This is a genomic window from Roseivivax halodurans JCM 10272, assembly GCF_000521785.1.
Classification (GTDB): domain Bacteria; phylum Pseudomonadota; class Alphaproteobacteria; order Rhodobacterales; family Rhodobacteraceae; genus Roseivivax; species Roseivivax halodurans.
Map to the genome: position 1 here is coordinate 277,630 of NZ_JALZ01000002.1, position 46,341 is coordinate 323,970.

Sequence of the window (46,341 nt, forward strand, 5' to 3'; positions counted from 1 at the left end):
GCCGATATTGTGCCGGTGACCCGCATATTGCGAACCCGGATTTCCAAGACCGACGAAGAGTTTCATGGATCGCTCCCGTTACCGCGTCAGTCACGCAGATAGACCGCGAGCCCGATCCCCGCAACGCAAACGGCCCCGCGCGATGGCGGGGCCGTCTAACTCAGCAGCAAGGAGCAATCACTCCTCCGCGTGCTCTTTCTCTTCCTCGACGGTGTCGTCGTTCTGCTCGATGACCTCGGTCTCGGCAGGCTCTTCGTCCTCGTCCTCCGAAGCGGCGAGGGCCGACGGCGCCGAGAGGTTCGCGATGACGAAGTCACGGTCGATGGTCTTCTTGGTGCCGGCGGGCAGCTCGATCGCCGAGATGGTGATCGTGTCGCCGATCTCGAGGCCGGTGAGGTCCGCGACCAGCTTCTCGGGGATGTCGCCCGCGGTGCAGATCAGCTCGACCTCGGGGCGCACGACCGTCATCACGCCGCCCTTCTTGAGTGCCGGGCAGTCTTCCTCGCCCACGAACTCGACGGGGATGAAGAGGTTGATCTTCGAGGTGCGGCGCAGGCGCATGAAGTCCACATGCGTCGGCAGGTCCTTGACCACGTCGCGCTGCACGTCCCGGCAGATCACCCGGACGTCCTCGTGCCCTTCGACCTTGAGGTTGAAAAGCGTCGACTTGAAGCGGCCCTTCGAGAGGCGCTTGATCAGGTCGTTGTAGGGCAGGTTGATCGGAAGCGGATCCTTCTCGCCACCGAAAACAATCCCCGGAACCAGGTTCTCACGACGAGCCTGACGAGCGGCGCCCTTGCCTGTCCCCGTACGTTCCAGGGCTTCGAGATCCGGAATCTCTCCAGCCATGATGTCTCTCCTTGATTGATGCCGGGGTGCCTCCAAGGCTGTCACCCCGCGCGAGTGCGCCCCTCTACCCGCGAGACCGTGCTCCTGCAAGGTGATTCGTGCGCGTTCCTGCACGGGCGGGTGTGCCGCCGGCGTGTCTGGACGGCAATGCGGGACCGTGGCAGAGCGCGATCCATGGCGATGCTCGATGATCTTCGGTCGAGCCGCGGGCCGGCGGCGGCCTTCGCGGCGATGGCGTTCTTCTGGGGCGGCTTCGCGGCCCTCGTTCCGGCGCTCAAGGCGCAGGCGGGCCTTTCGGACGGCGCGTTCGGCCTCGCCCACCTCCTCGCGACGATCGGCGCCGTCGGCGCGCTGATGGCCGCGCCATGGGTCTCGCGGCGCATCGGCCCCCTCGCGCTGCCCGGCACGGTTCTGGCGACAGCGCTGATCATGGCATCGCAGGGGCTCGCGCAGGGCGCAGTGAGCTACACCGCATGGCTCTTTTCCGGCTGCGTCGCGATGGGGCTGATGGACGTCCTGATGAACGCCCGCGTCAGCCGGATCGAGGCCGAGACCGGTCGCACGCTGATGAACCTCAACCACGCGGTCTACTCGCTCCTCTATGCCGCGGTCGCGGTCGCGGCCGGACTCGCGCGCGGGGCAGGGGCATCCCCCGGTGCGATCTTCGCGGGGCTCGGGCTCGGCGTCCTCGCGCTCGCGGTCCTGTCGACCCGCGGACCCGAGCGTCCCGCCGCTCCGGCGGAGGGCGACGGGGATGCCGCCGGTCTCTCCTGGCTCATGCTCGCGCCCGCGGGTGCCATCGTCTGCCTCGCCTTTCTCGGCGAGCAGGCGACCGAAGGCTGGTCCGCTCTGCATCTCGAGCGGGCGCAGGGCGTCGGCGCCGCGGCGAGTGCCATCGGTCCCGCGCTCCTCGGTCTCACGATGGGGATCGGTCGGCTCGGCGGGCAGGTCGCGACCCAGCGGTTCAGCAACCGCGCGGTGATCCGCGCCGCCTCCTCCCTCGCCGCGGCCGGGGCGCTCGTCGCCGCATGGGCTCCCAGCCTCGCGATCGCCTATCTCGGCTTTGCCGCGCTCGGCCTCGGGCTCTCGACGATCGTGCCGACGACCTTCGCCTGGGTCGGCAAGCGCCTGCCGGGCCATCTGCGCGAGGCTGCAATCGCCCGCCTCTCGATGGTGGGCTATTCCGGCTTCTTCCTCGGACCGCCGCTCATGGGCTTCGTCGCCGAGGGCGCGGGCCTCGTCGCGTCCTTTACGCTCGTCGCAGCGCTGCTCGTCGCGATCCCGGCGATCCTGCTTCCGGTGCTTCAGCGCCGGCAGGCCGGCCCCGCCTGAGCGCCGATCAGACGTTGCGCAGCTGATCGTCCCAGCGGCCCGAGAAGCCCTCGGGCACCAGCAGGATGTCGCGGTCCACATCCGTCACGCGCCGTCGCCCGCAGAGCGCCATGGAAACGTCGAGCTCCTTGTGGATGATCTCGAGCGCCTTCGTCACGCCCGCCTGACCCATCGCGCCGAGACCGTAGATATAGGCGCGACCGATATGCACGCCCTGCGCGCCCATCGCGAGCGCCTTGAGCACGTCCTGACCCGAGCGCACGCCACTGTCGAGATGCACCTCGACCTTGTCGCCCACCGCCTCGAGCACCGGCCCGAGCGCCCGGATCGACGACAGCGCGCCGTCGAGCTGCCGCCCGCCATGGTTCGAGACGATGATGGCGTCCGCGCCCACGTTCACCGCCTCCTGCGCATCGCGCGGATCCATGATCCCCTTGATGATCAGCGGGCCGTTCCACATGTCGCGGAACTTGCGGATGCGGTCCCAGTCGAGCGACTGGTCGAACTTCTCCGCCGTCCACGCCATCAGCGAGCTCGGATCGTCCACGTCCGCGACATGCCCGACGATGTTGCCGAACTGCCGCCGCTTGGTCGACAGCATGCCAAGGCCCCACGACCAGCGCGTGGCGAGATCGGCGAGCGTCTTCGGCGTCAGCTTCGGCGGCGCGGAGAGGCCGTTCTTGAGATCCTTGTGCCGTTGCCCGAGGAGCTGGAGATCGACGGTGATCACCGCGGCCGAGCATTTCGCCTCCTTGGCGCGGTCGAAGAGGCGCTGCATGTAATCGTCGTCGGTCAGCGTGTAGACCTGCAGCCAGAACGGCCTCGAGGTGTTCGCTGCGACGTCCTCGATCGAGCAGATGGACATGGTCGAGAGGCAATAGGGCACGCCGAACTTCTCGGCCGCCTTCGCCGCCTTTATCTCCCCGTCCCAGTGCTGCATCCCGGTCATGCCCACCGGCGCGAGGGCGACCGGCATCGACACCTCCTCGCCCAGCATCGTGGTCTTCGTGCTGCGGTTCGCCATGTCCACGGCAACGCGCTGGCGGAAGTAGATCTCGTCGAAATCCGAGGAATTCTCGCGGAAGGTCTGCTCCGACCAACTGCCGCTCTCGCAGTAATCGTAGAACATCTTCGGCACGCGCCGCTTGTAGAGGCGTTTGAGGTCCTCGATCTCTGTGATGACAGGCATGTGGTCGGTCCTCCCTCGGCAATGCGGGAAGACGTAGCAAGGCGGCCCGGGCGCGGCAACGTTCCCTCGCATGCGGCTCCGCTCGGACAAATCTCCGCACTGCCTGCGTTTTCCGCGGGCGGGGGCCAGCTGTTGACTTCGCCCCGGTCCGCCGCAGGTCCCGCTGCGGTTCGGAACGGCGCAGAGGGGCAGGGCGGACATGGACAATCCGATACTCCTCGGCGGGCTCGCGAGCCTCATCGCCGGGAGCATGAGCGGCGTCGGCGCGCTTCCCGTCCTCTTCGGCGCGAGCGTCTCGCGCAGGCTCAACGACACCGCGCTCGGCTTTGCCGCGGGCGTCATGATCTCGGCCTCGTTCTTCTCGCTGATCCTGCCGGGGATCGACCGCGCCACCGAACTCTACGGCTCGACGTTCCTCGCCGCGCTGGCGGCGGGCCTCGGGATCGCGCTCGGTGCCGCGGCGGTCTGGCAGCTGAACGCGCGCGTTCCGCACGAGCATTTCGTCACCGGGCCCGACGGCGCGCGGAACGACGCGATCCCCAAGATCTGGCTCTTCGTCATCGCGATCACGATCCACAACCTGCCCGAGGGGATGGCCGTCGGCGTCGGCTTCGGAGGGGAGGACATCTCGAACGGCATCTCGCTGGCCACCGGCATCGGCCTTCAGAACGCGCCAGAGGGCCTCGCCGTCGCCGTCGCCCTGCGCGGGCAGAATTACGGCCGGCTGTTCTCGGTCGGGATCGCGCTTCTCACCGGCCTCGTGGAGCCCATCGGCGGGCTCATCGGCGCGGCGGCGGTGACCGTCTCGGCCTTCGCGCTGCCGGTGGGCCTGGCCTTCGCGGCAGGCGCGATGCTCTACATCATCAGCCACGAGATCATCCCCGAGACCCACCGCAACGGTCACGAGAACCCCGCGACCTTTGGGCTGATCACCGGGCTGATCCTGATGATGATCCTCGACGTGACGCTCGGCTGACGCCTCTAGTGCAGCTTCATCCGGGGCCGCGCGGCGCGTCCGATCCGGTTGGCGATGAGCTGCGCCGTGCCGCGGATCTTGCCGTGGACCGACAGGATGTGCAGGCGGTAGAGCGAGTTGTAGGCCATGCGCGCCAGCCATCCCTCGATCGCGACGCGCCCGCCCGCGATGTTGCCCATGAGCGTGCCCACCGCGTCGAAATGACTGAGCGAGACGAGCGCGCCGTAATCGCGGTAGACGAAGTTCGGCGGCGTGCGGCCCGCCTCCACGGCGGCGATGACGTCCGGCACGTGGTCCGCCATCTGGTTCGCCGCCTGCGCCCGCGGCGGCACCGGACCGTCGCGCCCCGGCAACTCGCAATGGGCGCAGTCCCCGATCGCGAGGATGCGGTCGTCCGTGACGCTCTGCAGCGTGGGATGCACCACGATCCGGTCGAGCTTCGAAAGCTCCAGATCGCTCATGCTCTCGACGCCAGGATCGCCGCGCACGCCGGTCGCCCAGAGGATCAGCTTCGCCGGGATCTCTTCGCCATCCCCCGTCGTCACGCCGTCCGAGCGCACCTCGGTCACCTTGGTGTCCGTCCGCACATCGACGCCGATATCCCTAAGCTCGGCGGTCACCTTCTCGACCACGTCCTCTCCGAGCGCCGGCAGGAGCCGCGGACCGGCCTCGAGCAGGGTGATCCGCATCGCCTCCGCCTCGAACCCCTCGAGCCCGTAGGAGCGGAGCGAACGCGCCGCGTGGACAAGCTCGGCCGAGAGCTCGACGCCCGTCGCCCCGCCGCCGACGATCACGATGGGCAGCGTCGCGTCACCCTGTCCCGCGACACGGGCGGCGTTCACCCGCAGGCAGGCATTGAGCAGCTTCTGGCGGAACCGGTCCGCCTGCACGCGATGCTCGAGGAAGAGCGCATGCTCGTTGACGCCCGGGATCCCGAGATCGTTCGACACGCCCCCGAAGGCCAGAACCAGCCAGTCGTAGGGCAGCTCGTGCCGGTCGAGCAGCACGTCCCCGTCCTCGTCCAGCAGCGGCTCGGTGACGACCACGCGCTTTTCCCGGTCGATCCTCTCCAGCGCGCCCTGAAAGAAGCGGTACCCCCAGCGCGCCGCATGACCGCCATAGCCGATCTCCTCGAGATTGGGGTCGAGCGCCCCGGCGGCGATCTCGTGGAGGAGCGGCTTCCAGACGTGGGAGCGGTTGCGGTCGACAAGCGTCACCTCGTGGGTGCCGCGAAACCGCTTGGAGAGGCTGCGGCAGAGCCCGAGCCCGGCCGCGCCGCCGCCCACCACCACGATGCGTTTGCGTCTCTCGGCCATCTTTAGGCCCTCCGTGCGTGCTTCGCCCTGCGACGTAGCCCCGCACCGCCTCCGTGCCAGACGGCGGACGCACCGCGCCACTAGGCGCTCCCGCCGGACCTCAACGAAAAAGGCGCGCCCCCGCCGGGACGCGCCTTTCATCCGTCGAGCCACGGGAGGCTCAGATCAGGCGTTCCACGCCTTGTCCTGATCCTTGAACGACACCCGCGTCGGCAGGCCGATGCGGTCGAGGATGGTGAAGAACGGCTTGGGGTCCAGTTCCTCGACGTTGCGCATGTCCTTGGTGTCCCACGTGCCGTCCGCGATCAGCATCGCCGCGGCGACCGGCGGCACGCCCGCAGTGTACGAGATGCCCTGGCTGCCGACCTCGTTGTAGGCGACCTTGTGGTCGGCGACGTTGTAGACGAAGACCTCGACCTCCTCGCCGTCCTTGGTGCCCTTCACCAGATCGCCGATGCAGGTGTTGCCTGTGTAGTCGGGCGCGAGGCTCGACGGGTCCGGCAGGCAGGCCTTCACCACCTTCAGCGGCACAACCTCCTGCCCCTCGGCCAGCGTCACGGGCTGTTCGGAGAGGAGTCCGAGGTTCTTCAGCACGGTGAAGACGGTGATGTAACGCTCGCCGAAGCCCATCCAGAACCGCACGTCCGCCTGCGGGTAGTTCGTCGCGAGACTGTGCACCTCGTCGTGTCCCGACTGATAGGCCATCTGCTTGCCGACGACGGGCAGGTCCCATTCGTGACCCGTCTCGAACATCTGCTTTTCCTTCCAGGTGCCGTCTTCCCAGTAATAGACGACGCCGGTGAATTCGCGGAAGTTGATCTCGGGATCGAAGTTCGTCGCGAAGTAGCGACCATGCGATCCGGCGTTCACGTCGACGATGTCGATGCTCTTCACCTCGTCCATGTACTCGTCGACGGCGAAGCGCGCGAAGGCGTTCACGACGCCCGGATCGAAACCCGCGCCGAGGATGGCCGTCACGCCCTTCTCGGCGCAGGCGTCCTTCTTCTTCCACTCGTAGTTGGCGTACCACGGCGGCGTCTCGCAGATCTTGTCCGGCTCCTCGTGGATCGCCGTGTCGATATACGCGGCTCCGGTCTCGAGGCAGCCGTCGAGCACGTGCATGTTCACGAAGGCGGTGCCGACATTGATGACGATCTCCGCGCCGGTCTTGCGGATCAGCTCCGCCACCTCGTCGGATTTCGTGGCGTCCACCTGATGCGTGTCGAAGGTCCCCTCGACCTTCATCGCGCCCTTTTCGTGCACGCTGGCGACGATGTCGTCGCATTTCGACTTCGTGCGCGAAGCGATGTGCAGCGCGCCGAGGACGTCGTTGTTCTGCGCGCATTTATGCGCCACGACCTGCGCGACGCCGCCGGCGCCGATGATGAGCACGGTCTTCTTCATGGGTGAGGGACCCCCTTGGTCTTCAGGGTGGGTTTCCGGCGCCGCGGCTCAGCCGAGCGCCGCCTTGAAATCGTCGTAACCGAAGTCGCGCACGACGCGCTCCGTTCCGTCGGTCTCGCGGATCGCGATGGCCGGCATCTTGACGCCGTTGAACCAGTTCTTCTTGACCATCGTGTAACCGCCCGCGTCCTCGAGCGACACCCGGTCGCCGGGAGCGAGCGCTTTCGGAAAGCGGAACTCGCCGAAGATATCGCCCGCGAGGCAGGACTTGCCGCAGATCATCCACTCCTCGGGGCCGTCGTTCGGGGCGACGTGCCCGCTCTCGCGGTAGATCAATAGGTCGAGCATGTGCGCCTCGACCGAAGCGTCCACGATGGCGAGGTTCTTGCCGTTGTGGAGCGTGTCGAGCACCGACACCTCGAGCGTGGTCGAATTGGTGATCGCCGCCTCGCCGGGCTCGAGATAGACCTGCACCTCGTTCTCGCCGGCAAAGCGCTTGAGCCGCTCGGCGAGCTTGTCCAGCGGATAGCCCTCGCCGGTGAAATGGATCCCGCCGCCGAGGCTGATCCAGTCCATGCGCTTGATGAGATGGCCGAAGCGCTGCTCGATCATGCCCAGCATCGCGTCGAACCGCTCGAAATCGGCGTTCTCGCAATTGTTGTGGAACATGAAGCCCGAGATGCGGTCGGCGACCGGCTCGATATCCTCGGGCGCGTGCTCGCCGAGGCGCGAGAAGGGCCGCGCCGGATCGGCGAGGTCGAAATCCGAGGTCGAGACGCCCGGATTCACCCTCAGGCCGCGGACATGCCCGGCGCTCGCGCTCTCGAAGCGGCGCAGCTGGTTCGCGGTGTTGAAGATCACCTTGTCCGAGACGCGGATCACCTCGTCGATCTCGTCGTCGGCCCAGGCGACCGAATAGGCGTGCGTCTCGCCTCCGAACTCCTCGGCGCCGAGCTTGACCTCGAAGAGCGAGGAAGACGTCGTGCCGTCCATGTATTGCGACATCAGATCGAACACGCCCCAGGTCGCGAAGCACTTGAGCGCCAGCAGCGACTTCGCCCCCGATTGCTCGCGCAGCCAGGCGATCTTCTCGAGGTTCGGCAGAAGCCGGGCCTTGTCGATGAGGTAGTAGGGCGTCTGGGGCATGATGCGTCGTCCTTCGGTCCTCGGGGGCGCGGGCAGGAGGATAATGCGAAGCGGCCGTGGGTCACGCGGCCGGAAAGCTGCAGCTAGTGGCCTGCGCCTCGGCGGACAAGACCCCGGGTCAGGCCGAGTGGGCCCCGTCCGCAAGCGACTTGACGAAGGCCAGCACGTCCTCGGTCCGCGCGCCCGAGGCCATCTCGCCGACGATGGCGGAGCCGACGACGCAGCCATCCGCGATCCCGGCGATCTCCTTGGCGCTCTCGGGCGTCCGGATGCCGAAACCCACGATCACCGGCAGATCGGTCTGCGACTTGATCCGCGCCACTTCCGGGCCGACGTCGGTCGCCTGCGCCGCCGCGGCGCCGGTGATCCCGGTGATCGAGACGTAGTAGACGAAACCCGACGTGTTCTCGAGCACCTTCGGCAGGCGCTTGTCGTCCGTCGTGGGCGTCGCGAGCCGGATGAAGTTCAGCCCCGCCTCCTGCGCCGGAATGCAGAGCTCGTCGTCCTCCTCGGGCGGCAGGTCGACGACGATCAGCCCGTCGATCCCGGCCTCGGTCGCCTCCGACAGGAACCGCTTCACGCCGCGCGAATAGATCGGGTTGTAATAGCCCATCAGCACGATCGGCGTCTCGGCGTCGCCGGCGCGGAAATCGCGCACCATCTGCAGCGTCTTGTCGAGCGTCATCTTGCCCGCGAGCGCGCGCTGCCCGGCCTCCTGGATCGTCGGGCCGTCCGCCATGGGATCGGTGAACGGAACGCCCAGCTCGATCACGTCGACGCCGGCCTCGGGCAGACCCTTCATCAGCTCGAGCGAGCTCTCGACGTTCGGATCGCCCGCCATGATATAGGCCACGAAGGCCTTTCTGCCCTCGTCCTTGAGCTGGGCAAAGCGCGTGTCGATCCGGGTCATGGGAGCCTCCGATGCCATGTGCCGGTCCACGTGCCCGGTCTCGCCCCGGAAATCAATGCCCTCCGGCGTTGCATCGCTGGGGCTGTCCCCGGCGGCATCCCCGCGCTAGCTTCGCCGGTGGCTCACATTCGCGACCGATCGGAAAGGACCGACCCTCATGAAGCTCGCCGCGCTTTTCGCTCTTCCCGCCGTTCTGGCGCTCTCGGCCTGCGACATGGGCCGTCCCGGTGCCGCTCCGCAGATCGCTCCGGACGCCTCCGGCGGCGCCTGGAGCTTCGCGACGGATCCCGCCATCGCGACGCTCACCGGCGCCTCCCCGCAGGTCTCGGTCGCGTGTCGCAGCAATTCGGCCGGAACGCCGGTCGTCGTCTGGACCGTGGACGCCCCAGCGGCGGACGGCGCCGGCGAGACGCTCACCATATCCGCTGGCACCCTGCGCACCGCCGTTGCGCTCACCGGCGTGCCCGGCCCCTCGGGCGGCTACATCTGGCAGGGCTCGGTCTCGCCCAACGACAATTCCCGGCAGGTCTTTGCCGCGAGCGGCCCGGTGAGCTTCACCCTCGCCTCCGGCGCCCGTGCCGTCGCGTCCGAGGCCGGCCCCGTGCCGCAGGTCTACCGCGGCTGCAACTGATCCCCCAACCTCCGGAGAAATCCATGCGCATCCTCTTCACCGGCGGCTCGGGCAAGGCCGGTCGCCACGTCGTGCCCTATCTGCGCGATCTCGGGCACACCATCGTCAATGCCGACCTTCACCCGCTCGGCGAGCGGGACGTTGACGATCTGAAGGTCGATTTGACCGACAGCGGGCAGGTCTGGGGCGCGCTCACCCAGCACGGCAGCATCCCCGAGCTCGACGATCCCGAGGCCTCTGACCGCTTCGACGCGGTCGTGCATTTCGCCGCCGTGCCGCGGATCCTCATCACCTCGGACGGCGAGACCTACCGCACCAACGTGATGGCGACCTACAACGTCATCGAGGCGGCGGTGAAGCTCGGCATCCGCAAGGTCATCTTCGCCTCGTCCGAGACGACCTACGGCATCTGCTTCGCCAAGGGCGAGAAGCGGCCCGACTACATCCCCGTCGACGAGGAGCACCCCGTCGTCCCGCACGACAGCTACGCCATGTCGAAGGTCGCGAACGAAGTGACCGCCCGCAGCTTCCAGGCGCGCTCGGGCGTCGACATCTACGGGCTCCGGATCAACAACGTGATCGAGCCGCACGAGTACAAGTCGGACTTCCCGACCTACCTGCAGCATCCCGAGATGCGGCGGCGCAACATCTTCGCCTATATCGACGCGCGCGATCTCGGGCACATGGTCGAATGCTGCCTGAACACGGACGGGCTCGGCTTCGAGGTGTTCAACGTCGCCAACCGCGACACATCGGTGGGCGTGACCTCGCAGGAGATCGCCGAAACCTTCTACCCGGACGTGCCCAAGACCCGCGAGATGGACGAGTTCGAGACCTTCTACTCGATCGAGAAGGCGCAGCGGCTCCTCGGCTTCGATCCCAAGCATTCCTGGCGCGACGCGCTCGGGATGGAGCGGCCCTGACGGACCGGCGCGCCTCCGCCGAAGGGCGGGGCGTGCATCGCTTGCCGGAGCCATCCGCATCGCGGTAAAGGACGCGCATGATCCGCAGATCCCTCATCGCCCTCGCGCTCGTCGCGCCCGCGCCCCTCGCGGCGCATCCCCACGTCTTCGTCGACACCGAACTGACGGTGGAGGTGAACGCCGCCGGAGAGATCACCGGCACCGAGATGACGTGGACCTACGACGAGTACTTCACCCTGCTGATCCTCGAGGACATGGGGCTCGATTCCGACATGGACGGAGAGCTGACCGAGGACGAGCTGGCCGAGCTCATGGGCTTCGACTTCGAGACCTGGCCCGAGGGGTTCGAGGGCGATCTATATCTCGACGCGGGCGGCCAGAAGATCGAACTCGGCCACCCCGTCTCGACCGGCATCGCGGTGACGGACGGCAAGATCGTCGCGACCCACACCCGCACGGTGCCGGACGCGCCCGCCGAGGGCGCGGTCTTCCGGCAATACGATCCAACCTACTACGTCGCCTACACGCTCGAGGATCTGACCGTGACCGGCGGCTGCCGTGCGGAAGTCACCAACCCAGATCCCGACGCGGGCGAAGAGGCTCTGGCCGAGGCGCTGAACTCCTACTCGGAGGACCAGTTCGAGGTTCTCGAGCTCGGCATCCACTACGCGGACACGATCAGGCTGACATGCGCGCAGCCCTCCTGACGCTCAGCCTCGGCATCGCGGCGCTCGCTGTCTGGCTCTGGGGCTTCGGCGGGGCCGACCTCGTCGCCGCCCGCGCCGCCGCGGGTCAGTCCGAGGCGCAGCGCGCCATGGCGGGTGCCCTGCGGTCCCTGCGCGCGGGCGAGCCCGGCGCGCTCGCGGCGCTCTGCGGCCTCGCCTTCACCTACGGCGTCTTCCATGCCGCTGGGCCGGGGCACGGCAAGATCCTCATCGGCGGCTACGGCGTCGCCCGCCGAGTCGCCCTGCTCAAGCTCTCCGCCCTCGCGCTCCTCTCGAGCCTCGCGCAGGCCGCCGCCGCCGTCGCGCTCGTCTATGCCGGGCTCTGGCTGCTCGGCTGGGGCCGGGTCGAGATGACCGATGCCGCGGAGCGCTGGTTCGCGCCCGCGAGCTACGCCGCGATCGGGCTGATCGGCCTCTACCTCGTCCTGCGCGCGGCGCGGCGGCTTCTGCGGGACAGGCCCGGGCATCAGCACGACCATGACCACGGCGTCTGCGCCTCCTGCGGCCACGCGCACGGTCCTGCACCCGACGAAGCCGCCCGCGTCTCGTCGCTCCGCGAAGCCGCCGCGCTTATCGCGGCCGTGGCGATCCGCCCCTGCACCGGCGCGCTCTTCCTGCTGATCCTGACCTGGCGCATGGACATCGTGACCGCCGGCATCCTCGCGACCTTCGCCATGGGCCTCGGCACCGCCGCGATCACCATCGCCGTCGCCATCGCTGCGGTGACCTTCCGCGAGGGCGCGCTGACCCGCCTCTCCGGCGGCGCCCAGACCGCGCGCCTTCTCGCCGGCATCGAGGCGCTCGCCGGAGGCGTGATCGCGCTCCTCGCGCTGCAGCTTTTGCTCCGCGCGATCTGAGCCGTCTTGCCGCCGCCCGGGGCGCGGCGTAAGCGCATCCCATGACCGCCCAGATGACCTATCCCCAGCACGCCCGCGCGCTGATGACGCTCGGCCTTCCGCTCGTCGGCGGGCACCTGGCGCAGTTCCTGATCGGGTTGACCGACACGATCATGCTGGGCTGGTACGGGGCCGAGGCGCTGGCTGCGCTGACCCTCGCGCATACCGCGTTCTTCACGCTCTTCCTGCTCGGCACCGGGTTCGCCTGGGCCGTGATGCCGATGGTGGCGAGCTATGCCGCCCGGGACGACGAGGTGATGATTCGCCGCGCGACCCGCATGGGCCTCTGGCTCTCGATCCTCTTCTTCGCCGGAACCGTGCCGCTCCTGTGGTTCTCGGGCCCGATCCTGCGCGCGCTCGGACAGGCCGAGACGGTCTCGCAGAACGCTCAGGTCTACCTCCGCATCGCGCTCTGGGGCATGTTGCCCGCGCTGGCGGTGATGGTGATCAAGAGCTACCTCGCCGGGCTCGAACACACCCGCATCGTCTTCTGGATCACCGGCGGCGCGGCGCTCCTCAACGCGGTCTTCAACTACGCGCTGATCTTCGGCAATTTTGGCTTTCCCGCGCTCGGGATCGAAGGCGCCGCCATCGCGTCGGTTCTCACACACGGCATCAGCCTTGCCGGCGTCGTCGCCTATGCCAAGGGAAAGCTGCCCGAGCACGACCTCTTCACCCGGTTCTGGAACCCCGACTGGGAGATGTTCGCCGAGGTCTTCCGCCTCGGCTGGCCGATCGGGCTCACCAACCTCTCCGAGGTCGCGCTCTTCGCCGCCTCGGCGCTGATGATGGGCTGGCTCGGCACCGTGCCGCTCGCCGCCCACGGCATCGCGGTGCAGCTCGCGACCGCCGCCTTCATGGTGCATATGGGCCTCTCGAACGCCGCGACCGTCCGCGCGGGCAACGCCTTCGGCCGCCGCGACGCGGGCCACCTCGTGCGCGGCGCATGGACGGTGATCGCGCTCTCGGGCGCTTTCGCCGCGGTGACCGTGGTGATCTTCCTCGCCGCGCCGGAGCCGCTCGTCGGCGTGTTCCTCGACCCCTCCGACCCCGACCGCGTCGCAATCGTCGAGGCGGGCGTGGCGCTCCTTGCCGTCGCGGCGCTCTTCCAGCTCGTCGATGCGGCGCAGGTGATCGCGCTCGGGCTCCTTCGCGGTGTGCAGGACACCCGCGTTCCGATGTGGCTCGCCGCTCTCGCCTATTGGGGCGTCGGCATGCCCGCTGCGTGGATGTGCGGCTTCGTCCTTGGCTGGGGCGGTCCGGGCGTCTGGATCGGGCTCGTGGTCGGCCTCGGCGCCGCCGGCGTCTTCCTCATGTCGCGGTTCTGGGGCCGCACAGTCCCGCGCCTGGCCGCCGCCTGAGAGGTGTTGCGGCGGTCCCGGCGCATCGTGTTAACTCTGCGCGATACGGTATTCGAGACAGGTGATGTGATGAGCTGGTTTTACGCCAATGGCGACGCGCAGGACGGTCCCGTCTCCGAAGACCGGATGGCCGAGCTCGCCCGCGACGGCACGATCGGGCCCGGAACGCTCGTCTGGCGGCACGGCATGTCCGAATGGGAACCGGCGGAGCTTCACATGGCCTCCTTCGCGACCGCGCCCCCGCCGCCGCCACCCCCGGACAGCGCCGTGCAGGGCATCCCCGCCTCGGGTCGCCGCAGCAGCCCCGGAGAGGGCGTGCACGGCACACCGGCAGAGGGCTGGCGCGGCGCAGGCGGCGCCCATTCCGGCCGCGACTATCGCCGCGAGAGCGATCCGGTCGATGCGGCAAAGAGGTTCTTCCGCAATTACGCGACCTTCTCGGGGCGCAGCAATCGCGGCGAGTACTGGTTCTGGATGCTCGATTCCCTGATCATCTCCGCGCTCGCCTACCTCATCGGCGGCGACACGCTGCAATCCTTCTGGGGGCTCGCGACGCTCATCCCGACGCTTGCGCTCAATGTCCGCCGCCTGCACGACATCGACCGCTCGGGCTGGTGGCTGCTGATCTGGTTCATCCCGCTGGTCGGCTGGGCGATCCTGATCTGGTGGATGACGAAGCCCCCGGGCGACGGCCCGAACCGCTACGGCTGAGCCACGGCTGCTTGCACGCGGAGCCCCGCGCCCCTAGAAGCGCCGCGTTACACCGGGCATGATCGAGGAATCCGAGGCATGGGCTTTCGCATGGGCATCGTCGGGCTGCCGAACGTCGGCAAGTCGACGCTCTTCAACGCGCTGACGCGCACGGCATCGGCGCAGGCGGCCAACTTTCCGTTCTGCACCATCGAGCCGAACGTGGGCGAGGTCGCGGTGCCCGACAAGCGTCTCGCGACGCTCGCGGACATCGCCAAGTCCAAGCAGGTCATCCCGACCCGGCTGACCTTCGTGGACATCGCGGGCCTCGTGAAGGGCGCGTCCAAGGGCGAGGGCCTCGGCAACCAGTTCCTCGCCAACATCCGCGAGGTCGACGCGATCGCACATGTGCTGCGCTGTTTCGAGGACGGGGACGTGGTGCATGTGGACGGCCGGGTGGACCCGGTGGCGGACGCCGAGACGATCGAGACCGAGCTCATGATCGCCGACATGGAATCGATCGAGAAGCGCCTTCAGAACATCGTCCGCAAGGTCCGCGGCGGCGACAAGGAGGCGGTCCAGCAGGAGCGCCTTCTGAAAATGGCGATGGCGGCCCTCGAGGAGGGCAAGCCCGTGCGGACCGTCGAGGTGGCCGAGGACGACCGCAAGGCCTGGCGGATGCTGCAGCTCCTGACGCAGAAGCCTGTGCTCTACGTCTGCAACGTCTCCGAGGACGAGGCCGCGACCGGCAACGCGCAGTCCGAAAAGGTCGCCGCCATGGCCGCCGAACAGGGCAACGCGCACGTGGTCATCTCCGCCAAGATCGAGGAGGAGATCAGCCAGCTCGACGAGGAGGAGGCCGAGATGTTCCTCGAAGAGCTCGGCCTCGCCGAGGCCGGTCTCGACCGGATGATCCGCGCGGGCTACGAGCTTCTGCATCTCGAGACCTACTTCACCGTCGGCCCCAAGGAAGCCCGCGCCTGGACGATCCCGATCGGCACGCTCGCACCGGCAGCGGCGGGCGTCATCCACGGCGATTTCGAAAAGGGCTTCATCCGCGCCGAGACGATCTCTTACGACGATTTCGTGGAGCTCGGCGGCGAGCAGGCCGCCAAGGACGCCGGAAAGATGCGCGTCGAGGGAAAGGCCTACCGGGTCAAGGACGGCGACGTCCTGCACTTCCTTTTCAACACCTGAGACCTGAAACGGACGGCGCGTGCACGCGGCGCGCCATCCGGGACGGGGGGCAAACGCTTAGGCGTGGAGAGAGCCCGCGTGGCCACGCGGTCCGATGTGGCGATTGGGCAATGCCCTCCGCCACTGCGACCGCATCCGGTTCTCGAGACGCCGGTTCCGGTCGCGGTGCGAAAAAAGCGAACGCGGCTCAGCGTCTGGCGCTAGTGCCCTCCGGCGTCTGAAGGCCAGGTCGCAGCCGATGTTCCTTGCGGCTCCGCCGGGCGATCCCAGCGCATCTCCACGCCCGCCACGTCGATTGCAGGCCGCAGCCTCCGCGCGTCGCCCCACGCCGTGTGCTCCAAATCCTCCCCAAGGTCCGCGTCGGCAGGCGTGGTGTCCAACGTCCCTTCGCGCTCCTGCGGATGGGCCTTCAGCAGCTCCGCCGTCCGTGCGAGCGAAAGCCGCGCCTGCCGCTGCGTGCCCGCGAACAGCCGAAGCGCCGCCGCCGCCATCAGGTATCCGGTCGCGTGATCGAGCGCCTGAACGGGCAGGGGGGTGGGACGGTCGCGGCCGGCCCACGCCATTCCCGCATGGGCTATCCCGCAACTCATCTGCACGAGGCTGTCGAAGCCGCGCCGCATCGCCCATGGACCGCTCCAGCCGTAGGCGTCGAGCGTCACTTCCCTGAGCGCCGGGTTCATCGCCGCGCGCGCCTCCGCGCCGTAGCCCAGCCCTTCGAGCGCGCCCGGCCGGTAGCCGTGAACCAGAAGATCCGCCTCGGGCAGCAGCCGCTCGAACACCGTCCGGTCCGTCTCGTGCCGCAGGTCGAGCCGCGCGCAGGCCTTGCCGAGCGTCACGTCGGGGGCGAGGGTAGGCTCGTCGAAGTCCGGCGGGTCGATCCGCAGCACTTCCGCCCCGAAGCCCGCCAGCGCCCGCGTGGCGACCGGCCCCGCCAGCACCCGCGTCAGGTCGAGCACCTTAAGCCCCGCGAGCGGGCGGTCCGGACGGGCCATGGCCGGACCCAGCGTGGGGGCCACTTCGCCCTCGAACGCCACAAGCGGCTCGGCCGCGACTGCACGCCCTTGAGGATGGTCCGCCCAGTCCGCAGCGCTGCGCATCGCGGCCGCCGCGCCGCCCGCATCGACGACCGCCGCTTCGAGCGCTTCCACATTCCAAGTGGACACCGCCTCCGCGACGGCGTCCCGTTCGCCTGCCACATCCAGCACGTGCAGCGCGGCCTCGCGGTGATGGGGCGCGTTGGTGTGCAGTCTGATCCATCCGTCCCGCGCCTTGTAGTCGCCCGCCACCGCATCCCAGACGGGCGGCATCTCCCAACCCTCCGGGCGGATGGACGAAGCGCACCAGAGCGAAGCCAGCCGCCGATCGACCCGCACGTCCGCCGGCCGCGACCCGAGGCCCCACGACGCGACGAGGTCGGCCAGCGCCACCCCGACCGCTCCCTGCGCCGAGGCGATCAGTTCGGTCACCTCGAAAGCCGAGGGAAGGTGTTCCGCGCCGGTCAGGTGCAGTCCGTCGGGCGTCAGCCCGAGCGCATCGAAGATCTCTTTCATGCCGCCACGATGACGCCGTGCCGCAGCGCCCGCAAGCGGATCACTCGCGCAGGTCGACGTCCGTGTCTTCGGTTCCGGCATCGCCGAGGCGCACCGCGCCGTCGCTCACGTTGCGGCCCGCGGCGGTGAACTCGGTGGCGTTTGTCAGCGCGAACCATGCGCCGGCAGTGATCAGGGCGCACACGACGCAGGCGGCTAGAAACGCTTTCATCTTACTCACTCCGTGGCCGCGGTCGCGCGGCGCAGATAATCGATCAGGTCGGCGCGGTCCTCCGCGCCGGTGATGCGTTGCATGGGCATCTTCGTGCCCGGAACGTAATGCTCGGGTCCGATGTCGAAGAGAGCATCGATGGTGTCCTCGGTCCAGACGAGGTCGCTCCCGTCCAGCGCGTCGGAATAGGTGTAGCCCGGAACCGTCCCGGCGCGGCGGCCGAAAAGGTCGTGCAGGCTCGGTCCGGCGCGGCGTGCGCCATCCGGCCCCAGCGTGTGACAGATCGAGCACTTGCGCTTGAACTGCCGCTCCCCGTTCGGAAGCGTCGCGGGATCGGCGAGGAAGCTCTCGTCGCCCGAGGCGATCACCGTGCCGTCGCCGAGCGCATCCATCGGCCAGGTCTGCACCGCCGCGTCCAGCCCCGCGGCGTAGAGCGTGTCTCCGCCCGGCGCGAAGGCGAGCGCCCAGACCGGACCCTGCAGCGTCGCGCGGAAATCGTGGCGCACCGACCAGTCCGCGGTGTCGGCGATCAGGATGTGCCCCTCGCCGTCCCCGACCGCCAGCGCGCCCGCCTCCTCCGAAAGATCGAGCGCGAGGATCGGCCGCCGCCCGGCGGAGAGGTCCGCGATCTCTGCGCCGCTGGAAAGGTCCGTCACCTTGACGGTGCCGTCCACCGCGCCCCAGGCGATCCAGTCCGCATCTGGGCCGAGCACGATCTCGTTGATCCCGAAGCCGTGCTCCACGACCCGCCGCTCCTCCTTGGCAGCTGCAACGTCCCAGACCCGGACCGTGCCGTCGGCGGAGGCCGAATAGAGCGCACCGTCCGGCCCGAACGCGACGGCGTTGACCGGTCCGTCATGCCCGCCGAGCTCCTGCACGTCTCCCTCCGCCCAGAGCCGGATCGTCCCGTCCCAACTTGCCGAGGCGATCAGGCCCCCGTGACCCGCGAGCCCCATGACCTTGCCCTGATGACCCTCGAGGCGCTCCGCCACCTCTCCCGACGCGCGGTCCCACAGGATCACGTCGAAATCGTCGGCTCCGCTGGCAAGCTGCCCGTCCGGCAGGAAGGCGACGACGTTCACCGCCGCCTCGTGCCCTTCGAGCCAGCGCGGCGCCCCGTCCGTCCAGAGCCCCACCGAATTGTCGAAGCTCGCGGTCGCCACCGTGCCGTCCTCCGCCACGGCGATGTCCATGACCGGCCCGCCGTGGCCGTCGAGCGACTGTGCCCCTGCCGCTCCGGAGAGGACCAGCAGGGCCCCGGTGAGCGCCGCGCGTCTCACTCCGCCGGCGTCGCACCCTTGGGCGCGACCTCACCCTCCCGGCGCTTCTTCTCGTACCAGATCGAGTGATGCTCGGCGGCCCATTGCTCTTCCACGTGGCCCTCGCCCATGGCGTCGAATGCGCCCTCCATGCCGATCGAGCCGATATAGATATGCGCGATGATGATCGCCATCAGCACGAACCCGACGATCGCGTGCCAGAGCTGCGCGTATTGCATCTCGGCCTGCGGCGAGAGCGCAACGGGCAGCGGGTCGAGCCCCACCCAGCCTGGCGCACCGATAGCGTTCAGCTTTTCGAAGGTCGGCGCGAAGAGACTGATCTCGAACGGAAAGAGCAGCGACAGCCCCGAGACCGCGATCGACCCTCCGAGCACGATCACCGACCAGAAGATCATCTTCTGGCCCGCGTTGAACTTCTTGGCGGGGGGATGGCCCTTGGTCAGCAGCCCGCCACCCTTGAGGATCCAGTTCACGTCGGTGCGGTCGGGCAGGTTGTGCCAGACCCATTGCACGAAGATCATCACGAGCGCGATGATGAACGCCCAGGCGATGTTGTTGTGGATCCACTTCGATCCGATCGCGACAATCGAGAACGCCTCGTGCCCGAAAGCCGGGATCAGGAATTTCCGCCCCATCAGGGTCAGCAGACCGGTCAGCGCGAGCAGGATGAACGACCCCGCCAGAAGCCAGTGCGAGAACCGCTCGACCGAGGTGAAGCGCAGGATCCGGCGCCCGGTCTTCCGTCCGTCGATGCGGACGCGGCCGCGCAGCAGGTAGAAGAGCGCGAGAACGGCGATCGTGCCGAGCAGCAGCCAGCCGCCCCAGGTGATCAGCGGCCCCTCGCGGACCTCGAGCCACCACATGCCGCGGTCCTGCATGATGACGTCCGCCGCCGGGCCGCGCACCTGTGTGGTCATCTCGCGATTGTCGAACCGGAAGGCGCGCCAGAGATCGGCATCGGACGATCCGCCGAGCGTGCCGAGCGGGCCCTGCGCCTCCTCGGGACCGGTCGCCCGGCCGGTGAGCGTCGCGCGGTCCGCCTGATCGACCTCGAGCCCCTCCTGACGGCGGAGGATGTCCTCGAGCGTCGGTGTCGCGCCGCTGGTGGCGGGCTCGACGCTGTCGGGTGTCTCGACCGCGCCCTCGGGCGGCGAGACCGATTGCGCGCCGACGGGAAGCGCAAGGCCGGCCGCGACGGTCAGGATGGCGAGAAACGAGAAAAGTCGGGTCATTGTCGGGGTCCGGATCCAGTCAACCTCTTGAGGGCCGGCGATGCGTCCCCCGTGCGGCGGCCTCCGGAGGCCGGGGCCGCAAGGTAGAGCCGCCCGCCCCGGAGCGCCGGAGCGGGTGGCCGTCGCGTCGGGCCGTTACTGGCCCTTCTGGTCGTAGGCCGTGCCCCAGCCCCAGGCGCCCGCGCCGAAGCCGCGCGCGACGACGCGCTCGCGGTAGATGTCCGACACCGTGTCGCCGTCGCCGGCGAGCAGCGCCTTGGTCGAGCACATCTCGGCGCAGATCGGCAGCTTGCCCTCCGCGATCCGGTTGCGCCCGTATTTTTGGAACTCGACCTGGGACATGTCCTCTTCGGGACCGCCGGCGCAGAAGGTGCACTTGTCCATCTTGCCGCGGCTGCCGAAGTTGCCCGCCTGCGGGTATTGCGGCGCGCCGAAGGGGCACGCGTAGAAGCAATAGCCGCAGCCGATGCAGAGGTCCTTGGAGTGCAGCACGATGCCGTCCGAGGTCTGGTAGAAGCAATCCACCGGGCACACGGCCATGCAGGGTGCGTCCGAGCAATGCATGCAGGCGACCGAGATCGACCGCTCACCCGGCTGGCCGTCCTGGATCGTCACCACGCGGCGGCGGTTGATGCCCCAGGGAACCTCGTGCTCGTTCTTGCACGCGGTGACGCAGGCGTTGCACTCGATGCAGCGTTCGGCGTCGCAGAGAAACTTCGCTCTTGCCATTGTTCTGTCTCCTTACGCCGCTTCGATCTTGCAAAGGGTAGCCTTGGTTTCCTGCATCTGCGTGACCGAGTCGTAGCCGTAGGTCTGTGCAGTGTTGCAGCTCTCGCCGAGGACATACGGATCGGCCCCCTCGGGGTATTTCGACCGCAGATCCTCGCCCTGCCAGAAGCCGCCGAAGTGGAAGGGCATGAAGGCGACACCCTGCGCGACGCGCTCGGTGACCATCGCCATGACCTTCACCCGGCCGCCTTCGGGGCCCTCGACCCAGACCATGCCGCCGTCCCGGACGCCGAGGTTGTTGGCGTCGCGTGTGTTGATCTCGACGAACATGTCCTGCTGAAGCTCGGCGAGCCACGGGTTCGACCGCGTCTCGTCGCCGCCGCCCTCGTATTCCACGAGCCGGCCCGAGGTGAGCGTGATCGGGTAGTCGCCCGAGAAGTCCGTGTCCTGGATCGACTTGTAGAGGGTCGGCACGCGCCAGAACTTCTTGTCCTCGTAGGTCGGGTAGTCCGCAACGAGATCGTAGCGCGGCGTGTATAGCGGCTCGCGGTGCTTCGGAACCGGGTCGGGGAAGGTCCAGACCACCGCGCGCGCCTTGGCGTTGCCGTAGGGGGCGCAGCCATGGGCGATCGCGACGCGCTGGATGCCGCCCGAGATGTCGGTCTTCCAGTTCACCCCGCCGACGGCGTTGATGTAGTCGGACTGGATCGGTCCCGATTGCGACTGCTCGCCGACATTGTCGCTGCTCGAGGAATTGTTCGAGGCGTTCTGGTCGCCCGAGGCGCCCTCGCCGTTGGGACGTTCACCCTCCCAGCCGGCGACCTGCTCGATCAGGGACCGCTCCTCGTCGGTGAGATCGCCGTCCCAGCCGAGATCCACCAGCATCTGGTAGGTGAATTCCGGATAACCGTCCTGGATCTCCGAGCCGACCGGCGCGACACCTTCGGCCAGAAGGTTCTCGCCATTCCGCTCCACGCCGAAGCGCGCACGGAACCCCATGCCGCCGTCGGCGACGGGCTTGGAGATGTCGTAGAGGTTCGGGCTCCCGGGATGCCGCATCTCGGGCGTGCCCCAGCTCGGCCACGGCAGGCCGTAGTAATCGCCGTCCGCCGGACCGCCGAGCGCCTTCAGCGTCGTCTTGTCGAAGGTGTGCTGGTTCTGCATATGGGCGCGCATCCGCTCCGGCGACTGGCCGGTATAGCCGATGGTCCACATGCCGCGGTTGAACTCGCGGGTCAGGTCCTCGACGAGCGGCTCGTCGCCGTTCACCTCGATGTTGCGGAACATCCGGTCCGAGAAGCCGAACTTGTCCGCGAAGAGCTTCATGATCGTGTGGTCGGGCTTCGATTCGAAGATCGGGTCCACCACCTTCTCGCGCCATTGCAGCGACCGGTTCGACGCGGTGACCGAGCCGTAGGTCTCGAACTGCGTCGCCGCGGGAAGCAGGTACACGCCGTCGGTCCGGTCCTGCATCACCGCCGTGACGGTCGGGTATGGGTCCACCACCACCAGCAGGTCGAGCGCCTCCATCGCCGTCTTCATCTCGGGCAGGCGGGTCTGGCTGTTGGGCGCGTGCCCCCAGAACACCATCGCCCGGGTCGGGTTCGGCTGTTCGATGTTCTCTGGATCTTCGAGCACGCCGTCGATCCAGCGCGAGACCGGGATGCCGGTCATGTTCATCATCGGCTTCTCTTCGCCGGCGTCGTCGCGCACCTCGGGGGAGAACCGGCTCTTCAGCCACTCCATGTCCTCGCCCCAGACACGGGCCCAGTGCGACCACGCGCCATCGGTCAGGCCGTAATAGCCCGGCAGAGTGTCGGCGAGCACGCCGAGATCGGTCGCGCCCTGCACGTTGTCGTGGCCGCGGAAGATGTTCGTGCCGCCGCCCGCCTGGCCCATGTTGCCGAGGGCGAGCTGCAGGATGCAGTAGGCGCGGGTGTTGTTGTTGCCGTTGGTGTGCTGGGTGCCGCCCATGCACCAGATCACCGTGCCGGGACGGTTTTCGGCCAGCGTCCGCGCGACCCGCTCGAGCTGGCTGCCGGGCGTGCCGGTCACGCGCTCGACCTCGTCGGGCGTCCAGTTGGCGACCTCGGCGCGGATCTCGTCCATCCCCCAGACGCGGGTGCGGATGAATTCCTGATCCTCCCAGCCGTTCTCGAAGATGTGCCAGAGGATGCCCCAGACGAGCGCCACGTCCGTGCCCGGGCGGAAGCGCACGTATTCGTCCGCATGCGCCGCGGTCCGCGTGAAGCGCGGGTCGCACACGATCATCGGCGCGTTGTTCTGCTCCTTGGCCTTCAGCAGGTGCAGGAGCGAGACCGGATGCGCCTCGGCCGGGTTGCCGCCGATCACGAAGATCGCCCGGCTGTTGTGGATGTCGTTGTAGGAGTTGGTCATGGCGCCGTAGCCCCATGTGTTCGCAACGCCTGCAACGGTGGTCGAGTGGCAGATCCGCGCCTGGTGGTCGACGTTGTTGGTGCCCCAATAGGCGGCGAACTTGCGGAAGAGATAGGCCTGCTCGTTGGAATGCTTGGCCGAGCCGAGCCAGTAGACGCTGTCAGGCCCGCTTTCCTCGCGGATCGACATCATCCGGTCGCCGATCTCGTCGATCGCCTCTTCCCACGAGATGCGGACCCATTCGCCGCCTTCCTTCTTCATCGGATACTTGAGCCGGCGCTCGCCGTGCGTGTGCTCGCGCACCGAGGCGCCCTTGGCGCAATGGGCGCCGAGGTTGAACGGGCTGTCCCAGCCGGGCTCCTGACCCGTCCAGACGCCGTCCTGCACCTCGGCGATCACGGTGCAGCCCACCGAGCAATGCGTGCAGACCGACTTCACCGTCTGGACCGCGCCCTCGGCGGCGGTCTGGGCGGTGGCGCGGGTGACCGATCCTCCGGTCGCGGCGATGGCGGTCAGCCCGCCGATGGCCAGCCCCGAGCCGCGCAGGAAGGCGCGGCGGTCGATCGCCTTGCGGCCCACTTCGGCGAGCAGCCCCGAGGGGCGCGCAGCGCGGGCGACACCTGTTGATTTCTTGCGGAGCATGACTCCCCTCCCTGGCTGGCGCCTGACCTTGGGTAAGGATCAGGCCGCTTGCATCCGGCCTTATCTGCGCCAGTCCCTCGGCGCGGCCGGTTCACGTGATCCGCCGTTCAGAAGCGGGCGGTATCGAAATAGGCTCTGGTATGCGCGGTATCGGCGAGGCCCTTGTGCGGACCGGCGGGCTCTGCGGCCTCCGCCTCGTGTCCGCCGAGGGCCACCGCTGCGGCGGCCGCGGGGGCCGCGGTTCCGGCCAGTTTCAGGAAATTCCGGCGGCTGGCGCCCGCCTGCGTTGTGTCGGACATAACGTCCACCTCCCCTTCACTTGGCTCGGGCGCTCTTTGGCGCCCTCGCTGGCTATGTTCGTTCGGCGGAGATCCAACCGCCTCTTTATCCTGCCCTATTCCGGCGCCATGCGGAAGGCTTCACGCTCGACCTCGATGAAGGCGCGCGCCGCCGTGGCGAGCGGAACGTAGAGGTTCGCGGTCTTCGCCTTCTCGAGATCGGCGAAGAAGTGACCCGCCCAGGGCCCCACATGCCGGTTGAAGAAGGTCCGCTGGCTGTCGAGGCTCGCGGGCGCGCCGAAGCGGCCCACGATGAGCCCGCCCATGACCTCCATCAGCGTCGCGATGTTGTCCTCGGGCTCGTAGACGTTCGGCGCCCTTGCGACGCCCCGCGCCCGCAGGTCCTGCCGGAGCGTGGCGAGCGGCTTCTCGTTGAGAAAGCCGGTCAGGTAGTAGCTCGCATAGGGCAGAAGCTCCCCGCGCCCGAGCCCGATGAAGAGCGCGTTGAACTCGCGCTCGGCCTCTTTCGGCGTCGTCTCGGCGGCCCTGGCGGCCAGCGCTCCGAAGGCCCGCCCGAGGTCGGTCCCGTCGTCGCCGGACAGCCCCGCGGTCTGCGCCAGGAGCATCTCGTCCGGCGGTCCGGACAGCATCAGGCCGAGATAATTGTAGAGGTCGGCGCGCAGCCGGTCCTCCTCGTCAATCGTCTGAATTTGCGCCGTGTTCTCGGTCATCCGGTCTCCGTATCGAAGCGGAAGCGCATGCGCCGCGGCGCAGGTCTCCACTCCTCTTCATCCTGTTGTGTCCCTGCCGGAAGCTCGCTCTCCACTGCGACCATAGTCGTAGATGCAGGTGCAGCATCACCAGCTTCCTGCACGCTCTGCTCTTCTTCCGCAGAATTTTCGCCGACTTGCGTTTCTTCCGGGATTTTCTCGGTCACGTTCTCCGGCGCGTCCCGCTTTTCCGCGGCCTCGGCCAGCGCGTCCACGTGCCGCTTCAGCCCGCGCCCGACCTGGTAGGCCGATTTCAGGCCCCCTGCGCCGATTGCGTTGTTGGTGTAGTCCTCGTCGTAATCGTTGAGCCCATCGAGGCAGGCGAGAACCGGGTTCGACCGCCAGAGCCGGCGCAGGGCGCGGCGGCGCAGGCGTTCCGGGATCTCCTTGCGCAGGAACCCCGCGACAGTATCGCCGGGCTTCATCTCGTCGGGATCGGGCAGGCCGAACTCGGCGCAGATCTCCGCGTCGCTCTTCTCGGCGATCTCGGCCCGTTGTGCCTCGAGCGCCTCTTCCTCGCTGCGCGTCTCCTCCGCCTCGCGCTCCGCCGAGCGTTCCGCCTCGACGGCGGCCTTGCGGCGGGACCAGAAATCGCTCCGGCTCATGCCGTACCTCCCTGCCGCCCGGTCGGCGGCTGCCAGGGATCGTCGGGGCGCGGGGCCCGCGGGGCCTCCGTCGCCTCGTCCTCGATCCCGCGGCGCTTGCGCTTCACGAAGGGCGTGTCGACGTGATGTTCGGCCACCCACGCGCCGACCCAGGCGGCAAGGGCAGGGGGCATGGTCAGCTTCTCCACGATCTCCTCGCCGCTCTGGGCGAAGAGCGCCGCCTCGTGCGGCGAGGCGGTGACGAGGTGCACCGACCACGGGATCTCGCCCTTGGCCGGGCGCAGCACCGCGTAGACCGACGGCTGCGGCTCCGAGAGCGCGACGCGATATGCCGCCGTCTCGCCCCGGTGGAGGGTCAGCGGCACGGTCGCGGCGTGGTAGTCTGTCACGCCCCCCTCCTCGCGCAGGACCTTCCACTCCGCGGGCCCGGCGCCGGCGAGTATCGCCACCGGCCGCCAGCTCCATGCGGCCCAGCGAGTCACGCCCGGGGTGCGGCGCACCACGACGCCGACCGGGGTCGAGATGCGCGTGCGGGTCTGGCGGTCTGGGACTGGGGTCAACGATGCCTCCGGTGGGGCTGAGATATGTCGTCTCGGAGGGGCAGCTTAGGCGCCAGCCCTTGCCGGGATCAAGATGGCGGGCTAGCCCTCTGGACGAACACCCCCCAAAGGTGATGTGGCCCGCGGCCCCGGCAAGCCCCCGACGTGACCCGCCCCCGCATCCCCAGGAGAGACGAATTTCCATGGCCAAACGCATCCTCCTCTGCGACTGCCTCGGCAGCCAGTCGCTCGACACCGCGGCCATCGCCGCGTCCGGCCTGACCCCGAGCCGCGTCCATACCGGTCTCTGCATGCACGAGGCCGAGGCCGCGGCAAATGGTATCGCCGATGGCGAGACGCTGGTCGCCTGCGGGCAGGAGACCGCGTTCTTCGAGATGCTGGCCGAGGAGCTCGGCATCGAGGCGCCCGGCCATGTCGACCTGCGCGACCGCGCCGGCTGGTCCGACGAAGCCGAGAGCGCCGGTCCGAAACAGGCCGCCCTCGCAGCCGAGGCGCAGGTCTCGGTCCCGCCCGCCCGCGCCATGGACGTCGTCTCCGAGGGCACCTGCCTCATCCTCGGCGCGGGCGAGCCCGCCTTCGAGGCCGCTTCTCTCCTCTGCGACACCCTCGCCGTGACCGTGCTCCAGACCGACGCCTCCGAACCTCCCGCCGACCGCCGCTTCGACGTGGTGCGCGGCCGCATCGCGCGCTCCGAGGGCACGCTCGGGCAGTTCAAGCTCCGCATCGACGGCCTGCAGCAGCTCGTCCCGGGCGGCCGCGGCGCGTTCACGTTCTCGGAGCCGCGGGACGGCGCCGTCTCCGAATGCGACATCCTGTTCGACCTGACGGCCGACACGCCGCTCTTTCCCGCGCCGCAGAAGCGCGAGGGATACCTGCGCGCCGATCCGCGCCAGCCGGGTGCGCTCCATGCCCGCGCAGCCGAGGCGCGCGAGATGGTCGGCACCTTCGAGAAACCGCTCTATGTCCGCGCCGAGCCCGCGCTCTGCGCCCATTCTCGGTCGCGGAAGATCGGCTGCACCAACTGCCTCGACATCTGCCCAACCGGCGCGATCACCCCGGACGGCGATCACGTCAGCGTCGATCCGATGATCTGCGCGGGCTGCGGCGCGTGTTCCTCGGTCTGCCCCTCGGGCGCGATCACCTACGATGCGCCGCCGGTCTCCTCGATCTTCCGCCGCATCGACGTCCTGCTCTCGACCTTCCGCAAGGCGGGCGGCACGGCGCCGCGCCTCCTCGTCCACGACGCCGAGTTCGGCCGCGAGATGATCGGCCTCGCCGCCCGTTTCGGCCGGGGTCTGCCCGCGGACGTGATCCCGTTCGAGATCGACGCCATCGCGGCCTTCGGCCATGCCGAGATGATGGCCGCCCTCGGCGCCGGCGCGACCGGCATCGACGTGCTCATGTCGCCGAAGACCGAGCGCGAGACCCCCGAGGCGCAGGCGGCGCTTACCGATGCGCTCGCCGGCGGCCCTCGCGTGCGGCTCCTCGAACTCGCCGACCCCGACGCGCTGCCCGAGGCACTCTACGGCGCCGAGAAAGCGGCGGCGGTCGCCGACCCTGCGCTCCCTATCGGTACCCGCCGTCAGGTCACGCGGGTCGCGGCCTCGGCGCTCCACCCCGAGGGCGGCAAGCACGCGCTGCCCGATCACGCCCCCTACGGCGCGGTCCTCTGCGACACCGACGCCTGCACGCTCTGCCTCGCCTGCGTGTCGGTCTGCCCCTCGGGCGCGCTCGGCGACAATGCCGACAAGCCGCAGCTCCTCTTCCAGGAGGACGCCTGCCTGCAATGCGGTCTCTGCGAGACGACCTGCCCCGAGAACGCGATCACGCTCGAGCCGCGGATGAATCTCGATCCCGAGGCGCTCTCACAGCAGGTGCTGAACGAGGAGGAACCGGCGCTCTGCATCGAATGCGGCACCCCCTTCGGCGTGCAGTCGACCATCGACCGGATCGCCGAGCAGCTCGCCGGCAAGCATTCGATGTTCGCCACCGGCGACGCCGCCCGGATGATCCGCATGTGCGACGATTGCCGGGTCCGCGCGCAGTACCACTCGCAGAACAACCCCTACGCCGCGGGCGACCGGCCGAAGCCGCGCACCACCGACGATTACCTAAACACCGGGCCCTCGAAGCGGCGCGATCACTGAAGCGGACTTACCCCGCCTGCGCTGCCTCGATCAGTTCGGTATCCCGCGCCCTGGCCTTCTTGGAGGCCGGGCGCGCCCGCACGCGTTCGGCATAGGTCACGAAGGCGTCGCGCTCGGGCAGCGTGCCGAAGTTCAGCCCCCAGTCGACCTGCGCTCCGACATAGCAATCGGCCATGGTGAAGCGGTCGCCGCAGACATAGTCGCGCCCCTCGAGCTGCCCCGCCAGCGCGTCCACCGTCCGCTCGAAGCTGCCGAAGCCGAGCATGCCCTGCTTCTGGCGGTCCCCCGGCACCTCCCAGCCCATCGCGCGCGCCGTCACGGCCTGCTCGACCGGTCCCGCGCTGAAGAGGATCCAGCGGTAATAGGGCGCGATCTCGTCGCCGCGCGGCCCGAGCTCCGCCTCGGGAAAGCGGTGCGCGAGGTAGAGCCCGATCGCCGCCGCCTCCGTCACCACCGCGTCCTCGTGCACGATGCAGGGTACCTTCATCATCGGGTTCACAGCGCGGTAACCCGCACTGGCCGTTCCCTCCGGACCCCAATCGAGCAGGTGCTCCACGTAGGGCTGCCCGATCTCCTCGAGCATCCAGCGGGCGATCTGCCCGCGGCTCATCGGGTTGGTGTAGAAGTCGATCCCGCTCATTCCCGCTCCCTCCGGCCGGTCCGCGCCGCCACTCTCCGCCTCGCGCCCCCGCTCCGTCAATCGCCGCGGTCCCCGCCGCGATCTCTGCGCCAAGCTCCGCCGGCGATCCCCGTGTCCGGCCACCCGGTCCTGTGCGCGGCGACCGCTCCGGTGATGGTGACTTGCAAGGCTACCGGGGCTGTCCTACACCCGGCGATGCTTTCTCAAATGGCCCGAAGGAGGGGTGCATGAGCGACGATTTCAACATGTCGATGCGCAAGTTCCTGAAGCAGGTGGGCGTGACCTCGCAGCAGGCGATCGAGGAGGCAGCCCGCGACAAGGGCGTCGAGGGTCAGACCTACGAAGCCCGCGCGGTCGTCACCGTGAACGGCCTCGACGTCGAGCACGTCGTCACCGGCACGATCAAGGGGTGACAGTGGCTCTCACACGCGACGCGGTTCTCGCCGCACTGAAAGAGATAACAGATCCGGTCTCCGGCAGCGACGTGGTCTCTGCCGGGATCATCCGCGCGCTCACGGTCGAGGGCGGCTCGGTCCGCTTCGTGCTCGAGATCGATCCCGCCAAGGCCGAGGCCTACAAGCCAGTCCGCGACGAATGCGAGGCGGCGGTCAAGGGCCTCGACGGCGCCGAGACGGTGTCGGTCGTGATGACCGCGCACCAGCAGAAGGCACCGCCCGACCTCAAGGGCGCGCAGAAGCCGAAACCGCAGGGGCCCCAGAAGGTCGCCGGTATCGACCGCGTGATCGCCGTAGCCTCCGGCAAGGGCGGCGTCGGCAAGTCCACGGTGTCCGCGAACCTCGCCTGTGCCCTCGCTGCCGAGGGTCGCCGCGTTGGCCTGCTCGACGCCGACGTCTACGGCCCCTCGCAGCCGCGCATGCTGGGCGTCTCGGGGAAGCCCGCCAGCCCCGACGGCAAGACCATCCTGCCGCTCCGGAACTACGGCGTCACGATGATGTCGATCGGCCTCATGACCAACGAGCGCGAGGCGGTCGTCTGGCGCGGCCCGATGCTGATGGGCGCGCTGCAGCAGATGATGAACCAGGTGCAATGGGGCGCGCTCGACGTGCTGATCGTCGACCTGCCGCCGGGCACCGGCGACGTCGCCATGACCCTGGCGCAGAAATACGTGCTCGACGGCGCCGTGGTGGTCTCGACCCCGCAGGACGTCGCGCTCCTCGACGCGCGCAAGGGCATCGACATGTTCGCCAAGCTCGGCACGCCGATCTTCGGCCTGATCGAGAACATGTCGACCCATATCTGCTCCAATTGCGGCCACGAGGAGCACATCTTCGGCCATGGCGGCGTCGCCAAGGAGGCGCAGGAGATGCGCGTGCCTCTGCTCGCCGAGATCCCGCTGCATCTCGACATCCGCACCGCCTCGGACGGCGGCGCGCCGATCGTCGTGTCCAAGCCCGAGAGCCCGCAGGCGCAGGCCTTCCGCGATCTCGCCCGCAAGCTCGTGGAGGCGGGCCAGGCATGAGCCTGACGACGGATCGCCCGGACTTCCCGCCGCTCCTCGACGGGCGCGCGGTCGCGGGCGATCCGGTCGAGGCGGCGGTCCGCGCCGCGCAGGGCGGGGCCGATCCCGGCCTCGTCCTCTTCGACCCGGCGGCGGCCGACATGGCCGTCGCCATGATCCTCGCCCCCGAGGTGCCGCTCTCGCGCGCCGCCGTGATGCTGCCGCTCGCCGCCCTCGCCTTTCAGAACGCAATGGGCTCCATCGGCCCGTCGGAGCTGCCCGTGCACCTGCAATGGGACGGCGCGATCCGCATCAACGGCGCGCGCTGCGGCCGCGCCCGCGTCCTCGTCCCCGAAACCGCCCGCGACGCGGTGCCGGACTGGATGGTGATGGGTGTCGAGCTGCGGGTCGTCCCCGAGGGCGACGGCGGCGACAATCCCGACGAGACCGCGCTCCACGCCGAGGGCTGCGGCGATCTCGGCCCGCTCGACCTCACCGAGATGTGGGCCCGCCACGCCCTCGCCTGGATCCACCGCTGGGAGGAGGGCGGCACGGGCGAGCTTCACCGCGACTGGAGCGCGCTCGCCCACGGCCTCGGCGCGCCAACCGAGATCGGCGGCGGCCCCGGCACCTTCCTCGGCCTCGACGAGGAGCTGAAAATGCTCAAGACAACCGGCGCCGGCACGCAGATGATCCCCCTGACCGCCATGCTGGAGATCCGATGAAACTCGCCCGCGCGATCCATTTCGACGAGAGCGACACCCGCGTCTTCGCCAAGCCCGCGCGGACCGGCGAATGGTGCATCCCCGGAGGCTTCGAGTTCTCCGACTGGACCGAAGCCGACCTCGCCGGCAAGGCGCGGCAGGCCTTCTCCAACGGCTGGCTCGGAATCGAGACCTTCGGCCGCGTCACCTTCGTCGCGGTGACCCGCGTCGAGCCCGCCGAACGCGCCATGCTGATCGACAACCTCGCGCAGCATTTCGTCGACATCTACGGCGCGCCGTCGCGCGATCTCGCCCGCGGCGTCGCCGAGCGCGAGATCGACGATGCCGCCGACCTCTGCGCCGAACACGACCCGAACACGCTCCTCACCGTGTCGCGCGAACTGACCGAAGCCGGCGTGCGCGAGAGCTTCCGCACCATCGCCGCTCCCGATGCCGATCTCGGCATCGTCGCCGTCCACGGCAGCCTCGACGAGGACTAGCTCCCGGTACACGGGCGCAGCGCCCTTCTTCTTGGCAAAAATACTCCGGGAGCGCGAGGGCAGAGCCCTCGCTCCGCCCGCCGCTGCCCGCGCGGACCGCTCAGAGCAGCGACCGCACCGGCTCCAGCATCCCCTTGCTGCGCAGCGTCCGCACCGGGTAGCTGTCGTCGTTCACGAAGCGGTCGAGCGTGAAGCCGGGCTCGATCTTCTGCAGCCGCTGCGCCGCGGTCAGCGCCCGGTCGTACTGCCCCTCCATCGCGTAGAGCGCGATGAGGTGCCGGTGCGCGGGCCGGAAATGCGGCGCCGCGCGCGCCGCCGCCTCTCCGGCCTCGATGGCGAGCTGCGGTTTGTCGCAAGCGACGCAGACGATGCAGTGATAGAGATCCCACCATTGCCGGAAGGGCGAGAATCGGGCGATCTCGCGGGCCTTCTGCGACAGCTCGATGGCGCGAAGATTGTCCCCCGCCAGCATCTGGCTGACCGACAGCGACAGCCAGCCGAAGCCGCTCGTCGGGTTCCGCTCCACCGATTGCTGGGCGAGGTCGAGCCCGCCGTGGGCGTCGCCGAGCGCCATCACCCGCACCTGGGCGAGCAGCGCCTGCACCAGCGCGTTGTCGGCGCCCTCGGTCAGCGCCTTCACGTTCAGCTCCAGCATCTCCTCGCGCAGAGCCTGCGGATCGGCCTCCAGAAGCTCGATCATCTGGATCGTCCGGATGAGGCTGCGCCACGCGGTGTAGACGCCGTTCTGGTCGATCGAATAGGCCTGCGACATCAGCGAATCCGCCTCGCGCAGCCCCTCGGGATCGAAGCTGAACATCCGGTAGAGCCCGAGCCGCGACAGCATCGTCGCGCGCGCCTCGGGGCGCGACTGCTCGACCGTCTGCGGCAGCATGGCGAGCGCCCGGTCGGCGGCCTCGAACACCACCGCCGAGAGCGCCGGGGTCGAGATCAGGATCTCCTGCGGGTCCGCGATCAGATGGAGCTTGGAATAGAGGATGCGCGCCGACGGGATGTGCACCACGCGGATGAAGACCCGCGTACCTTCCTCGGCGTCGATCAGGTCGCAGGAGATCTCGAGATCGCCGGCGGCATCCGTCACCGCGTCGACATGGCGCCCGGATTGTCGCCAGGCCCGCACCTGTTCGGCGATGTTCTCGCCGATACTGTTGGCCAGAAGCTCTCCGATCAGCGACGAAGTCGTGCCTCCGTGCACGTCGGTCCGGCAGCGCATCAGCACGCCGCTCGCCGGCTTCGGCCGTCCCGCCTCGAGCCGCGCGGCATAGCGGGCCCGCTCCGAGCGCAGCCAGTCCTCGAATTCGCTGTCCCGGACGTCGAGCCCCTCGAGCAGCTCGCGCGGGGCGTCGAAGTCGATCTCGTGTTCCAGAAGGTCCACCTCGACGCGTTCGGGATCGAAGCCGACGGTGCCCCGATCCGCGATGATCACGGCCGCCGCCTCTCCGAGAGTGCCGCGAAGCTTGGCGAGTGCCTGCCGCAGGCTCGCGCTCGCCTGCTCGGGGGCGAAGGCCGACCAGAGCTTGTCCTCGATCCACCGGCGCGGCCGCCGCATCCCGGGGCTGAGCGCAAGAAGGGCCACGAGGCCCTGGTTCTTCGCGCCTTTGGGGGTGATGTCCCGGCCTGCGCCGTCGCGGATGGCAAGCGGTCCGATGAGGTCTATCCGGATGGTGCCGTGGCTGTCTGTCACGGTGAGATCCCTTATCCTGCTTCCGTGAAAGGCCGGCTTGGATTAACCTAGCAGGAAGTTGCGTAAGCGGCAATCAGCGTGAAACATTCGTAAATTCCTAAGTGATCCCGTGCACGCCACGCAAATCCGCTTGCCGGCACAGAGGCCCGAGACACAACCATATTCCATTTTCAGCACCGGGGATTTCCGCATGACGATATTCGGAGGGCAAGGCGGCCAGGGTGGACAGGGCGGCCAAGGCGGCCAAGGCGGACAGGGCGGACAAGGGGGGCAGGGCGGTCAAGGTGGCCAGGGCGGTCAGGGAGGGCAGGGCGGACAGGCCCATGCAGGCTCGTCCGCGTCGCCCTATCTCAGCGCCGCGCTGGCCGGTGCGCGCGACGGCACCATGCAGTACTGGAACGGCGAACCCTCGCGGACGCCGCGGCAGACCGGCCGCTCCTCGTGGAAGGCGTTCCGCAGGCTCGATGCCTTCCCGCGCCGCGCGGTCCTCGACCATGCGCTCCAGGCCCTCTTCTCCCTCGACATCGCCGATCCCGGGGGGCCGAACGCATCGGCGGGCCTGAAGATCGGCGGCGCGACAATCGTCACGCTCGAGAAACCCTCCGACGCCTTTCTCGCCGACGCTCAGCTGCATTACCTGCGCAGCTATGCCGATCTGCGTCTCGACCGGCTCGCCGAGATCCAGGTGCAGACCTCCGACATCCTCTCCTTCTACGGCTCCGTCGGATACATGCATCCCGACGCGACGAAATGGACCCACTGGATCGCCGGGGCGATCCTGAGGCTCTGCACGCATGTCGAGATGCCGCTCAAGATGGCCTTCGACGTCGCGCGGCCGATCGCCATGTCCGACAAGGTGCAGCCGGTGATCCAGACGCCGGGGCACGGATCTTGGCCCTCGGGGCACGCGACGGAGGCCTTTGCCGCGGCAACCGTCCTCGCGAGGCTCTTCGAGCCCGGGGCGTTCTCTGCGGCTGGTGCGATCGGGGAGGGCGCGCCGCTCTTCCGCCACGCCGCGCGCATCGCCGCCAACCGGACGGTCGCGGGCGTTCACTTCCCCACCGACAGCATGGCCGGCGCGGTGCTCGGCATGACGCTCGCCGAAGCGCTGGTGAACCTGCTCGACGGCGCGGGCGAAACCCCGGCCCGGACCTTCCACGGCGCAAGCTATGACGGCGATTTCACGCTGGCCGATCTCGATGCGGCGCTCTCGGGTGGCACGATCGTGTCGACGCGCACCGCCTCGCTCTCCGGGATCGCGGTCCCGCCGTGGCTGACGAAGATGTGGGACGAGGCGAAGTCCGAAAGCTGAGCGGCGCGCGCGCCGCTCACTCCCGGCGGCGGCGCGCTCCGGCGCCGGGATCGACGCATCCCGATCCGAGCCGCGACGCATCGTCCCCCGAAAGGATCGCGATCCCCGCCGCTTCGAGCGCCGGCATATCGCGCGCGCCGCCAGCCATCGCCAGCGCCCGCGTGATCCGCCCCGCCGCGGCGCTGGTGCCGCTCAGCTGCCGCGCGCCCTCGGAAAGCGTCGCCGCCGCGATCACCCCCTGAAGCGCGACGCCCTCCTCGGCGAGAGCCGAGAGGGTCGGCCCGGTCACCGACCACGCCGCGCCCTCGGCCGTATAGCGCGCGGGCGCAGCCTGCGGAGCCTCCGGCGACACCCGCGCGGCGCCGGCGCTCAGCACGCAGTCCGGGCGCGCGGTGACGATCGCCGAATGGCTGCCCTCCCGCGCAAGAGCCCCGTCGGGGTGCGGCCGGGACCAGTCCCTGGTCTCGTCGTCCCAGCCATAGGCGCGCGGATCGTCGAAATAGGATTGCCGCCCCCGCGGCCGGTATCCGGGCAGGCTCTCGCCGCGCTGGATCTGCAGATGCACCTCGAGCGCCGCCGTGCCGCGATAGCGCAGGGCGACGCGCCAGCCCCCCGGCGGCGCCGCCGGCTCGCGGGGTTTCAGCCCTTCCGTCGGGGCGAGCGCGAGCACGTATCGCGCCCTCTGCACCGTCGTTTCGTCGAGTGCGAGCGCCGGCAGGTGGTAGAGCCGCGCGATCGCCGCGCCCTCCCGCAGCAGCGTGCGCCGCGCGCCCTCGGGCACGGGCGCGAAGTCGTGGTCCCGCCCGGGCGCCGTCAGGGCCACCTCGATCTCCCCCGAGGCGATACCGGGCGGCAGGCAGATCTCCATGTAGCTCGCCGTCAGATCGGACGGCTGCGCCCGCCAGACGATCTCGCGCTCCTCGATCTCGCGCGTGTCGTCGGCCGCCCAGACCATCCGCGCCACCTGTCGCGAGCGCTGGTTGTTGCCGAACGAATAGACGATCCGGACGTTCTGCCCTGTGGCCGCCGTCCAGGCCTCGGCCTCGCGCGCCATCTGGTACTCGGCAAAGCGTGTGCCGTCCTTGGGACCCGCCGACATGCCGAGCGAGACGTTCACGATCACCGGCCGGTCCGTCCCGATCTCGCGCGCCTGCCCGAGGATCCAGCGCAGCGCCTGCACCATGTAGCTCTCGAACCGCGTGCCCGACGTGTCCTCGATGGCCTCGGGCGGCAGCTGCACCGCGAGAAGCGGCCAGTCCCGCGCCGGATCGCCGGCGTCCTCGGGATCGGCCCCCGCCGCGAGATCGAGCACATGTGTGCCGTGGCTCGATCCGAACTCGGTCGACCGGTGTGCCCCGGGGCCGAGGACCCGTCCGTTCAGCCGCCGATACCAGGCCGCTTCGTCGAGCGCCGGACCCTGCGCCAGCGCCGCGTCGATATCGGCCGCTGTCAGGACCTCGCCGATGCGGGCGCGCCGCGCTCCGCCTTCGGTGCCGCGGGCCCTCTCGTCCGATTGCAGCCAGACCGCGTGGAACCGCGTGCGGTCGCCGCGGCGGAAGCGCCGGTTCAGCATCGCGATGCCGTCGTCGATGATCGCGACGATCGGCCCCGAGGAGGGCAGAGCCTGCGCGGTCGCGTCCTGGCCCGGAGCTTCGGGCCGCTCGTCGGGATCGAGGTCCACCCGGGCACCCACGTCGAGCAGCACCCAGAGCTCGCCCTCGGCATCGCCCGGCGTGCCCGCGCGGCGGTAGAGCATGTACTCGTCCGGAAGCTCGGTCCAGGGCGCCTCTTCGGCGCGCCGGGCCGCGAGCCGCGCGGCCTCGAACGGATCCATCACGAAAGGCTGCGCGGGATCGTCGACCAGGTCCTGCAGGCGCGCGCGGGAGGCCGCGTCCCCGTGCCTGAGGCGGACGAAGATCGGCTCGTACCAGTTCCGGTCGGTGCGGTCTCGCGGCGCGAGCGCGTCGCGGCGGACATGCAGCAGGCGGGCCCAGTCGAGATAGCCGTCCAGCACTTCGGCGGGCTCCGGGGCGGTCCAGGTCAAGGTCATGGCGGCGATCCTGCGCAACGATCGGGAATGGGCTTCCGGGCGATACACTCCAGAAAATTGCGCCGTTGACCTAGGGTCAACATTTATGCTGCATGGGTCGCTGCGATCCGAATGAAGCGCGCGGTTTGACGATGGGTTTGCGCGGCTATCGCGGGCCGATCACGCAGAATCGGCAAGTTCGCATTAATTGAATGTTAACCCTACGTCACCCCGATTTGGCGGGGGAGAGACGCCGGGTGGCGCACACCGGGGAGCATACCCATGTTCAAGACCGAATGCCACGATCTCCATCCCTTCCAGATCATTCCCGGCGGCCAGGGTCTTGCGCCGTCGCTGGCGCGCCCCATGGCGGCGCGGACCGCCCCACCGCAGGCACCTGAGCCCTCTCCCGAGGCGCGGGCGAGAGCGGCCGACATGGTCGCGCTCTACGCGCTGTCGCTTCTGCGCGAGACCCCGTTCGACACTCTGGCGAGGTCGGACCGCGCCACCATCGCCCCCGGCCTGCCGTCGCTCGACCACGCCGCGCTCCGCGCCGAGGTTGCGCATGCGGTCGAGAGCGAGCTGCCGACGACCGGCGATCTCTTCGCGCGGATCACCGGCGGTCCGGCGCATCGGCTCTCGTCGCTCTGGGGCGCCTCGGCTCCCGACCGCGAGGTCGCGAACGGCGGCACCCTGCCGCCGCCATCCGACGATGCGCCGATCTCGCAGTGGCTGCGCTGGTGTCGGCACCGCCACGGCGCGGCGCTGGCGCTTCCCGGGCGGCCCCGCGCCGCGCTGCCGGCCTCGGCCGCCGACCTCGCGCGGCGGGTCGCGCAGCGGGGCGTCCTTCAACCTGTCATCGTCGCGGCGCTTGCGCGGTTCTCGCAAGGCGCAACGCCGCGCATCGGACCTCCGCAGCTCGTGCTCCGGCTTTTGTCGGAACTGAGCGAGCGGATCGCGGCGCGGGCGGCACGCTCCTCCTCCCCGGCCGGTCCGCGCCCCGGGCTGCTGGCGGGCGAACTCGCGCTTCTGGCGTCGGGCGAGTCTGCCAGCAGCATGCCGGACGGCGCCATGGCCACCGGCGTGTTGACCGAGCTCACCCGCCGTGTGCCACGCCTTCTTGCCCAGCTTGTCGCGGTCAACGATGCCCGCCCCTTCGGCGGAACTGTGGTCAGGCGCGACGGCGAGCGGTGCACCGGCTGGTGCCCCGTGGTTCTGGCCCGGAACCTCTGCATGCCGCCGCTTCTTACCGCCTCGGGGCCGATGCATCCCGGAACGCTCCGCACCGCGCCGTTCCAGGCTGCGGCGCTTGCCGCTGCCCTGCGGACCTGGCTCCCGCACGACGAGGAGGCGGGCGCCGAGCTCGACCGCCTCGTGCGCGACGTCGCGCTCGCGACGGCGGCGCCGGGCGGCCTCTGGCCGCACGAGATCGCGCAGCAGGTGGAAACCGGTGCCGATGTCGGGCGCCGCGCCGCGCTCGAGGCCCTCATCGGCCTCGATGCCGAGGCCGGGCCGGATGCGCTGCCGCAGGTCGCCCTGAGCAGCGTCTAGCTCAGCGCGCGGCCACGAACGGTGCGCCCGAGCTCCCGGAGATTTCCAGGATCAGCTTGCGGCGCACCGCCTCGGCAAAGCTCGCGCGGCTCTCGGCCGTGACGACGAAGGCGCCCATGCCGCCGATGATCCGCTCCTCGTAGAGCGCCTCGAGCCCGCCCTGCGCCCGCCCCGGATCGTCCGGGCGCAGGATCGGCAGCGCGTTGATGGTGACGCCGGCAGCGACCACCTCGGCGCGCGCCTCCTCGATCGACGGACCGGCATAGCTGTTCGCCGAATCGCCCGAGAAGTCGATCACCCGCCGCCAGCCGTCGATCTCGTTCCGTTCGATCAGCCGCAGCGAATCGAGCAGCGCCGACCCGATCGCGTTCCGCCCGTAGGCGCGCCTCGGCTCCGCCAGCAGCGCCGCCGCGAACCCCTCGGCGCTCTCCGCGCCGTCGATCCGTGTCCAACCCACCACCTGCGCGGTGTGCGAGGCCCATTCGACATAGGTGACTGCGATCGAGCCGTAGGCGGTGCCCGCGATCGCCGCCAGCACCTCGGGATCGGTGATCGCCTCGGCATAACCTTCGCGCTGGAAGCGGATCTCCTCCGCGTCGATGGAGCCGGAGGCGTCCGCCAGCAGCACCAGCTCGAGATCGGTGTCCTGCGCCGCGGCGGGCGCGGCGAGGCAGGCGGCGAGAAGGGCAGGGGCGAGACGCGTCATGCAGGGAACCTCCCGTTCGGCACAAGCGCATGGTGCCACGCTTCGTCCCGCTGTCGACCTTTCCTTCCGCAACCTTTCGCGAGGGATGCGCGTTATCCGGGCAGTCATCAGATCTAGGAGAAGAGCGATGAATTGGGATCAAGCCGAAGGCAAATGGGACCAGCTGAAGGGCGAGGCCCAGAAGCAGTGGGGCAAGCTCACCGGCGACGACGTGGAGCAGGCCAAGGGCAACCGCGAGCAGCTCGCCGGCAAGCTCCAGGAGCGCTACGGCCACAGCAAGGAAGAGGCGCAGCGCGAGGTCGACGACTGGATCGCGCGCCACTGATCGCGGCCTTTTAACCCTCTCGGCGCCGGGCGGCTTCGCCCGGCGTCACTCCCGACAGATGCCTTGGATCTCGGCGCCTGCCCAAGGAATGCGCACCTCGGCGCCCGACAGGGCCGCATCGAGGCGCGAGAGATCCATTTCCGCGCCGATCATCTCGCGCAGACGCGCCGTCCGCTCCGCCTCCGGATCGAGCAGGCGGCAGCACACCCATTCCTCGACGATCGCACCCTGCTGCTCGAACCCATGATCCAGGAACCTCTTGGTGCTGTCCGGCTCGAAAAGATAGGGATCGGCGCTGCTCGTGTGTTCGAAGGCCGCCCGCAGCGGATGGTATCCCGTCCGCGCCCGGTTCTGCCATTGCCAGACATGGGTCATTTCGTGCGCGAAGAGCATCGCCGAGACGAGGTCCACCCGTTCGGGGTATCCCGACATGAAATCGTCTCGATAGAGGTCCTCGCGGTAGAGGATGCGGTTGAAGAACACGGTCGCGCCCGGGCTCACGATCACCGTCTCGCCGCGGGAGGGGGGCCAGATCCGCTCCTGGCAGGTCCGCCTCGGCCGGACCGGCCGCGTATAGGCAAAGCTCCCCGCGAAATGGCCGTCGTGAAACCGCACGCGCCGCGGCTCTATCGCCTCCGAGTGCAGCGCCCGCGCAAACGCCATCTCGTTCGGGGTGAGCTCGCGGCCGCCGCAGGCGGACAGGATCAAGCAGAGTGTGAGGAAGAGGGGGATGCGCATGAGTGCGATGGAAGCCCGGATACGCGCGTACCGCAAGTGTGGCATGTTCTCGCATCCATTGAAAAAATCTTCGCCCCGGTGCACATCGGCGTCAGATCTTGAGGAGCGGGCCGCTGAGCGGCGGAAAGGACGGGCGCGCCCGTGGACAGGACTGAGAAATCGCTGTTGGCGAGCGAGTACGCCCTCGGGCTCCTCGATCCGGACGAGCGCCGCGCCGTCGCGGCTGCTCTCGAGACCGATCCCGAAATGCGCGCCGAGCTTTCACTCTGGGAAAGCCGGCTGCCCGCGCTTCTCGGCGGGCTCGACGAGGTTGCGCCGCCGCCCGCATTGAAGGCGTCCCTAGAGGCGCGCCTCTTCGGAGAGGAGCCGCGCAGCCTCTGGGACGACCTTCTGGCCCCCGAGAATCGCGGCCTCGTTCTGGCCGCGCTCGCCGCCAAGGCCGGTCTCCTGGCGGTGCTCCTCCACCTGCTCCTCTGACGGGGACCGCTCAGCCGCGTCCCGCCTCAGGCAGCGCTCGCTCGCTCCGGGGACAGCGCCCGCCCGAGAACCGCCCAGACGCAGATCGCGGCAACGAGCGTCGCTGCGAAGGCGATCCCGACGAGCTGATACGCGCCCCGCGGCAACGCAGCCGCCGCGACCGCGATCAGGGGCAGGTGGACGAGAACGAAGCACGTCAGTTGCAGCTTGAGCCGTGCGGTTCGGGTCATGGCTTTCCTCCCCATATCAAAGCGGTCTGTGCTCCTTTCAATCTGCACTGTCAGACGTCAAGCTCTTCCACGAACCGTGCGTTCTCCGAGATGTACTGGAAGCGCAGCTCCGGCTTCTTGCCCATCAGGCGCTCCACGAGGTCGCTGGTCTCGCCCGGCTCGTCCTCGTCGATGGTCACGCGGATCAGCGTCCGCGAGGCCGGATCCATCGTGGTCTCCTTGAGGTCCTTGGCGTCCATCTCGCCCAGACCCTTGAAGCGCTGCACGTCGATCTTGCCCTTGCCGCCGAGGCCCTTCTGCATCCACTCGTCCTTCTCGGCGTCCGAGGCGACGTACATCCGCTTCGGCCCCTGCGTCAGGCGGTAGAGCGGCGGGCAGGCGAGGTAGAGATGCCCGTTGTCGATCAGCGGCCGCATCTGGGAATAGAAGAACGTCATCAGCAGCGAGGCGATGTGCGCGCCGTCCACATCGGCGTCGCACATGATGATGATCTTGTCGTAGCGCAGATCGTCGAGGTTGAACTTCGAGCCGAGCCCCACGCCGAGCGCCTCACAGAGATCGCGGATCTCGGCGTTCTGCCCGAGCTTCGAGGAGGCCGCCCCGAGCACGTTGAGGATCTTGCCCCTGAGCGGCAGCAGCGCCTGGAACTCGCGGAACCGCGCCCCCTTGGCCGAGCCGCCCGCCGAGTCGCCCTCGACGATGAAGATCTCGGTGCCCTCGCGCGCCTTGGTGGTGCAGTCGGTGAGCTTGCCGGGCAGGCGCAGCCGCTTGGTGGCGGACTTGCGCTGCGTCTCCTTCTCCTGCTTGCGGCGCAGCCGCTCCTCGCTGCGCAGCACGAGGAAATCGAGGATGGCGCCCGCAGACTTCGTGTCCTGCGCCAGCCAGTTGTCGAAATGGTCGCGCACCGCGCCCTCGACCAGCTTCGCCGCCTCGGCGGTAGCGAGCCGGTCCTTGGTCTGGCCGACGAATTCGGGTTCTCGGATGAAACACGAGACCAGCGCGCAGCCCCCGGTGATCAGGTCCTCGCGGGTGATCTGCTGCGCCTTCTTGTTGTTCACGAGCTCGCCATAGGCCCGGATCCCCTTGAGGATCGCCGCCCAGAAGCCCGCCTCGTGGGTGCCGCCCTCGGGCGTCGGAACCGTGTTGCAGTAGCTCTGCAGGAACCCGTCGCGGGAGGGCGTCCAGTTGATCGCCCATTCGACCTTGCCGGGGCTGCCGAACTTCTCGCGGAAATCGACGCGGCCCGCGAAGGGCTGCGCGGCATAGGTGGTGGCGCCGCCGAGCACCTCCTGCAGGTAGTCAGAGAGGCCGCCCGGAAAGTGGAAGGTCGCCTCGGTCGGGGTCTCGCCGTCGTCGATCGCCGACTTCCAGCGGATCTCGACGCCCGAGAAGAGATAGGCCTTGGAGCGCACCATCTTGAAGAGCCGCGCGGGCTTGAAGCGGTGATGGCCGAAGATCTCCTCGTCGGCATGGAAGACGATCGTGGTGCCGCGGCGGTTCGGCGCCTGTCCGACCTTCGCCACCGGCCCCTGCGGCTTGCCGCGGGCAAAGCGCTGCTCGTGCAGCTCCTTGTTGCGCGCGACCTGCACGATGAGCGAATCCGACAGCGCGTTCACCACCGAGGCGCCCACGCCGTGCAGACCGCCCGAGGTCTCGTAGGCGTCGCCGCCGAACTTGCCGCCCGCGTGCAGCGTGCAGAGGATCACCTCGAGCGCCGACTTGCCCGGAAATTTCGGATGCGGGTCGATCGGGATGCCGCGGCCGTTGTCGCTGACCGAGATCGAGTAATCGGCGTTGAGCGTCAGCTCGATCCGGTTGGCGTGCCCCGCAACCGCCTCGTCCATCGAGTTGTCGAGGATCTCGGCCACGAGGTGGTGCAGCGCCCGCTCGTCGGTGCCGCCGATATACATGCCGGGTCGCTTGCGCACGGGCTCGAGACCCTCGAGCACCTCGATGGAGGAGGCATCGTAGTCGCCGGGCTCTGCGCCCGAGAGAAGATCTTCGGCCATGGGGGCTGCTCATATACTGTTTATTGACGGCTTTGATCGCAAAGTATGTCAGACCCCCCGTCCGGCGAAAAGGGCAGACGGGGCTTGCACGGCGCTGCGGGGCTGCTAGCGTCCGAGTCCCGATGCGCTCTTTGGAGGAGGCGATGTCCGCATCTACCTATACCTACGTGCCGCCGCGCGACACGCGCATGCCGGTTCCCGGCGCGCCCGATGCGGCCTGGCGGATGCACAACCCCCGCCGCGGCGGCTGCGTCACGAGCCGCTGCACGGGGTTCGAGGAGATCGCCGGCACGCCGATCTGCGCCAGCTGCGGACACCACAACCGCGAGCACGACAGCTTCTGATCGCGCGCCCGCGGGCTCCCGTCCCGCCCTCCGGACCGGCACCATCCGCCCGCGCGGACCGCTGCCGACCGGAGCGCCTCCGGCCCTGTTGACAACCCAAGCGACTCCCCATATACGCCCGGCATCTTGGCGCTAGGGGTGTATGCGGCCCCGTCGACGCGTCGAACAAGCAGAACCGAAGCGGTCAAGATCCGGGTGACCGAACGCCCCGATCCTCTGAATGCACCCGCGTCGTTCCCGTGAGGCAGGGAACGCATGCGGTTTTTTGCGTCGCCGTGGGCCGATGACCGCCGGCCCGGGCGCGAACCGAACCGTCGGCGCCGCCTCATGCGCGCCGTCCGCGCCGGCCGGCGCAGAAACCGGTGACCCGCGGACGCGCGGGGCGCCTTGCCAGAGACAAGCCGCGATGAGGCGATGAGGCCGATCGCGTCACATATGTGAGAGACACACGGGGAAAGAACCGGAATGCCCACGATTCAACAGCTGATCCGCAAGCCGCGTCAGCCCAAGCCGAAGCGCTCGAAGGCGATCCATCTCGAGCAGTGCCCGCAGAAACGCGGCGTCTGCACGCGCGTCTACACCACCACTCCGAAGAAGCCGAACTCGGCAATGCGGAAGGTGGCCAAGGTGCGTCTGACCAACGGCTACGAGGTGATCAGCTACATCCCGGGCGAAAGCCACAACCTTCAGGAGCACTCGGTCGTCCTGATCCGGGGTGGTCGTGTGAAGGACCTTCCCGGCGTTCGCTACCACATCCTGCGCGGCGTTCTCGACACGCAGGGCGTCAAGGATCGTCGCCAGCGTCGCTCCAAATATGGCGCCAAGCGTCCGAAGTAAGAGGATAGACAGATGTCCCGCCGTCACTCCGCTGAAAAGCGCGAAATCCTTCCCGACGCCAAGTACGGCGACCGGGTCCTGACCAAGTTCATGAACAACCTCATGGTTGACGGCAAGAAGTCCGTCGCCGAGGGGATCGTGTACAACGCGCTCGACCGCGTCGAGAACAAGGTCAAGCGTTCGCCGATCGAGATCTTCTCCGAGGCGCTCGACAACATCAAACCGTCGGTCGAGGTCCGCTCGCGCCGCGTTGGTGGTGCCACCTACCAGGTGCCCGTCGAGGTCCGCCCCGAGCGCCGCGAGGCGCTGGCGATCCGCTGGCTGATCGAAGCGTCGCGCAAGCGCAACGAGAACACGATGGAAGAGCGCCTCGCGGGCGAGCTTCTCGATGCCGTGAACTCGCGCGGCTCCGCCGTGAAGAAGCGCGAGGACACCCACAAGATGGCCGACGCCAACAAGGCGTTCAGCCACTACCGCTGGTAAGGCCTTGGGGGGACGCTTGACGCACCGGCGTCCGTCCCCCATTGCCGCGCTGGAATCCGACAAGACAGACGGCAACGCCTGATCAACCGCAAAGCCACCTGAGGACCGACCCAATGGCCCGCGAATATTCCCTCGACCGCTACCGTAACTTCGGGATCATGGCGCATATCGATGCAGGCAAGACCACCTGCACCGAGCGCATCCTGTTCTACACCGGCAAGTCCCACAAGATCGGCGAAGTCCACGACGGCGCCGCGACCATGGACTGGATGGAGCAGGAGCAGGAACGCGGGATCACGATCACCTCGGCGGCGACGACCACGTTCTGGTTCCGCACCGAGGACGGCGAGAACCCGACCGGCATCTACGGCGACACGCCGCAGGAAGCCAAGTTCCGCTTCAACATCATCGACACCCCCGGCCACGTGGACTTCACCATCGAGGTCGAGCGTTCGCTCGCCGTGCTCGACGGCGCGATCTGCGTTCTCGACGCCAACGCCGGTGTCGAGCCCCAGACCGAGACCGTCTGGCGCCAGGCCGACCGCTACAAGGTCCCGCGCGTCGTGTTCGTCAACAAGATGGACAAGATCGGCGCGGACTTCTGGAACTGCGTGGACATGATCCGCGACCGGACCGGTGCGAACCCGGTTCCGATCCAGTTCCCGATCGGCGCGGAAGACCAGCTCGAGGGCATCGTCGACCTCGTCACCATGAAGGAATGGGTCTGGAAGGGTGAAGACCTCGGCGCGAGCTGGGTCATCCAGGACATCCGCGACGAGCTCAAGGACCGTGCCGAAGAGATGCGCGGCAACCTGATCGAAGCCGCCGTCGAGATGGACGACGACGCGATGGAGGCCTACCTCGAAGGCGAGGAGCCGGACCTTCCGAAGCTGCGCTCGCTGATCCGCAAGGGCACGCTGTCGCTCTCCTTCGTTCCGGTCCTCGCGGGCTCCGCGTTCAAGAACAAAGGTGTCCAGCCGCTCCTCAACGCGGTCATCGACTACCTGCCGGGTCCCCTCGACGTCCCGCCCTACATGGGCTTCTCCCCGGACGACGAGACCGAGACGCGCAACATCGAGCGTCGTCCCGGTGACGACCAGCCCTTCGCCGGCCTCGCGTTCAAGATCATGAACGACCCCTTCGTGGGCTCGCTCACCTTCACGCGCATCTACTCGGGCCTGCTCGAGAAGGGCGGCACGGTGTTCAACTCGACCAAGGGTCGGAAAGAGCGCATCGGCCGGATGATGATGATGCACTCGAACTCCCGCGAGGAGATCGACTGGGCCGGTTCCGGCGACATCATCGCTCTGGCGGGTCTCAAGGACACCACCACCGGCGACACGCTCTGCGATCCCAACAAGCAGGTCGTGCTCGAGACGATGACCTTCCCGGACCCGGTGATCGAGATCGCCGTGGAGCCCAAGACGAAGGCCGACCAGGAGAAGATGTCCGCAGGCCTCCAGCGCCTCGCGGCGGAGGACCCGTCCTTCAAGGTCGAGACCGACATCGAGAGCGGTCAGACCATCATGAAGGGCATGGGCGAACTTCACCTCGACATCCTCGTCGACCGGCTGAAGCGTGAATTCAAGGTGGAGGCGAACATCGGTGCGCCTCAGGTGGCCTACCGCGAGACCATCTCGCAGAAGATCAACCACACCTACACGCACAAGAAGCAGTCGGGCGGCTCCGGTCAGTTCGCCGAGGTCACGCTCGAGATCACCCCGACCGAACCGGGCGAGGGCTACTCCTTCGAGAGCCGCATCGTCGGTGGCTCGGTGCCGAAGGAATACATCCCCGGCGTCGAGAAGGGCATCAAGTCGGTGATGGACTCCGGTCCGCTTGCAGGCTTCCCGGTGATCGACTTCAAGGTCGCGCTGGTGGACGGCAAGTACCACGACGTCGACTCCTCGGTCCTCGCGTTCGAGATCGCGTCGCGGATGGGCATGCGTGAAGGCCTCCGCAAGGCCGGCGCGCAGCTGCTCGAGCCGATGATGAAGGTCGAGGTCGTCACGCCGGAGGAATATACCGGCTCGATCATCGGCGATCTCACCTCGCGGCGCGGTCAGGTCACCGGCCAGGAGCCGCGCGGCAACGCCGTGGCGCTGCACGCGATGGTGCCGCTCGCCAACATGTTCGGCTACATCAACAACCTGCGCTCGATGTCCTCGGGCCGCGCGCAGTTCACGATGCAGTTCGACCATTACGATCCGGTTCCGCAGAACCTCTCGGAAGAGATCCAGAAGCAGTACGCGTAACCCATCAGATTTGCCGACCGGAGGCCCCTGCCTGGGGCCTCCGGCGACACGACGAAAAGAGGGAGCCAGACGATGGCAAAGGAAAAGTTCGAAC

At 68.8% G+C, this 46,341-nt stretch carries 46 protein-coding genes (1 of these 46 only partly in view); 22 read left to right on the forward strand and 24 right to left on the reverse strand.

Going from position 1 to position 46,341, the window contains the following annotated elements; all coding sequences use genetic code 11:
• Window positions 1-66 carry the 5' portion of an aminoacyl-tRNA hydrolase gene (gene pth / locus OCH239_RS03695; protein ID WP_037258835.1) on the reverse strand. Its footprint begins 624 nt before the window's first position, so 66 of the gene's 690 nt are visible here — the first part of the coding sequence; the start codon lies at window positions 64-66; its stop codon lies off the left edge, out of view.
• 111 nt (window positions 67-177) lie between these two features.
• The gene (locus OCH239_RS03700; RefSeq protein WP_037258837.1) at window positions 178-849 is read right to left on the reverse strand and encodes a 50S ribosomal protein L25/general stress protein Ctc; all 672 of its coding nucleotides are present in this window, start codon (window positions 847-849) and stop codon (window positions 178-180) included.
• Window positions 850-1,023: 174 nt separating this feature from the next.
• Between OCH239_RS03700 and OCH239_RS03705 the strand changes: the two genes are divergently transcribed.
• Window positions 1,024-2,181 carry an MFS transporter gene (locus OCH239_RS03705; protein WP_051489228.1) on the forward strand — a complete coding sequence of 386 codons (1,158 nt, stop codon included), beginning with the start codon at window positions 1,024-1,026 and terminating at the stop codon, window positions 2,179-2,181.
• Between the two features lie 7 nt (window positions 2,182-2,188).
• Here the strand turns inward: OCH239_RS03705 and OCH239_RS03710 are convergent, their stop codons facing one another.
• Window positions 2,189-3,370 (reverse strand): alpha-hydroxy acid oxidase, encoded by a 1,182-nt coding sequence (locus tag OCH239_RS03710; RefSeq protein ID WP_037258843.1) that lies wholly within the window; start codon window positions 3,368-3,370, stop codon window positions 2,189-2,191.
• Between the two features lie 199 nt (window positions 3,371-3,569).
• Here OCH239_RS03710 and OCH239_RS03715 point away from each other — a divergent pair, with 199 nt between their 5' ends.
• Entirely contained in the window at window positions 3,570-4,346 is a 777-nt protein-coding gene (locus OCH239_RS03715) for a ZIP family metal transporter (protein WP_037258846.1), read from the forward strand.
• A gap of 5 nt (window positions 4,347-4,351) precedes the next feature.
• On the opposite strand, the gene OCH239_RS03720 is transcribed toward OCH239_RS03715, so the two are convergent.
• The 4 genes from OCH239_RS03720 to trpA form a co-directional block, all read right to left on the reverse strand.
• Complete coding sequence (locus OCH239_RS03720) at window positions 4,352-5,662, reverse strand: NAD(P)/FAD-dependent oxidoreductase (protein WP_037258849.1); 1,311 nt, start codon at window positions 5,660-5,662, stop codon at window positions 4,352-4,354.
• Window positions 5,663-5,827: 165 nt separating this feature from the next.
• Window positions 5,828-7,066: a saccharopine dehydrogenase family protein gene (locus OCH239_RS03725; RefSeq protein ID WP_037258852.1), complete on the reverse strand. Its 1,239-nt coding sequence runs from the start codon at window positions 7,064-7,066 to the stop codon at window positions 5,828-5,830.
• Between the two features lie 48 nt (window positions 7,067-7,114).
• Window positions 7,115-8,212 carry a carboxynorspermidine decarboxylase gene (locus OCH239_RS03730; protein WP_037258855.1) on the reverse strand — a complete coding sequence of 366 codons (1,098 nt, stop codon included), beginning with the start codon at window positions 8,210-8,212 and terminating at the stop codon, window positions 7,115-7,117.
• A gap of 118 nt (window positions 8,213-8,330) precedes the next feature.
• Complete coding sequence (trpA, locus tag OCH239_RS03735; RefSeq protein WP_037258858.1) at window positions 8,331-9,122, reverse strand: tryptophan synthase subunit alpha; 792 nt, start codon at window positions 9,120-9,122, stop codon at window positions 8,331-8,333.
• A 157-nt stretch (window positions 9,123-9,279) separates the two neighbouring features.
• Here trpA and OCH239_RS03740 point away from each other — a divergent pair, with 157 nt between their 5' ends.
• From OCH239_RS03740 to ychF, 7 genes are all read left to right on the forward strand, one after another.
• Complete coding sequence (locus tag OCH239_RS03740; protein ID WP_037258860.1) at window positions 9,280-9,753, forward strand: hypothetical protein; 474 nt, start codon at window positions 9,280-9,282, stop codon at window positions 9,751-9,753.
• A 23-nt stretch (window positions 9,754-9,776) separates the two neighbouring features.
• Window positions 9,777-10,676: an NAD-dependent epimerase/dehydratase family protein gene (locus OCH239_RS03745; protein ID WP_037258863.1), complete on the forward strand. Its 900-nt coding sequence runs from the start codon at window positions 9,777-9,779 to the stop codon at window positions 10,674-10,676.
• 77 nt (window positions 10,677-10,753) lie between these two features.
• Window positions 10,754-11,383: a DUF1007 family protein gene (locus OCH239_RS03750; protein WP_037258866.1), complete on the forward strand. Its 630-nt coding sequence runs from the start codon at window positions 10,754-10,756 to the stop codon at window positions 11,381-11,383.
• Window positions 11,365-12,258, forward strand: a complete 894-nt coding sequence (locus tag OCH239_RS03755) for a nickel/cobalt transporter (RefSeq protein WP_037258869.1) — start codon at window positions 11,365-11,367, stop codon at window positions 12,256-12,258. The genes OCH239_RS03750 and OCH239_RS03755 overlap by 19 nt, the downstream gene beginning before the upstream one ends.
• A 41-nt stretch (window positions 12,259-12,299) precedes the next feature.
• Window positions 12,300-13,658: an MATE family efflux transporter gene (locus OCH239_RS03760; protein WP_037258872.1), complete on the forward strand. Its 1,359-nt coding sequence runs from the start codon at window positions 12,300-12,302 to the stop codon at window positions 13,656-13,658.
• 69 nt (window positions 13,659-13,727) lie between these two features.
• A complete protein-coding gene (locus OCH239_RS21985; protein ID WP_084782098.1) occupies window positions 13,728-14,369 on the forward strand; it encodes a DUF805 domain-containing protein in 642 nt (213 codons plus the stop codon).
• Window positions 14,370-14,447: 78 nt separating this feature from the next.
• Entirely contained in the window at window positions 14,448-15,545 is a 1,098-nt protein-coding gene (gene ychF / locus OCH239_RS03770) for a redox-regulated ATPase YchF (protein ID WP_037258875.1), read from the forward strand.
• 200 nt (window positions 15,546-15,745) lie between these two features.
• On the opposite strand, the gene OCH239_RS03775 is transcribed toward ychF, so the two are convergent.
• From OCH239_RS03775 to OCH239_RS03815, 10 genes are all read right to left on the reverse strand, one after another.
• Window positions 15,746-17,095, reverse strand: a complete 1,350-nt coding sequence (locus OCH239_RS03775) for a CoA transferase (RefSeq protein WP_051489230.1) — start codon at window positions 17,093-17,095, stop codon at window positions 15,746-15,748.
• Window positions 17,096-17,135: 40 nt separating this feature from the next.
• A complete protein-coding gene (locus OCH239_RS22520; protein ID WP_157577789.1) occupies window positions 17,136-17,306 on the reverse strand; it encodes a hypothetical protein in 171 nt (56 codons plus the stop codon).
• A gap of 5 nt (window positions 17,307-17,311) precedes the next feature.
• The gene (locus OCH239_RS03780) at window positions 17,312-18,586 is read right to left on the reverse strand and encodes a c-type cytochrome (protein WP_037258878.1); all 1,275 of its coding nucleotides are present in this window, start codon (window positions 18,584-18,586) and stop codon (window positions 17,312-17,314) included.
• Window positions 18,583-19,818, reverse strand: a complete 1,236-nt coding sequence (locus OCH239_RS03785) for a formate dehydrogenase subunit gamma (RefSeq protein ID WP_037258881.1) — start codon at window positions 19,816-19,818, stop codon at window positions 18,583-18,585. The genes OCH239_RS03780 and OCH239_RS03785 overlap by 4 nt, the downstream gene beginning before the upstream one ends.
• A gap of 135 nt (window positions 19,819-19,953) precedes the next feature.
• Window positions 19,954-20,547 carry a formate dehydrogenase FDH3 subunit beta gene (gene fdh3B, locus OCH239_RS03790; protein WP_037258884.1) on the reverse strand — a complete coding sequence of 198 codons (594 nt, stop codon included), beginning with the start codon at window positions 20,545-20,547 and terminating at the stop codon, window positions 19,954-19,956.
• Between the two features lie 12 nt (window positions 20,548-20,559).
• Window positions 20,560-23,586: a formate dehydrogenase subunit alpha gene (locus tag OCH239_RS03795; protein WP_037258887.1), complete on the reverse strand. Its 3,027-nt coding sequence runs from the start codon at window positions 23,584-23,586 to the stop codon at window positions 20,560-20,562.
• 107 nt (window positions 23,587-23,693) lie between these two features.
• Complete coding sequence (locus tag OCH239_RS03800) at window positions 23,694-23,885, reverse strand: twin-arginine translocation signal domain-containing protein (RefSeq protein WP_037258890.1); 192 nt, start codon at window positions 23,883-23,885, stop codon at window positions 23,694-23,696.
• Window positions 23,886-23,980: 95 nt separating this feature from the next.
• The gene (locus OCH239_RS03805) at window positions 23,981-24,595 is read right to left on the reverse strand and encodes a TorD/DmsD family molecular chaperone (RefSeq protein ID WP_037258893.1); all 615 of its coding nucleotides are present in this window, start codon (window positions 24,593-24,595) and stop codon (window positions 23,981-23,983) included.
• Complete coding sequence (locus OCH239_RS03810) at window positions 24,592-25,239, reverse strand: DUF3306 domain-containing protein (RefSeq protein WP_037258894.1); 648 nt, start codon at window positions 25,237-25,239, stop codon at window positions 24,592-24,594. The genes OCH239_RS03805 and OCH239_RS03810 overlap by 4 nt, the downstream gene beginning before the upstream one ends.
• Entirely contained in the window at window positions 25,236-25,799 is a 564-nt protein-coding gene (locus OCH239_RS03815) for a DUF3305 domain-containing protein (protein WP_244430291.1), read from the reverse strand. Before OCH239_RS03815 ends, OCH239_RS03810 begins: the two co-directional genes overlap by 4 nt.
• A gap of 182 nt (window positions 25,800-25,981) precedes the next feature.
• Between OCH239_RS03815 and OCH239_RS03820 the strand changes: the two genes are divergently transcribed.
• Window positions 25,982-27,946: a 4Fe-4S binding protein gene (locus OCH239_RS03820; protein WP_037258896.1), complete on the forward strand. Its 1,965-nt coding sequence runs from the start codon at window positions 25,982-25,984 to the stop codon at window positions 27,944-27,946.
• A gap of 7 nt (window positions 27,947-27,953) precedes the next feature.
• Here OCH239_RS03820 and OCH239_RS03825 read toward each other — a convergent pair whose 3' ends face one another.
• Window positions 27,954-28,586 (reverse strand): glutathione S-transferase family protein, encoded by a 633-nt coding sequence (locus OCH239_RS03825; RefSeq protein WP_037258898.1) that lies wholly within the window; start codon window positions 28,584-28,586, stop codon window positions 27,954-27,956.
• Window positions 28,587-28,813: 227 nt separating this feature from the next.
• Between OCH239_RS03825 and OCH239_RS03830 the strand changes: the two genes are divergently transcribed.
• Genes OCH239_RS03830 through OCH239_RS03845 form a run of 4 tightly spaced genes read left to right on the forward strand, consistent with a single transcriptional unit; the run spans window position 28,814 to window position 31,249 of the window.
• Complete coding sequence (locus OCH239_RS03830) at window positions 28,814-28,999, forward strand: DUF6494 family protein (protein WP_037258900.1); 186 nt, start codon at window positions 28,814-28,816, stop codon at window positions 28,997-28,999.
• Between the two features lie 2 nt (window positions 29,000-29,001).
• Window positions 29,002-30,066, forward strand: coding sequence for an Mrp/NBP35 family ATP-binding protein (locus tag OCH239_RS03835; RefSeq protein WP_037258902.1), 1,065 nt, complete (start codon window positions 29,002-29,004; stop codon window positions 30,064-30,066).
• Window positions 30,063-30,770: a biotin/lipoate--protein ligase family protein gene (locus OCH239_RS03840; RefSeq protein ID WP_037258904.1), complete on the forward strand. Its 708-nt coding sequence runs from the start codon at window positions 30,063-30,065 to the stop codon at window positions 30,768-30,770. Before OCH239_RS03835 ends, OCH239_RS03840 begins: the two co-directional genes overlap by 4 nt.
• Window positions 30,767-31,249 carry a DUF6505 family protein gene (locus OCH239_RS03845; protein ID WP_037258908.1) on the forward strand — a complete coding sequence of 161 codons (483 nt, stop codon included), beginning with the start codon at window positions 30,767-30,769 and terminating at the stop codon, window positions 31,247-31,249. The genes OCH239_RS03840 and OCH239_RS03845 overlap by 4 nt, the downstream gene beginning before the upstream one ends.
• A gap of 100 nt (window positions 31,250-31,349) precedes the next feature.
• On the opposite strand, the gene OCH239_RS03850 is transcribed toward OCH239_RS03845, so the two are convergent.
• Entirely contained in the window at window positions 31,350-32,951 is a 1,602-nt protein-coding gene (locus OCH239_RS03850) for an AfsR/SARP family transcriptional regulator (protein WP_037258910.1), read from the reverse strand.
• Between the two features lie 190 nt (window positions 32,952-33,141).
• Between OCH239_RS03850 and OCH239_RS03860 the strand changes: the two genes are divergently transcribed.
• Window positions 33,142-34,263 (forward strand): phosphatase PAP2 family protein, encoded by a 1,122-nt coding sequence (locus tag OCH239_RS03860; RefSeq protein ID WP_211241957.1) that lies wholly within the window; start codon window positions 33,142-33,144, stop codon window positions 34,261-34,263.
• Window positions 34,264-34,279: 16 nt separating this feature from the next.
• On the opposite strand, the gene OCH239_RS03865 is transcribed toward OCH239_RS03860, so the two are convergent.
• Window positions 34,280-36,313 (reverse strand): S8 family serine peptidase, encoded by a 2,034-nt coding sequence (locus tag OCH239_RS03865; RefSeq protein ID WP_051489234.1) that lies wholly within the window; start codon window positions 36,311-36,313, stop codon window positions 34,280-34,282.
• A 261-nt stretch (window positions 36,314-36,574) separates the two neighbouring features.
• Between OCH239_RS03865 and OCH239_RS03870 the strand changes: the two genes are divergently transcribed.
• Window positions 36,575-37,843, forward strand: coding sequence for a hypothetical protein (locus tag OCH239_RS03870; RefSeq protein WP_037258918.1), 1,269 nt, complete (start codon window positions 36,575-36,577; stop codon window positions 37,841-37,843).
• A gap of 1 nt (window position 37,844) precedes the next feature.
• Here the strand turns inward: OCH239_RS03870 and OCH239_RS03875 are convergent, their stop codons facing one another.
• Window positions 37,845-38,549 carry a DUF1194 domain-containing protein gene (locus OCH239_RS03875; protein WP_037258921.1) on the reverse strand — a complete coding sequence of 235 codons (705 nt, stop codon included), beginning with the start codon at window positions 38,547-38,549 and terminating at the stop codon, window positions 37,845-37,847.
• A gap of 127 nt (window positions 38,550-38,676) precedes the next feature.
• Here OCH239_RS03875 and OCH239_RS03880 point away from each other — a divergent pair, with 127 nt between their 5' ends.
• Window positions 38,677-38,874 (forward strand): CsbD family protein, encoded by a 198-nt coding sequence (locus OCH239_RS03880; protein WP_037258924.1) that lies wholly within the window; start codon window positions 38,677-38,679, stop codon window positions 38,872-38,874.
• Window positions 38,875-38,919: 45 nt separating this feature from the next.
• Here the strand turns inward: OCH239_RS03880 and OCH239_RS03885 are convergent, their stop codons facing one another.
• On the reverse strand, window positions 38,920-39,657 hold the full coding sequence (locus tag OCH239_RS03885) for a hypothetical protein (protein WP_341871940.1): 738 nt from the start codon (window positions 39,655-39,657) through the stop codon (window positions 38,920-38,922).
• Window positions 39,658-39,753: 96 nt separating this feature from the next.
• On the opposite strand from OCH239_RS03885, the gene OCH239_RS03890 reads away from it, so the two are divergent.
• Window positions 39,754-40,089 carry a hypothetical protein gene (locus tag OCH239_RS03890; protein WP_037259072.1) on the forward strand — a complete coding sequence of 112 codons (336 nt, stop codon included), beginning with the start codon at window positions 39,754-39,756 and terminating at the stop codon, window positions 40,087-40,089.
• Window positions 40,090-40,115: 26 nt separating this feature from the next.
• Here the strand turns inward: OCH239_RS03890 and OCH239_RS03895 are convergent, their stop codons facing one another.
• Together OCH239_RS03895 and parE are read right to left on the reverse strand one after the other, a co-directional pair.
• Entirely contained in the window at window positions 40,116-40,319 is a 204-nt protein-coding gene (locus tag OCH239_RS03895; protein WP_157577790.1) for a hypothetical protein, read from the reverse strand.
• A 50-nt stretch (window positions 40,320-40,369) separates the two neighbouring features.
• Complete coding sequence (gene parE / locus OCH239_RS03900) at window positions 40,370-42,328, reverse strand: DNA topoisomerase IV subunit B (protein ID WP_037258929.1); 1,959 nt, start codon at window positions 42,326-42,328, stop codon at window positions 40,370-40,372.
• Between the two features lie 143 nt (window positions 42,329-42,471).
• On the opposite strand from parE, the gene OCH239_RS03905 reads away from it, so the two are divergent.
• The 4 genes from OCH239_RS03905 to fusA all read left to right on the forward strand — a co-directional run bounded on the left by OCH239_RS03905 (window position 42,472) and on the right by fusA (window position 46,247).
• Complete coding sequence (locus OCH239_RS03905) at window positions 42,472-42,672, forward strand: hypothetical protein (protein ID WP_037258932.1); 201 nt, start codon at window positions 42,472-42,474, stop codon at window positions 42,670-42,672.
• A gap of 465 nt (window positions 42,673-43,137) precedes the next feature.
• Window positions 43,138-43,509 (forward strand): 30S ribosomal protein S12, encoded by a 372-nt coding sequence (rpsL, locus tag OCH239_RS03910; RefSeq protein ID WP_037258936.1) that lies wholly within the window; start codon window positions 43,138-43,140, stop codon window positions 43,507-43,509.
• A 12-nt stretch (window positions 43,510-43,521) separates the two neighbouring features.
• The gene (gene rpsG / locus OCH239_RS03915; RefSeq protein ID WP_037258939.1) at window positions 43,522-43,992 is read left to right on the forward strand and encodes a 30S ribosomal protein S7; all 471 of its coding nucleotides are present in this window, start codon (window positions 43,522-43,524) and stop codon (window positions 43,990-43,992) included.
• A 113-nt stretch (window positions 43,993-44,105) separates the two neighbouring features.
• Window positions 44,106-46,247: an elongation factor G gene (gene fusA / locus OCH239_RS03920; protein WP_037258942.1), complete on the forward strand. Its 2,142-nt coding sequence runs from the start codon at window positions 44,106-44,108 to the stop codon at window positions 46,245-46,247.
• Window positions 46,248-46,341: the final 94 nt, after the last annotated feature.

What these genes read in the sequence shown, in the direction of transcription:
- OCH239_RS03700 (WP_037258837.1), bottom strand. Translation starts at nt 849, where the DNA reads ATGGCTGGAGAGATTCCGGATCTCGAAGCCCTGGAACGTACGGGGACA.
- OCH239_RS03705 (WP_051489228.1), top strand. Translation starts at nt 1,024, where the DNA reads ATGGCGATGCTCGATGATCTTCGGTCGAGCCGCGGGCCGGCGGCGGCC.
- OCH239_RS03710 (WP_037258843.1), bottom strand. Translation starts at nt 3,370, where the DNA reads ATGCCTGTCATCACAGAGATCGAGGACCTCAAACGCCTCTACAAGCGG.
- OCH239_RS03715 (WP_037258846.1), top strand. Translation starts at nt 3,570, where the DNA reads ATGGACAATCCGATACTCCTCGGCGGGCTCGCGAGCCTCATCGCCGGG.
- OCH239_RS03720 (WP_037258849.1), bottom strand. Translation starts at nt 5,662, where the DNA reads ATGGCCGAGAGACGCAAACGCATCGTGGTGGTGGGCGGCGGCGCGGCC.
- OCH239_RS03725 (WP_037258852.1), bottom strand. Translation starts at nt 7,066, where the DNA reads ATGAAGAAGACCGTGCTCATCATCGGCGCCGGCGGCGTCGCGCAGGTC.
- OCH239_RS03730 (WP_037258855.1), bottom strand. Translation starts at nt 8,212, where the DNA reads ATGCCCCAGACGCCCTACTACCTCATCGACAAGGCCCGGCTTCTGCCG.
- trpA (WP_037258858.1), bottom strand. Translation starts at nt 9,122, where the DNA reads ATGACCCGGATCGACACGCGCTTTGCCCAGCTCAAGGACGAGGGCAGA.
- OCH239_RS03740 (WP_037258860.1), top strand. Translation starts at nt 9,280, where the DNA reads ATGAAGCTCGCCGCGCTTTTCGCTCTTCCCGCCGTTCTGGCGCTCTCG.
- OCH239_RS03745 (WP_037258863.1), top strand. Translation starts at nt 9,777, where the DNA reads ATGCGCATCCTCTTCACCGGCGGCTCGGGCAAGGCCGGTCGCCACGTC.
- OCH239_RS03750 (WP_037258866.1), top strand. Translation starts at nt 10,754, where the DNA reads ATGATCCGCAGATCCCTCATCGCCCTCGCGCTCGTCGCGCCCGCGCCC.
- OCH239_RS03755 (WP_037258869.1), top strand. Translation starts at nt 11,365, where the DNA reads ATGCGCGCAGCCCTCCTGACGCTCAGCCTCGGCATCGCGGCGCTCGCT.
- OCH239_RS03760 (WP_037258872.1), top strand. Translation starts at nt 12,300, where the DNA reads ATGACCGCCCAGATGACCTATCCCCAGCACGCCCGCGCGCTGATGACG.
- OCH239_RS21985 (WP_084782098.1), top strand. Translation starts at nt 13,728, where the DNA reads ATGAGCTGGTTTTACGCCAATGGCGACGCGCAGGACGGTCCCGTCTCC.
- ychF (WP_037258875.1), top strand. Translation starts at nt 14,448, where the DNA reads ATGGGCTTTCGCATGGGCATCGTCGGGCTGCCGAACGTCGGCAAGTCG.
- OCH239_RS03775 (WP_051489230.1), bottom strand. Translation starts at nt 17,095, where the DNA reads ATGAAAGAGATCTTCGATGCGCTCGGGCTGACGCCCGACGGACTGCAC.
- OCH239_RS22520 (WP_157577789.1), bottom strand. Translation starts at nt 17,306, where the DNA reads ATGAAAGCGTTTCTAGCCGCCTGCGTCGTGTGCGCCCTGATCACTGCC.
- OCH239_RS03785 (WP_037258881.1), bottom strand. Translation starts at nt 19,818, where the DNA reads ATGACCCGACTTTTCTCGTTTCTCGCCATCCTGACCGTCGCGGCCGGC.
- fdh3B (WP_037258884.1), bottom strand. Translation starts at nt 20,547, where the DNA reads ATGGCAAGAGCGAAGTTTCTCTGCGACGCCGAACGCTGCATCGAGTGC.
- OCH239_RS03795 (WP_037258887.1), bottom strand. Translation starts at nt 23,586, where the DNA reads ATGCTCCGCAAGAAATCAACAGGTGTCGCCCGCGCTGCGCGCCCCTCG.
- OCH239_RS03800 (WP_037258890.1), bottom strand. Translation starts at nt 23,885, where the DNA reads ATGTCCGACACAACGCAGGCGGGCGCCAGCCGCCGGAATTTCCTGAAA.
- OCH239_RS03805 (WP_037258893.1), bottom strand. Translation starts at nt 24,595, where the DNA reads ATGACCGAGAACACGGCGCAAATTCAGACGATTGACGAGGAGGACCGG.
- OCH239_RS03810 (WP_037258894.1), bottom strand. Translation starts at nt 25,239, where the DNA reads ATGAGCCGGAGCGATTTCTGGTCCCGCCGCAAGGCCGCCGTCGAGGCG.
- OCH239_RS03820 (WP_037258896.1), top strand. Translation starts at nt 25,982, where the DNA reads ATGGCCAAACGCATCCTCCTCTGCGACTGCCTCGGCAGCCAGTCGCTC.
- OCH239_RS03825 (WP_037258898.1), bottom strand. Translation starts at nt 28,586, where the DNA reads ATGAGCGGGATCGACTTCTACACCAACCCGATGAGCCGCGGGCAGATC.
- OCH239_RS03830 (WP_037258900.1), top strand. Translation starts at nt 28,814, where the DNA reads ATGAGCGACGATTTCAACATGTCGATGCGCAAGTTCCTGAAGCAGGTG.
- OCH239_RS03840 (WP_037258904.1), top strand. Translation starts at nt 30,063, where the DNA reads ATGAGCCTGACGACGGATCGCCCGGACTTCCCGCCGCTCCTCGACGGG.
- OCH239_RS03845 (WP_037258908.1), top strand. Translation starts at nt 30,767, where the DNA reads ATGAAACTCGCCCGCGCGATCCATTTCGACGAGAGCGACACCCGCGTC.
- OCH239_RS03860 (WP_211241957.1), top strand. Translation starts at nt 33,142, where the DNA reads ATGACGATATTCGGAGGGCAAGGCGGCCAGGGTGGACAGGGCGGCCAA.
- OCH239_RS03865 (WP_051489234.1), bottom strand. Translation starts at nt 36,313, where the DNA reads ATGACCTTGACCTGGACCGCCCCGGAGCCCGCCGAAGTGCTGGACGGC.
- OCH239_RS03870 (WP_037258918.1), top strand. Translation starts at nt 36,575, where the DNA reads ATGTTCAAGACCGAATGCCACGATCTCCATCCCTTCCAGATCATTCCC.
- OCH239_RS03875 (WP_037258921.1), bottom strand. Translation starts at nt 38,549, where the DNA reads ATGACGCGTCTCGCCCCTGCCCTTCTCGCCGCCTGCCTCGCCGCGCCC.
- OCH239_RS03880 (WP_037258924.1), top strand. Translation starts at nt 38,677, where the DNA reads ATGAATTGGGATCAAGCCGAAGGCAAATGGGACCAGCTGAAGGGCGAG.
- OCH239_RS03885 (WP_341871940.1), bottom strand. Translation starts at nt 39,657, where the DNA reads ATGCCACACTTGCGGTACGCGCGTATCCGGGCTTCCATCGCACTCATG.
- OCH239_RS03895 (WP_157577790.1), bottom strand. Translation starts at nt 40,319, where the DNA reads ATGACCCGAACCGCACGGCTCAAGCTGCAACTGACGTGCTTCGTTCTC.
- parE (WP_037258929.1), bottom strand. Translation starts at nt 42,328, where the DNA reads ATGGCCGAAGATCTTCTCTCGGGCGCAGAGCCCGGCGACTACGATGCC.
- OCH239_RS03905 (WP_037258932.1), top strand. Translation starts at nt 42,472, where the DNA reads ATGTCCGCATCTACCTATACCTACGTGCCGCCGCGCGACACGCGCATG.
- rpsL (WP_037258936.1), top strand. Translation starts at nt 43,138, where the DNA reads ATGCCCACGATTCAACAGCTGATCCGCAAGCCGCGTCAGCCCAAGCCG.
- rpsG (WP_037258939.1), top strand. Translation starts at nt 43,522, where the DNA reads ATGTCCCGCCGTCACTCCGCTGAAAAGCGCGAAATCCTTCCCGACGCC.
- fusA (WP_037258942.1), top strand. Translation starts at nt 44,106, where the DNA reads ATGGCCCGCGAATATTCCCTCGACCGCTACCGTAACTTCGGGATCATG.